Below are 57,671 nucleotides of genomic sequence, written 5' to 3' on the forward strand. Positions count from 1 at the left end.
GCCCCCACCGGCCCGCACGGAACCACGCCCCCTCCAGAGGCGCGGGAACCGCGCGAACCAGCCCCCACCCACCCCCCTCAGCACCTCACCAGCACCTCACCGCAACAACACCCCCGCCCCCTCCCGCCCCACCGCGTCCGATGCCACCGCCACCAACCCCGGTTCCGCCGGTGATGCCAGGAGGCGGTGTGCCGGGAGGACCCGGACCGTGTAGCCGAAGGGTCCCGTCCGGTCCAGGGACAGCGGGCCCTCGTACAGCCACCGCCCATACGTGTCCGGCCCGGACACCGGCTTCAGCGGGACGCTCACCGCGTCGGTGATCCGGTCCTCCGAGTCCACCCGTCCGGAGACCGCCTGCACCTCCACGTCCTCGGCCCGCAGATCACCCAGCGCGACCCGCACGCGGAGCGAGACCGCCGTGCCGAGTTCGACCGTCGCCGTCGCCGCCGAGGTCTCCACATGGTCGACGCCGACCGACGGCCAGGCGGACCGGACCCGTGTCTTCCAGGCGGCGAGTTCCCCGGCCTGTTCCGCGCCCAGTGCCCGATGGGCGCGGGCCGCGGGCGCGTAGAGCCGCTCGACATACTCGCGGACCATCCGCCCCGCCAGCACCTTCGGCCCGAGCTGTGTCAGCGTACGGCGGACCATCTCGATCCAGCGGTCCGGCAGCCCGGCCCCGCCGCGCTCGTAGAAGCGGGGGGTGATCCGCTGCTCCAGGAGGTCGTAGAGGGCCGACGCCTCGATGTCGTCACGGCGGTCCGTGTCCATCGCGGCGCCGTCCGCCGTGGGGATCGCCCAGCCGAAGTCGGGCTCGAACCACTCGTCCCACCAGCCGTCCAGCACCGAGAGGTTGAGGCAGCCGTTGAGGGCCGCCTTCATTCCGGAGGTGCCGCACGCCTCCAGCGGGCGCAGCGGGTTGTTCAGCCAGATGTCGCAGCCCGGGTAGAGGTTCTGGGCCATGGCCATGCCGTAGTCGGGGAGGAACACGATCCGGTGGCGGACCTTCGCGTCGTCCGCGAACCGCACCAGCTCCTGGATCAGCCGCTTGCCGCCGTCGTCCGCCGGATGCGCCTTCCCGGCGACCACGATCTGCACCGGCCGCTCCGGGTGGAGGAGCAGTTCGGTGAGGCGGTCCTTGTCGCGCAGCATCAGGGTCAGGCGCTTGTACGAGGGGACGCGGCGGGCGAAACCGATGGTGAGGACGTCCGGGTCGAGGACGCCGTCGATCCAGCCCAGTTCCGCCGAGCCCGCGCCGCGCTGGCGCCAGGAGGCCCGCAGCCGGTCCCGTACCTCGTCCACGAGCCGCTCGCGCAGGGTGCGGCGCAGGGCCCAGAGGTCGGGGTCGGGCAGCGCGGCGGCGCCGTCCCAGCGCTCGTCGCCGTCCTCGGCGGACGTGCCGCCGAGCCGCAACACCTCCGGCGCCACCCAGGTCGGCGCGTGCACCCCGTTCGTCACGGACGTGATCGGCACCTCCTCGGCGTCGAATCCCGGCCACAGCCCGGCGAACATCTCCCGGCTCACCTGGCCGTGCAGCAGCGACACCCCGTTGGCGCGCTGGGCGAGGCGCAGGCCCATCGCCGCCATGTTGAAGAGATGGGCCTCGCCGCCCGGGTAGCTCTCCGCGCCGAGCCGGAGGATCCGGTCGACCTCGATCCGGGGCAGCTCGGCGGCCGGGCCGAAGTGGCGGGCCACCAGGTCGCGGTCGAAGCGGTCGATCCCGGCGGGGACGGGGGTGTGGGTGGTGAACACCGTCCCGCCGCGCACGGCCTCCAGCGCCGCGTCGAACCCGAGGCCGTCGTCGCCCTCGCACAGTTCGTTGATCCGCTCCAGGCCCAGGAACCCGGCGTGGCCCTCATTGGTGTGGAACACCTCGGGCTCCGGATGCCCCGTCAGCCGGCAGTACGTGCGGACCGCCCGGACACCTCCTATGCCGAGCAGCATCTCCTGGAGGAGCCGGTGCTCGCTGCCGCCGCCGTACAGCCGGTCGGTCACCCCGCGTTCGCCGAGGTCGTTCTCCTCGACGTCGGAGTCCAGGAGCAGCAGGGGGATCCGGCCCACCTGGGCGAGCCAGATGCGGGCCCGCAGGAACCGGCCGCCGGGCAGCGCCAGCATCACCTGCGCCGGGGTGTCGTCGGCCTCCCTGAGCTGGATCAGGGGCAGCTCGTGCGGGTCGAGCACCGGGTAGTGCTCCTGCTGCCAGCCGTCGCCGGAGAGCGACTGGCGGAAGTAGCCGTGCCGGTAGAGCAGCCCGACCCCGATCAGCGGGACGCCGAGATCGCTGGCCGCCTTGAGATGGTCCCCGGCGAGGATGCCGAGCCCGCCGGAGTACTGGGGCAGCGCGGCGGTGATGCCGAACTCGGGCGAGAAGTAGGCGACGGCGGCCGGCAGATCCGCCGACCGGGACTGCTGCTGGTACCAGCGGTCGCCGTCCACATAGGCGCGCAGTTCGTCGGAGACGGCGGTGAGACGGGCCAGGAAGTCCCCGTCCCCCGCCAGTTCCGCGAGCCGCGCGCGCGGCACACTGCCGAGCAGCCTTATCGGATCGCCGTCCGAGGCGGCCCAGCGCCCCGGATCGACGGACTGGAACAGTTCACGGGTCTCGGGGTGCCAGGACCAGCGCAGATTTCGCGCCAGGTCGCTCAGCGGCTGGAGGGGTTCGGGGAGAACGGGTCGGACGGTGAATCGACGGATCGCCTTCACATTCCACCTCGGCGCTTCGCTGGATGACCGGTCATTGACGTCGACGTCGGTTGAAAAGGTACTGGCGTGATCGTGCCGTTGCCGGGGGCTACGCCCCCAAACCCGCGTTTTCAGCCTGAACGGCCGTCCTTGATGCCCGGACGGACGGCCTTGCTGTCCGGAGGGACTGGCTTGCTGTCCGGACGGACGGCCACACTGCCGCTGCCCGGACGGACGGCCACGCTCTCGCTGCCGGGACGGACGCCCACGCTCTCGACGCCCGGACGGACGCCCGCACTGCCGATGCCCGGACGAACGGCCCGGCGACCGATGTCCGGACGGACGTCCACACTCTCGCTGCCTGGACGAACGGCCACACTGCCGCTCTCCGGACGGACGCCCTCACTGCCGATGCCCGGACGAACGGCCCGGCGACCGATGCCCGGACAGACGCCCACACTCTCACCACCCGCACGGACCTCCTCGGCACTGCCCGCACCAGCCGCGTCCCACACTGCCCGCACGGGCACACCCTCGCTGCCCCTCCGGGCCGTATCCGCGCTGCCCGCACGGGCACTTCCCCGGCGCCCCAACGGGCACCCATTCGATGATCGACCAGGCCAGGATGGGCCACCTGCCCCGCCCCTCTCCAGCCGGTATGGCCGATTCCGGGTCCCCGGGCCACCTTGTGGCCATTCGGCACGCACGAGAGGCTGCCCACGGAGCGGAGGGAGAGAACGTATGGATGGGCATACGCGTGAGTAGTTAACACGGGGCCGGATTGCCGCCCCGACCCGAGTGGGAAGGTTTCTGCGGTACGCCCCGCAGACACCTCCCGCCGAACCGTCCTCCCTACAGCCCTCGCCCCACCCTCGTTGACGCGGACAGGAGCGGTGATGCCCCGCACGCACGACTCGTCGGCACCCCCGACCACCACCGACACCCCTCCCTTCTCACCCCCTCCCCCGGCTCCCACCAGCGTCGGGCGCATTCCCGTGCTCGATGTCCGCCCCTGTGTCCGGCAGGGGCTGCGGCCCGCGAAGGCGGTGACCGGCGAGGCGTTCGAGGTCTCGGCGACCGTCTTCCGCGAGGGCCATGACGCGGTCGCCGCGAATGTCGTCCTGGTCGATCCCGAGGGCCGCCCCGGCCCCTGGACGCCGATGCGCGAACTCGCCCCCGGCACCGACCGCTGGGGCGCCCGGGTCACCCCGGACGCCGAGGGCCGCTGGACCTATGCCGTCGAGGCGTGGAGCGACCCCATCGCCACCTGGCGCCACCACGCCGGTATCAAGATCCCGGCGGGCATGGACACCGCGCTGGTGCTGGAGGAGGGCGCCCGGCTCCATGAGCGGGCCGCCGAGGGCGTACCGGAGGGCGCGGCGCGGACCGCCGTCCGGGAGGCGGTGGCGGCGCTGCGGGACGAGTCGCGGCCCGCGTCGGCCCGGCTGGCGGGGGCGCTGACCCCGGAGGCGGAGCGGGCGCTCGCCCGCCATCCGCTGCGGGAACTGGTCACCTCGTCCCCACCGCTGCCGCTGCTGGTGGAGCGCGAGCGGGCGCTGTTCGGGTCCTGGTACGAGTTCTTCCCCCGCTCGGAGGGGACGGCGGACGAGCCGCACGGGACCTTCGAGACCGCCGCCCGCAGGCTCCCCGCCATCGCCGCGATGGGCTTCGACGTCGTCTACCTCCCGCCGATCCACCCCATCGGCACCACCCACCGCAAAGGCCCCAACAACACCCTCTCCGCCGGACCCGAGGACGTCGGGGTGCCCTGGGCGATCGGCTCACCCGAGGGCGGCCACGACGCCGTCCACCCCAAGCTCGGCACCCTGGAGGACTTCACCCGGTTCGTGGACACCGCCCGCGAACTCGGCATGGAAGTGGCACTGGACTTCGCGCTCCAGTGCTCGCCCGACCATCCCTGGGTGGAGAAGCACCCCGAGTGGTTCCACCACCGGCCCGACGGCACCATCGCGTACGCCGAGAACCCGCCCAAGAAGTACCAGGACATCTACCCCGTCGCCTTCGACACCGACCTCGACGGACTCGTCACCGAGACCGTCCGCGTCCTGCGCCACTGGATGAACACCGGCGTACGGATCTTCCGCGTCGACAACCCCCACACCAAACCGGTGGTGTTCTGGGAACGGGTCATCGGGGAGATCAACGCCACCGACCCCGACGTCCTCTTCCTCGCCGAGGCGTTCACCCGCCCCGCGATGATGCACACCCTCGGCCAGATCGGCTTCCAGCAGTCCTACACCTACTTCACCTGGCGCACCGGCAAACAGGAACTCACCGAGTACCTGACCGAACTGTCCGGGGACGCCGCCGCCTATATGCGGCCCAACTTCTTCGCCAACACCCCCGACATCCTCCACGCCTACCTCCAGCACGGCCACCGCCCCGCCTTCGAGACCCGCGCCGTCCTCGCCGCCACCCTCTCCCCCACCTGGGGCATCTACTCCGGCTACGAACTCTGCGAGAACACCCCCGTACGCGACGGCAGCGAGGAATACCTCGACTCGGAGAAATACCAGCTCCGGCCCCGCGACTGGGCCGCCGCCGAACGCGAGGGCCGCACCATCGCCCCCCTCATCAGCCGGCTGAACACCGTCCGGCGCACCAACCCGGCGCTGCGCCAGCTACGGGATCTGCACTTCCACCACGCCGATCAGGAGGCGGTGATCGCGTACTCCAAGCGCTCCGGCGCCAACACGGTACTGGTGGTCGCCAACCTCGACCCCCACCACACCCAGGAAGCCACGGTCTCGTTGGACATGCCGCAACTCGGCCTGGACTGGCACGAGACCGTGCCGGTGCGCGATCTGCTCACCGGCGAGACCTATCACTGGGGCAGGGCCAACTATGTGCGGCTGGAGCCGGGCGTCCGGCCCGCGCACATCCTGACCGTCCTGCGACCGTCCACCCCGCAGATCGGAGGGTCTCCCACCATATGATCGTCAATGAGCCCGTCCCGGACACCTTCGAGGACACCCCCGCGCAGGACCGGGACCCGGAGTGGTTCAAACGCGCGGTCTTCTACGAGGTTCTCGTCCGTTCCTTCCAGGACAGCAACGGCGACGGCGTCGGCGACCTCAAGGGCCTCACCGCCAAACTCGACTATCTGCAATGGCTCGGCGTCGACTGCCTCTGGCTGCCCCCCTTCTTCAAATCCCCGCTCCGCGACGGCGGTTACGACGTCTCGGACTACACCGCCGTTCTCCCGGAATTCGGTGACCTCGCCGACTTCGTGGAATTCGTCGACGCCGCCCATCAGCGCGGGATGCGCGTCATCATCGACTTCGTCATGAACCACACCAGTGATCAGCACCCGTGGTTCCAGGAGTCCCGCAAGGACCCGGACGGTCCGTACGGCGACTATTACATGTGGGCCGACGACGACAAGCAGTACGCGGACGCCCGGATCATCTTCGTCGACACCGAGGTCTCCAACTGGACCTTCGATCCGGTCCGCAAGCAGTACTTCTTCCACCGTTTCTTCTCGCACCAGCCCGACCTGAACTACGAGAACCCGGCCGTGGTGGAGGAGATCCTCTCGGCGCTCAAGTTCTGGCTCGACCTGGGCATCGACGGCTTCCGGCTGGACGCGGTGCCGTATCTCTTCGCCCGGGAGGGCACCAACTGCGAGAACCTCCCCGCCACCCATGAGCTGCTGAAACGAGTCCGCAAGGAGATCGACGCGCACTATCCGGACACGGTGCTGCTGGCCGAGGCCAATCAGTGGCCGGAGGACGTGGTCGACTACTTCGGCGACTACAGCGCGGGCGGCGACGAATGCCATATGGCGTTCCACTTCCCCGTCATGCCCCGCATCTTCATGGCCGTCCGCCGTGAATCCCGCTACCCGGTGTCGGAAGTCCTCGCCAAGACCCCGGCGATCCCCTCGAACTGCCAGTGGGGCATCTTCCTGCGCAACCATGACGAGCTGACCCTCGAAATGGTCACCGACGAGGAACGCGACTACATGTACGCCGAATACGCGAAGGACCCGCGTATGCGCGCGAACATCGGCATCCGCCGCCGACTCGCCCCCCTCCTCGACAACGACCGCAATCAGATCGAACTCTTCACCGCCCTCCTCCTCTCCCTCCCCGGCTCCCCGATCCTCTACTACGGCGACGAGATCGGCATGGGCGACAACATCTGGCTCGGCGACCGCGACGCCGTCCGCACCCCCATGCAGTGGACCCCCGACCGCAACGCCGGATTCTCCTCCTCCGACCCGGGGCGGCTCTTCCTCCCCACGATCATGGACCCGGTCTACGGCTACCAGGTCACCAACGTCGAGGCGTCCATGTCGTCGCCCTCCTCGCTGCTGCACTGGACCCGCCGGATGATCGAGATCCGCAAACAGAACCCCGCCTTCGGCCTCGGCACCTACACCGAACTACCGTCCTCCAACCCCGCCGTGCTGGCCTTCGCCCGGCAGTACGAGGACGATCTCGTGGTCTGTGTGCACAACTTCTCCCGGTTCGCCCAGCCCACCGAGCTGGAGCTGCGGGAGTTCGAGGGATGTCACCCGGTCGAGCTGATCGGCGGGGTGCGTTTCCCGGCGATCGGCGAGCTGCCGTATCTGCTGACCCTCGGCGGGCACGGCTTCTACTGGTTCCGGCTCCGCAAGGACGCCGCCTAGGACCCCGGGTGGGGCGGTGGTTTTCCCCGCCCCACCCCGGGCACGCGCATACGCAGCACCCCTCCCCGGGGAAAGGACGCACGCCATGTCGGAAGCCGTCACCCGTGCCGCCACGATCAGCACCGGCCTTCTCGCGTCCCTGGACCCCCTGCTGCGACCATGGCTGCCACGGCAGCGCTGGTTCGCCGGGAAGGGGCGTCCCGTCAGCGGCTTCTCCCTGGTGGCGGCCACCGAACTGCTCCCCTCCGGCGGCCGGATCGGCCTCCACCACCTCCTCGTACGCGCCCACCAGCCCCCGCGCGGCGACTGCTACCAGCTCCTCATAGGCACGCGCGAGGCGCTGCCGCCCCGGCTGGCGCCCGCGCTGATCGGCCATGTCACCGAGGGCCCGCTCACCGGCCTCACGGTGTACGACGCCCTGCACGACCCCCGCGCCGCCGATGTGCTCCTGGAGGCCCTGCGCTCCCGGGCCCGCATCGGCGGGCTGCGGTTCGAACGCGACCCGGAGCAGGAGATCGGCCCCGGACTGGCCCCCCGGCTGAGCACCGCCGAGCAGTCCAACTCCTCGATCGTGTACGGGGACGCCTATGTCCTCAAGCTCTTCCGCCGCATCTCGCCCGGCGTCAACCCCGATCTGGAACTGCCGCTCGCCCTGGCCCGCGAGGGCTGTGCCCGGGTGCCCGCGCCCACCGCGTGGATCCGCGCCGAGGAGCTGGGCGGCGAACCGTTTTTCCTCGGTGTCCTCCAGCCGTTTCTACGAGGGGTGACCGACGGCTGGGAGCTGGCCCTGCGCGAGCAGGCCGGGCCCGGGGACTTCGCCGCCGAGGCCCGTGAACTGGGCCGGGCCACCGCCGATGTCCACACCGCCCTCGCCCGCGCCCTGCCGACCGTCACCCTGGGCCCGGCCCAGCTGGAGACCCTGGTCGCGGGGATGCGGGGCCGACTGGAGTCGGCGGTCCGGGCGGTACCGGCGCTGCGGCCCCACGAACCCGGGCTGCGGGCGGCGTTCGACGCGGTGACCGGGATCGCGCCGGGCACCCGGACGGCCCAGCGCATCCACGGCGACCTCCATCTCGGGCAGTGCCTGCGGGATCCGTCGGGCACCTGGTCCCTGATCGACTTCGAGGGCGAACCGGCCCGCCCGCTCGCCGAACGCCGGATGCCGCAGCCGGTGCTCCGGGACATCGCGGGCATGCTGCGGTCCTTCGACTACGCGGCCCACTCCGCCCGGCCGCCGCTACCGGAAGCGACGGCGGCGGCCTGGGCGGGCGCCTGCCGGGACGCCTACTGCGCGGGCTACGCCGAGGTCACGGGCACCGACCCACGCGCCGACGCCGTACTCCTGCGCGCCTTCGAGACGGACAAGGCGGTGTACGAGGTCGTCTACGAGGCACGGCACCGGCCGGAGTGGCTCGCGGTACCGCTGTCGGCGATCGACCGTCTGACCTCTCCGTCCTGAACCACCCCACCCGGCCGCCCAGGAGGCTCCGTCCGTGACCGCACGTCCCCCGTCCAACACCCCGAACCCGAACGACCCGGAGAAGCCCCCGGCCAACCCGGCCAAGAAGACTGCTGCCGCCGCCAAGAAGACCGCCACCGCAGCCAAGAAGCCCGCTGCCGCCGCCAAGAAACCCGCTGCCGCCAAGAAGGCCACCACCACGGCGAAGGCCCCCGCCAAGAAGGCTCCCGCCCAGAAAGCCACCACCAAGAAAGCCCCCGCCAAGAAGGCCACGGCCAAGACAGCCACACCCAGGAAGGCCACCGCCAAGGCCCCCGCCACCAAGACAGCCGTAGCTAAGACAGCCGCACCCAAGACAACCACGGCCAAGACAACCACCGCCAAGACAGCGACCCCCAAGAAGGCCACCGCCAAGAAGACCACCGCCAGGACAACCACCGCCACGAAGGCCCCCGCCAAAAAGGCCACTGCCAAAAAGGCCCCCGCCAAGAAAGCCACTGCCAAGAAAGCCACCGTCCCGAACCCTCCCCTCTCCCTCCCCCTCCCCCCCAGCGCCCCGCTCCCCGCACCCGACCGCGACCGGCTCCTCTCCGGTACCCATCACGCCCCGCACTCCGTCCTGGGCGCCCACCCCGCCCCCGGCGGAGTCGCCTTCCGTGCCCTGCGCCCCCACGCCCGTTCCGTCACCGTCCTCGCCGGTGATGACCTGCGCGCCGAACTGCACCCCGACGGCGACGGCCTCTTCTCGGCCCTGCTGCCCCTGCCGGACATCCCCGCGTACCGCCTCCAGGTGACCTACGAGGAAACCGAACTGGAGACCGAGGACCCCTACCGCTTCCTCCCCTCCCTCGGCGAGTTCGATCTGCATCTGATCGGCGAGGGCCGCCATGAGCAGCTGTGGAAGGCGCTCGGCGCCGAACCGATGACCCACCAGGGCGTCACCGGCACCCGCTTCACCGTCTGGGCGCCCAACGCGCGAGGCGTCCGCGTGGCCGGCACCTTCAACCACTGGGACGGCACCGGCCACCCCCTCCGCTCCCTCGGCGGCACCGGGGTCTGGGAGCTGTTCGTGCCGGGCGTCGGCGTGGACGAGCTGTACAAGTTCGAGCTGACCCGCCCGGACGGCTCGAAGACCCTGCGCGCCGACCCGATGGCCCGCCGCACCCAGACCCCGCCGGAGACGGCGTCGGTGGTGACGAGATCGTCGTACGAGTGGAGCGACGCGGAGTGGATGGCGCACCGGGGTGACACCCCCGTCCACGAGGCGCCCTTCTCGGTCTACGAACTGCATCTGGCGTCCTGGCGCCCGGGACTGACCTACCGCGACCTGGCCGAGCAACTCCCCGCCTATGTGAAGGACCTGGGCTTCACGCATGTCGAGCTGATGCCGGTCGCCGAGCATCCCTTCGGCGGCTCCTGGGGCTACCAGGTCACCGGCTTCTACGCCCCGACGGCCCGCCTCGGCACCCCGGACGACTTCCGGCACCTGGTGGACGCCCTGCACCGGGCGGGCATCGGCGTCATCATGGACTGGGTCCCGGCGCACTTCCCGCGCGACGAATGGGCGCTGGCGGAGTTCGACGGGCGCCCGCTGTACGAGCACGCGGACCCGCTGCGGGCGGCGCATCCGGACTGGGGGACGCTGGAGTTCGACTACGGCCGCCGCGAGGTGCGCAACTTCCTGGTGGCCAACGCCGTCTACTGGTGCGAGGAGTTCCATGTCGACGGGCTGCGGGTGGACGCCGTCGCCTCGATGCTCTACCTGGACTATTCGCGCGAGCCGGGGCAGTGGACGCCGAACGAGCGCGGCGGCCGGGAGAACCTGGACGCGGTGGCGTTCCTCCAGGAGATGAACGCGACGGTGTACCGGCGGGCGCCGGGCGCGGTGACCATCGCGGAGGAGTCGACGGCCTGGGACGGCGTCACCCGGGCCACCCATCACCAGGGCCCGAGCGGTTTCGGCGGCCTGGGCTTCGGCCTGAAGTGGAACATGGGCTGGATGCACGACTCGCTGGCGTACCTCGCCCACGACCCCGTCCACCGCAGGCACCACCACCAGGACATCACCTTCTCGATGGTGTACGCGTACAGCGAGAACTACGTCCTGCCGATCTCGCACGACGAGGTGGTGCACGGCAAGCGGTCTTTGGTGTCGAAGATGCCGGGCGACTGGTGGCAGCAGCGCGCCGACCTCCGGGCGTACCTGGCCTTCATGTGGGCCCACCCGGGCAAGCAACTCCTCTTCATGGGGCAGGAGTTCGCCCAGGGCGCCGAGTGGTCGGAGGCGCACGGCCCGGACTGGTGGCTCCTGGACCCGGCGTACGGCGCGGAGGCGGACCACCGGGGCGTACGGGACCTGGTCCGGGACCTCAACGGGGTCTATCTCCGCACTCCGGCACTGTGGCAGCGGGACACCGACCCGGCGGGCTTCGAGTGGATCGCCGGGGACGCGGCGGACGACAATGTCCTCGCCTTTCTGCGCCGGGCGGCCGACGGCACCCCGCTGCTCGCCGTCAGCAACTTCTCCCCGGTGGTCCGCCCGGACTACCGGCTCGGCGTCCCGGCCGACATCCCCGCCTGGCAGGAGTCCCTCAACACGGACGCGCTCCACTACGGCGGCGGCGGGGTCACCCGCCCGGACCCGGCGAAACCGGAACCGGTGGGCTGGCACGGCCGCCCGGCGAGCATCACGGTGACGCTGCCGCCCCTGTCGACGGTGTGGCTACGCCCGGCGTGAGCGGGCGGGGGGGGGAGGGGTCAGGGGTCGGGGGTCAGGGGTCGGGGGTCAGGGGTCGGGGGTCGGGGGTCGGGGGTCGGGGGTCGGGCAAACGGTCTGACAGGGGGGTCTCAGCCGGGGCGGCCCGGTACCCACCGGTACACCAGCTCCGGCCGCCCCACCTGCCCGTACTGCGGGCTGCGGCCCGCGCACCCCGCGTCGACCAGGTGCTCCAGATAGCGCCGGGCGGTGATACGGGAGATCCCGACCGCCTCGGCGACCCCGGCCGCGGTGAGGCCCTCCTCGCAGGTGCGCAGCGCGCCGGTGACGCGCTCCAGGGTCGGGCCGCTCAGGCCCTTCGGGAGCGCGGCCGGGCCGGGTGCCCGCAGGGTGGCGAGGGCGCGGTCCACCTCGTCCTGGCCGCTGGCCTCACCCGCCGAAGCGCGGAATTCCGCGTACCGGACGAGCCGGTCGCGCAGGGTGGCGAAGGTGAAGGGCTTGAGGACGTACTGCACGACCCCGAGCGAGACGCCTTCGCGGACGACGGTCAGATCCCGCGCGGACGTCACCGCTATCACATCGGCGTGATATCCGGCGGCGCGCAGGGAGCGGGCGAGCTGGAGGCCGTGCACATCGGGGAGGTGGAGGTCGAGGAGGAGCAGATCGACCGGCCCGCGTTCCAGCGCGCGCCGCGCCTCCGCGCCGGTGTGCGCCTTGCCGACGGCGATGAAGCCGGGCACCCGGCCGACGTACATGACATGGGCGTCGGCGGCGACCGGGTCGTCCTCCACCACCAGCACACGGATCGGCCGCTCCCCGCCTCTGTCCGCGCCGGTCATGCCCGTCCCTCCTGTCCCTGTGCTGCCGCTGCCACCGTGTCCCGTACCGCCGTCGGCCGCAGCGGCAGCCGTACCTCGAACAGCGCGCCGCCGTCCGGTGCCTGGGTCACGGTCAGCGTCCCCTCGTGCCGGTGCACCGCCTGGCGGACCAGGGCGAGACCCAGGCCCCGCCCACCGGGACCGGCGGGCTTGGTGGAGTAGCCGCGCTGGAACACCAGATCGGTGTGGGCGGGATCGACGCCCTCACCGGTGTCGGACACCTTGAGCACCAGCTCGGCCCCGTTCCCGGTCTCGCCCCTGGCCCCGGGACCGCTCCCGGCGCCGCCACCGGCGCCGCTGTCCGCACCCGCCCCCTCACACGCCCCGTTCCCGGCACCGCTGTCCGGGACGCCGCCCGCGCCCGCCCCGTCACCCGCCCCCTCACCGGCACCGCTGTCCACCCCGTCACCCGACTCGGCGTACACCGCCACCGTCACCCGGGCGCCGACGCTGCCCTGTGCCGCGTCCACCCCGTTGTCGATCAGATTGCCCAGGATGGTCACCAGATCGCGTGCGGGCAAGGCCCGCGGCAGGAGTCCGTCGTCCAGGCCGCCGCTCTCCCGGGACACCTCCAGCTCCACACCCCGCTCATTGGCCTGCGCGGTCTTGCCCAGCAGCAGGGCGGCGAGGACGGGTTCGCTGACGGCGGCGACCACCTGGTCGGTGAGGGCCTGGGCGAGTTCCAGTTCGGCGGTGGCGAAGGCGATGGCCTCGTCGGCGCGGCCCAGTTCGATCAGGGAGACGACGGTGTGCAGCCGGTTGGCGGCCTCGTGCGCCTGGGAGCGCAGGGCCTGGGTGAAGCCGCGCTCCGAGTCCAGCTCACCCATCAGGGACTGGAGCTCGGTGACGTCCCGCAGGGTGACCACCGAGCCCCGGCGCTCACCGCCGGAGACCGGGGAGGTGTTGATGACGAGGACCCGGTCGGCGGTGAGATGGACCTCGTCGACCCGGGGTTCGGAGGAGAGCAGTGCCCCGGTCAGCGGGGCGGGCAGCCCGAGATCGGCGACGGAGCGGCCGACGACCTCGCCGCTGACGCCGAGCAGCTCGCGCCCGCCGTCGTTGATCAGCGCCACCCGGTACTGCCCGTCCAGCATCAGCAGCCCTTCGCGCACCGCGTGCAGCGCGGCCTGGTGGTAGTCGTGCATATGGCTCAGCTCGGCCGCGTTCATCCCATGGGTGTGGCGGCGCAGCCGGGCGTTGACCACATAGGTGCCGATGGCGCCCAGTGTGAGCGCGCCCGAGGCGACGCCGATCAGCGCGGTGACCTGGTCCTGCACCCGCGCGCTGATGGCCTCGACCCGTATCCCGGCGCTGACCAGGCCGATCACCTCTCCACCGGGGGTGGTGATCGGGGTGACCGCGCGGACGGAGGGGCCGAGGGTGCCGGTGTAGGTCTCGGTGAAGGACTCGCCCTGGAGGGCGGCGTCGATATGGCCGAGGAACGGCTTGCCGATCTGGCTCTGGTCGGGGTGCGTCCAGCGGATGCCCTGCGGGTTCATGATCGTGATGAAGTCGATCCCGGCGTCCTTGGTGACCCGCAGGGCGTACGGCTGGAGCTCGGCGGTGGGGTCGGCGGTGTCGATGGCGGAGGCCACCGAGGGGGCGTCGGCGACGGCGCGGGCCACGGCCATCGCCTGGCGCCCGGCCGCGTCCTCGGCCTGGCTGCGGTCGCTGACGTAGGTGAACAGCGCATATCCGGCGACGAGCACGGCGATCAGCACCGCCTGCATGGCGAAGAGCTGACCGGCCAGACTCCGGGGCCGAGGGAAGCGAATGCGCATGACGACAGTGTGCCTCTGCGGTTAAGCGTGAACTAAATGAACGCAAGGGTGACCGGCCTCACACCCCAGGAGATAGTCACGTCAATCCTCAAAACGCCCGGTCGTGAGCCGCACGCGGGTGATGCCGACGACGACGTCAAGGAGGGGCAGCCGTGAGCAGCCGCACACCTGAAACGGCACCTGCCGCACCCCCCGCGCCCGCCGCCAAGCGGGACCGCACCCACTATCTCTACATCGCGGTGATCATCGCCGTCGCACTCGGCATCGCCGTGGGCCTGGCCGCACCCGACTTCGCCATCGGTCTGAAGCCGATCGGAACCGGCTTCGTCAACCTCATCAAGATGATGATCTCGCCGATCATCTTCTGCACGATCGTGCTGGGCATCGGTTCGGTCCGCAAGGCCGCCAAGGTCGGCGCGGTCGGCGGAATCGCCCTGGTCTACTTCGTGATCATGTCGCTGGTGGCGCTGGCCATCGGCCTGGTCGTCGGCAACATCCTGGAGCCGGGCACCGGCCTCGCGGTCACCGACGCGATCCGGGAGACCGGTCAGGCGCAGGTCGACTCGGAGGCGAAGGACACCACCGAGTTCCTGCTCGGGATCATCCCGACCACCATCGTGTCGGCGTTCACCTCGGGCGAGGTCCTCCAGACGCTGCTGATCGCGCTGCTCGCCGGGTTCGCGCTCCAGGCGATGGGCGACGCCGGACAGCCGATCCTGCGGGGCATCGAGCACATCCAGCGCCTGGTCTTCCGGGTCCTGGCCATGATCATGTGGGCCGCCCCGATCGGCGCGTTCGGCGCGATCGCCGCGGTCACCGGCTCGGCGGGCGTGGACGCGCTGAAGAGCCTGGCCGTCCTGATGCTCGGCTTCTACGTGACCTGCTTCCTCTTCGTCTTCCTGGTGCTGGGCGCGCTGCTGAAGTTCATCTCCGGCCTGAACATCTTCTCCCTCTTCAAGTACCTGGGCCGGGAGTTCCTCCTCATCCTGTCCACCTCGTCCTCCGAGTCGGCGCTGCCGCGCCTCATCGCGAAGATGGAGCACCTGGGTGTCAGCAAGCCGGTGGTCGGCATCACGGTCCCGACCGGCTACTCCTTCAACCTCGACGGCACCATGATCTACATGACCATGGCGTCCCTGTTCATCGCGGACGCCCTGGGTACGCCGATGGGGATGGGCGAGCAGATCTCGCTGCTGCTGTTCCTGCTGGTCGCCTCGAAGGGCGCGGCCGGTGTCACGGGCGCCGGTCTGGCGACGCTGGCCGGTGGCCTCCAGTCGCACAAGCCGGCCCTGGTGGACGGCGTCGGTCTGATCGTCGGTATCGACCGCTTCATGAGCGAGGCCCGCGCCCTGACCAACTTCGCGGGCAACGCGGTCGCCACGGTGCTGATCGGCACCTGGACCAAGGAGATCGACCGCGAGCGGGTGGACCAGGTGCTCGCCGGTCAGTTCCCCTTCGACGAGAAGACCCTGCTGGACGACGGCCACGGCGGCTCCGCCGCGGCGGCGGACGACACGGCGGCGGTGCCGGAGCAGCCGCAGCCGGAGCCGCAGAGCGACACCAAGCACCTGACCAAGGCATGATCACGCTGATGCCGATGTTGGTGCCGATGTTGGTGCCGATGTTGGTGCCGATGTTGATGACGATCCCTCCGAGGATCTGACCCACAGGACAGGGAAGCGGGCTCGTGGCCCGACCCGCTTCCCCCAGGGTGTCCGTCCCCGCCTGAACCGGGACCGGACACCCACCGCAAGGACCCCGGCCGGCTGAGCTCTCCCCCCGTCACTCAGCCGGCCCGGGGTCCTTTCGCATGCCCGGCGCCCCCGCCGCTTCCCTTGACCCCGACGTCAACCCGTACGTTCGTAGGCATGCGCATCGGCGAGCTGGCGGAGCGGGCCGGGACCACCACCCGGACGCTCCGGTACTACGAGTCCCGGGGGCTGCTGCCCGCCCGGCGGAACGCCCACGGGCACCGCACCTACGACGAGGGCGATCTGCGGCTGCTGCGGCAGATCCGCACCCTCCAGGACTTCGGCTTCGGCCTGGAGGAGACCCGCCCGTTCGTGGAGTGCCTGCGCGCCGGGCACCCCGAGGGCGACCTGTGCCCGGCGTCCCTCCTGGTCTACCGCCGCAAACTGGCGGAACTCGACACCCTGATCGGCGAGCTGACCACCGTACGGAAGCAGGTCGGGGCGCAGCTCGCGCGGGCGGAGCGGGAGCGGGCGGCGCTGGCGGCCGAGGCGGCGGTTCCGGGAGGTCCGGAACCGGGATGCGAACTGGGAGGACGGCCATGAGCAGAGCGGCGGGGGTACCCGAGGTGACGGACGCGGACTTCGCGGACGAGGTGATCGGGGCGGAATTGCCGGTGCTGGTGGAATTCACCGCGGACTGGTGCCCGCCGTGCAAGCAGATGGCACCGGTGCTGAGCGCGCTGGCGGCGGAGGAGGGTGAGCGGCTGAAGGTCGTCCAGCTGGATGTGGACCACAACCCGGCCACCACGAACCGGTACGGGGTGCTGTCGATGCCGACGTTCATCGTGTTCCGCGACGGGGAGCCGGTGAAGGCGATGGTGGGCGCGCGACCGAAGCGGCGGTTGCGGGAGGAGGTGGCGGATGCGCTGGTGACTCCGTCGGTGTGACCGACCGCGTCAGCCTCTCCCTGCGTCATCCTCGGCCGTCCGCCGCAGGCCATCCGCCGACCATTCGCCAGCCATCCGCAGGCCGTCCGTCGGCCAGCCGCCGGAACGACCGGCGGAACGACCGAAAAAATCCCCCGAGCAATTGCGCTCGGGGGATTTCTTTGCATATATTCAAGAGTTCGCGACTTCACATCTGAACATGAAGTCGCGAGGATAGAAACAAGAAAGCAAGAAAGTCAATAGCCGAAGTATATCCGGGCGGGAGCTGAATTGTCAAACATCGCATCTCCAGACGAGCCGGACGTCGAAATGCGCCGCGAGCAGGAATTCATCGACGGGCTGTACGCCCGGGTGGATGTCCTGCGCGGCGACACCGAGGCGTCGGTCGACGAGGCACTCGCCCAGGGCGACAAACCGATGCAGGCCCGGCTGGAGCGGGACATCGCGGTCGCCGAGCGCTCGGGCCTGCTCGCCGCGCTCAACGCGGTGGACGGCTCCCTGTGCTTCGGCCGGATCGACCTCACCGGCGGCGCCACCCACCACATCGGCAGGATCGGCCTGCGCGCCGACGACCCCGATCACACGCCGATCCTGATCGACTGGCGGGCCGACGTGGCCCGCCCCTTCTACCTGGCCACCGGCCACACCCCGATGGGCCTGCGCCGCCGACGCCACCTCTCCACCGACGGCCGCCGGGTCACGGCGCTGCACGACGAGATCCTCGACCTGGCCGACCACGAGCGCACCGGCCACGAGAACCCGACCGGCGACGCGGTCCTGCTGGCCGCCCTGAACTCGGCGCGCACGGGCCGGATGGCGGACATCGTCCAGACCATCCAGGCGGAGCAGGACGAGATCATCCGCGCCCCGCACCGCGGGGTCCTGGTGGTGGAGGGAGGACCCGGCACCGGAAAGACAGCGGTGGCCCTGCACCGAGCCGCCTACCTCCTCTACGAACACCGGGACCTCCTCGCCAAACGGGCGGTCCTGATCGTCGGCCCGAACCCGGCGTTCCTCGGCTACATCGGCGAGGTCCTGCCGTCGCTGGGCGAGACGGGCGTACTGCTGGCGACGATCGGCGAACTCTTCCCCGGTGTGAAAGCGACGGCGACCGACTCCCCCGAGGCCGCGGCGGTCAAGGGCAGGGAATCGATGGCGGAGATCCTGGCCACGTTCGTGAACGACCAGCAGACACTCCCCGATCCGGTGATCACGATCGAGCACGACCGGGAGATCCTGATGCTGGACGACGGCCTGGTGAAGGTGGCCCGCGAGCGCACGCGCTCCGCCCGGCTCCCCCACAACGCGGCCCGCGAACACTTCGAGGGCCACATCCTCAACACCCTGACCGAGCTGTACGCCGAGCGCATCGGCACCGACCCGTACGACGGCTCCAGCATGCTGGACGCGGCCGATCTGACCCAGATCCGGGACGACCTCGCCGAGAACGAGGAGGTCTGGTCGGCCATGGACACTCTCTGGCCCCGCCTGACCGCCCGCCGCGTGGTAGCCGACTTCCTGGCGGCGCCGGAGGGGCACGTCTCCGACTCCGACGCCGTGGCGATCCGCCGCCCGGTGACCCGCGCGTGGACGACGGCGGACGTCCCGCTGCTGGACGAGGCGGCGGAACTCCTCGGCGAGGACGACCGCGTCGTCCGGGAACGGGCCGAACGCGAACGCGAAACCCAGATCGCGTACGCGCAGGGCGTCCTGGATGTCTCCTTCGCCTCCCGCACATACGAGTTCGAGGACAAGGAGGACGACGACCCGGAGTCCTCCGAGGTCCTCTCCGCCCACGACATCATCGACGCGGAACGCTTCGCGGAACGCCATGAGGAGGCGGACCACCGCAGCGCCGCGGAGCGCGCGGCGGCGGACCGGACCTGGGCGTTCGGCCACATCATCGTGGACGAGGCGCAGGAGTTGTCCCCGATGGCATGGCGCCTGCTGATGCGGCGCAGCCCGACGCGCTCGATGACGCTGGTAGGGGACCCGGCCCAGACCTCCTCCCCCGGCGGCGTCGGCTCCTGGTCGGACATCCTCTCCCCCTACGTCGAGGACCGCTGGACCCACACCCGCCTGGGCGTCAACTACCGCACCCCCGCGGAGATCATGGACATGGCGGCAGCGGTCGTCCGCGCGGACCGCCCGGACTTCGAACCACCGAGCTCCGTACGGTCGACGGGGGTACGGCCGTGGGTACGTACGGTGGACGACATCCCGTCCGCGATCGGCGACGCGGTGAAGGAACTGACCCCGGAGGAGGGCCGCTTGGCGATCATCGCCCCCCGCGGCCTGCATCGGCGCCTGGCGGCGCGGCTCCCGGGAGTAACGGCGGGCACAGAGCCCGACCTGACCCGCCGGGTGGTCCTCCTGGACCCACGCGAGGCGAAGGGCTTGGAGTTCGACTCGGTGCTGGTGGTGGAGCCGGGGGTGTATGGGGTGAGCGACTTGTATGTAGCGCTGACGCGGGCTACGCAGCGGGTTGGGGTGCTTTGTTCGGGGGTGGTGGGGGTGCCGGTGGGGGTGGGGTGAGGGGGGAGAGGGGGAAGGGGGAGGGGGGCTGAGGTGGGGTGAGGTGAGGGGGTGAGGAGGAGGAGGAGGGGGGTGAGGTGGGGTGAGGGGGAGGTGGGGGTGGGGGGAGTGGGGTGGGACGAGGGTGAGTGGGGTGAGGGTGAGGGTGAGTGGGTGTGGACAGGGCGGGGTGGGGTTGAACATGCCTCCGCGTGGCACGGGTGGGGGTGGGTCTGTGGGGAGTTACAGGAGTCCGGGGACTCCGGGCCTCTTCGGGGGGGCGGCTGCGCGGTTGGGTTTCGGCTTGCCGCAGGGGGGCGTGGCGCGAGGAGGATACGCCGTTTGGCTGGAGGGTTGGCGGCTCGATGGGCGCTTGCTTGGTGGGGTGGGTGGGTGGGGGTAGGGCGGCGTTTGTGGTGCGGTGAGGCGTTACGTTGCCGGGTCCGGGAGATGCGGTGGCGGATTCCGGATACGGGGGGCTGCGGTTCGGGGGGCGCGTGGGCAGCGCCGGGAAGATCGCCGCGGTTGCCTCCGGCTCAGGGGCCTTCTCCGACCACGCGAGCGGTTCCGTGCGGCTCGGTAGGGTGCTTGGGGTATCGGAGATGACGGCGGCGAACGGGGGCCTCGGGTGCTTGTGGTTTCGTGGCATTCGCTGAGGGGTGTTGATCAGGGGTGGGGCCGATCCGACTGAATGAAAACGGGGAAGTTTGCGGATAGAGGGCCAGGTCAGGAAGGGTCGGCCCCGCGCGTGCGGGGGTGTTCCTCCGTCGGCTCAGGGTCGTGGTACGGGAGGTCAGTCGGCCCCGCGCGTGCGGGGGTGTTCCGCGCCTGGATATCGGTCTGGGTGGGGGTGGCCTGGTCGGCCCCGCGCGTGCGGGGGTGTTCCCCACGACCTCGACGTCCGCGGCCGACTGCTGTAGTCGGCCCCGCGCATGCGGGGGTATTCCGGATCGACGACGCCAAGTTGTCGGCCCTGCGCATGCAGGGGTCTTCCCAAGCTGCGCCCCGGAGACCTGATCCTCTTCGAGTCGCCCCCGCCCATGCGGGGATGTTCCCAAGCCCGCAACAACGCAAGGATCCAGCAGGGACCCCACCCCACCCCCAGACCACCTACCCCCTCACCCCACGGACGATCAGTGTGCCGATGTGTCCCTGGATCGGGGCCTCCCACACCCGCGCCTCGGTCTCACTGAAACCGGCCTTGGTCAGGAGGCTCACCCATCTGCGGGGTGTGTAGCTGTACCGGTACGCATACATGGCCTTGGCCGCGAAACCGCCCTTGTACATTCCCTGCGGCCCATACGCCCCGGGGATGGCCGGCGGGTGGGAGAAGGCCAGTACTCCGCCCGGGTTCAAGCGGGACGCGATCAACGGCAGCAGCTTTGCCGGGTCGGTGAACCATACCGCCCCGAAGATCGAGTAGATCGCGTCGTAGGAATCCTCACTGGCCTTCAGATGATCCAGCACTTCGGCGCAGATGAACTGCGCTCCAAGCGGACCCCAGCGCTGCGTGGTGTTTTCAGTCATGACCGGGGATAGGTCCAATCCCCGCGTTGCTACGCCCAGTTGTGCGAGATAGGCCAGTGCCCGCCCCGTACCGCACCCGATTTCCAGTACGGTTTTCGGCTCGCCCAGTAGTTCCGGGCCGGGACCGTGTCCGGCGTACTGCGTCCAGCAGAACAAGGGGTCGGATTCGAAAACCTTGTGCTTCGTGCTCTCCGCGAAGGTGTCCCAGAGTTCGCGTTCACTGTCGATGTCGTGTCGTGCGGGCAATGGAGCGTCCTTCTGGTGGGTGAGGGTGAGGTGCGGCAGCGCTGCGCCCCCGTCCCCGAATACACCGGGAGAGGACGAGGGCTGGGAATGCGGGGCCGCTTCAGTGGCTGTCGGGGACCTTGTCGTTGCACGGTGAGCAGTCGGAGGCGTCCGTCATCCATAGTTCGTCGTCCACGGCGAAACCGTTCGCGCGCATCAGCTGGGCCGTACGCGTCACGACCCCGTCTCGACGCCGCTCGATCAACGGCGCGTGGTGCTTGTACCGGCCGTTGTTGTGGGCGTCGCACAGGGCGAAGTAGAGGGGGGTGTCGAGGATGAGCTGGTGGACGCCGATGTCCACGGTGTACCCGACACCCATGTCCGTGCCGGGGTTCTCCATGGCCGTGACAACGTAGGCGATGCCCTGCCCCAGGATGCGTTCCGCCAGGCTGCGAACGGCCACGCTGTCCCGGAGGAGCAGACGCACCTCCCGTTCCCACAGGTCGGCCACGCCGACGTCGGTCACGAGGTGCGGAACGCGCTCTTCCAGCGCGTTCAGAATCGTACGCGGGTCACGGGTCCGCGTCTGGACTGCTGTGTTCATCCTGCGCATCCTCCTGCTGGTGGTGGAGTGGTGCATTGTGGCTCGTCGTGCACCAGCACCATCCTCCATTCAGGGTGGAACTCCTTCTAGTTTCTTTCCTGTTGCCGAAAGAATCCGTCCCGGATGTGCTCCACCAGGGTTCTCATCTCGTCCCCGTAAACGGCGACCGCGGCGAATCTGTCGAAGGTGTCGGCGTACAGTTGCACATCTCTCGGATCACGAGTGGTGACCTCCGAGTGGAATGTCTCCACGATCACGAGGCGATCGTCATGGAGACTGAAGCACGTCATCGGGAAATCCGGCTTCCTGCCTGTCTGCGGCACGATGCCGAGATGGATTCCGGTCAGCCAGGACAGCGACAAGAGGCGATCGAGTTGCAGTGCCATGACCACCGGCTCGCCGATCTGCCAGCGCAGTACGTGTTCACAGATCAGGAAGTGAAAGGTCCGCCCAGGGGTGTGCAGTACGGCTTGGCGCTCCAACCGGGCGGCGACTGTCTTCGTGTGCGTCTCCTCCGGCAGCGCTGGAGGCAGGTTGAAGACCGCCGAGGCGTACTCCGGGGTCTGGAGCAGCCCAGGAATGAGCTGTCCCTGAAACAGCCTGAGTTTCTGTGTGCCGGCCTCAATGGCTCGGATGGTCCTCTGATGCTTCCACGGGCCCATCCGTCGCAGGACACGCCATGCGGTCTCTTCCGTGGCCGCCGCCCGAGCAGCGGTGAGGAGTTGTTCCTTCGCCTCATCGGAGACGCCCAGGGCCGTCAGGATCAGGTCGACATCCTGGACCGTCGGCCGGACCTTGCCGTTCTCGATCTTCGAGAGCTTGCCCGCCGACATGGAAGCCCTACGGGCCACCACGTCCCCCGTCCGTCCGGACGCGTTACGCAGTGCCCGCAAGGCCATGCCGATTGAGTCCGTCAGCGGTGACGCTCCCAGTACGCAGCGAAGGGCTCGGCGGTGGACAGGGCCCGGTCTCGGTACCCGCGGTACTCCGTGAGCCTGTCCGGCGACAGCAGCTCACCGCCCACGAACGCGCCGACGTCCGTGTAGTGCATCCGGTACACGTCCCGGTCGTCGAAGAGCCAGAAGTCGTGGTCGGCGAGGTCGGTGACCGCCTGCTCGGTCAGGTCGATGATGCCGATGTCCTCCCCGGCCCTGATGTTGCCGGGGTACGCGGACAGTTCGTACCGGAGGTAGTCCGTGAGCGGCGATCTGAGGACATGGACTCGCGAGACCTGCTTGCCCTTGTCCGTCATCGACCGCACCCAAGGATTGTCCGCCCACTCCGGGCCCATGTCCTCACCGGCCAGGAAGCGCGCGATCTCCTCGCGCTCCTCCTCGACGTCGTACACGTCGAGCGTCTCCAGCCGGAACGCGGTCCGTTCGAAGGTCTCGAAAAGACGGCCGAACTCCTCACCCACGAGCACGGAAGTACTCCTCCAGCACTGCGGCGGGGACGATCACCGCGGCTTCGCCGTCGGGCAGATCCAACTGCGCCAGCCGTCCGGGATCCGTCTCGATGTACCCCTGGACCACATAGTTCTCCCGATCCTCAGTGCCCCATAGGGTCGGGCACGTGCCGTTCTTGCAGTCCGGGTCACCGGAGAGCTTCCGTAACGCTCCGTCCATGGCATCCCCTCGGTCGTCGGTCACTCCTTGTGCCGATGCTGGCGGCCTCTCAGGATCACGGTCAAGATCCTGCGCTTTCCAGAACGGGAAAGCGGCCCAGATACCCCGGAGCGGAGGAAACCCTGCTGGGGGCTGTGCCCGCTCGATCCATCATGTGGATGACCAGAGAGGTGACCATGGCACGAACCGAGTACTACGACGACCCAACCGCACCGGAGCCGAACACTCTGGTGGTCGCCGCGTCCGCCGTGGTCACCGACGACGAAGGACGCCTGCTCCTTCAGCGCCGCCGGGACAATGATCTCTGGGCGCTGCCCGGTGGCGGCATGGAGATGACCGACTCCCTCCCCGGGACAGCCGTCCGGGAGGTGAAGGAGGAAACGGGGCTGGACGTCGAGGTCACCGGGCTCGTGGGTACGTACACCGATCCACGGCACGTCATCGCCTACTCGGACGGCGAGGTGCGCAGACAGTTCAACGTCTGCTTCACCGCCCGCGTGACCGGCGGTCGGCTGGCGATCTCGGACGAGTCCACCGAGCTGCGGTTCGTCCAGCCGGACGAGATCGGCCAATTGCCGATGCACCATACGCAGCGACTCCGGATCCGGCATTTCCTGGAGCGGCGTGAGCGGCCCTATCTCGGCTGACGCCGGAGCCCCGCCCGGCCTTGCGCGACCGAACGGGGCTCGGGAAGACGGACGGGTTCAGCCGACATCGGCGTTGCGGGCCAACGCCACCAGACCGGCGAACGCCCCGCAGGAGAGCATCAGGACGGGGCCGTCAGCGCGCTTGCTGTCCCGGACGGGGACTACGCCGGACGGGGCGAACCCGGGGGCCCACTCGACGCACTGACCACCGTTGTTGCTGTAGGAAGACTTGATCCAGTTGCGGGGTTCGGTCGTGCTCGTCACAGCATGTCCTTTCCTGCCTCACTGACCATGGCCAGAGATCCCACCTCCGGAAGCGCGTGCTTCCGCAACTGATGGTAGGCCGTCACCTTGGGCACCACAGATTCCCTGACACTCCGAGCGCCAGACAACTGGGCTTTTCCAGAACGGATGGTCGGGCCGACACCCCGGACACCGGAACGACGCCCGACGCTAGAGCATCGGACGGGTTTTCAGGAGCGGTGACCTACTCAGCCGACATCGGCGTTGCGCGCAAGGTCCACCAATCCGGCGAACGCTCCAAGGGAGAGCATCAGGACAGGGCCGTCAGCGCGCTTGCTGTCCCGGACGGGGATGACGCCGGACGGGGCGAACCCGGGGGCCCACTCGACGCACTGACCCCCGTCGCTCCCGCTGTAGCTGGACTTGATCCAACCGGTCAGGTTGCTCATTGGCGTACTCCTCGGCGAGTTCCTGAAGGAAGGTAAGCGATCTTGCGGGTGACATCGCGTCGGCCCTCAGACGATCGTACTTGCGGCTCGCTGCCGTCACCGTCTCGCCGTCGTCGTACGGTCGCCCGCCCTGAGGTGACTCGGTGTGCAGCAGCGTCGGACTGCCGTTGAACGCCAAGAGAGTGAAGGGCAGATGGTGCGCGGACAATCCTTCGTGAAAGGGAAGGATCTGGATGGTCACATGTGGCAGCGCTCCCTGCTCGGAGAGGTAGTTGAGCTGTTGCTCCATGACAGCGGGGCCACCCACCACGGTCCTGACACAGGACTCATGGAGTACGAGCCACAGGGACGGCGCCGGGTCCCCGTCCAGAACCCTACGGCGTGCCACTCGTGCCGCGACCTTGCTCTCGATCTCTAAGTCTCCCTCGCGGGGAATGCCCTCCCTGAACACCGCCCGCGCATACTCCGCTGTCTGGAGCATCCCCATGATGAGCATGGTCGAGAAATCGAGGATGTGCGCAGCCTCCCGTTCGAGTTCCAGGTACGGCAGGAACCAACTCGGGTAGTCCCCCTCCACCGCTCGGGCCAGTTGGCGGGCGAACAGGTCGCCGGTACCGAACGCCCGGTCGCAGCCGAGCGCGAACTTCATGGTGGGAGTCACCTTGCCCGCCTCGACCTTGGACACATGGCCCTCCGAGTATCCCGTCGCCAGGCCGAGACCCTTCTGAGTCATCTTTCTGGCAAGCCGCACTTGCCTTACGTCCAAACCGAATGACGCATACGGATGCAAGATCCCCGAGGGCACTTCGTTGGTCATGTACTTGACCTCGTCATTTTGGCTCTCCGACTGAATCAGAGGCGGGCGGATCCTTGCAAGATGGACTGCAAGTCTCCTGAGACTACCGCAAGTTGTGCTCATCTATTCACGCACCGCAACCGGGGGGATGCGTGACCAAGTAGCCAGCACTGAGCGAGAGTCGGTGACGAAATGAACCGCATGCGTCTGGTCTTCAGTTGGCTGTCACGGCTGTTAACCCCACCCCTCCCAGAGCCGAACACCACCCCAACCCCACCGCCCCGGCCCCACCTCCCCACCCCCCGAACCCCCCAGGACCGGGACCGGGACCGGCAACGCATCCAGCGCTGGCAAGACCAAGAGCGGCAGCGCCTCCGCAAGCAGGCCCTCACCCCGACGCCCCAACCGTCGGCGACCCCCAGCCCGGTCGCCCGCCCCCGCATCTGCGGCGCCACCGCACTCGTGCCCTTCGAGCTGATCGCCGTCATGTTCGCCACGATCCAAGACTCCAGCGCCCCGCAGAACGTACAGCCCACCCTGCGCTGCCTCCTCCAGGAGCACCCCACCGGACCTCACCACGACCTCGTCTGGGAGTTGGACGATCCCCACGACGGCGAGGTATGGGCCCAGTGGACGGACGGCCACCGCCCCGACACCTTCCGGATCGCCCCCGACTGCAACGCCATGTCCGGCCCGACCCCCCAGGACGAGGCCTGCACCCTCTACGCCGGACACCCGGGCTGCCACACCTGGCACTACACCGACCAAGGCCAAGGCCAGGACCACGCCCTGGACATCCACCCCACCCCCACACCCGAAACCCTCACCCCATGAACGCCGGCACCCCACCCGCCCCCGGCACCTCCCGCATGACCATCGAGATCTACCGCGTCGGCCCCGACGGACAACGACTCACCCCCATCCGCCGCCGCACCTACCGCTCCGGCCCCGGGCCCCTCACCCTCCTCGACTCCCACCGCTGGCCCCCCTGCCTCTGCCCCCGCTGCCGCACCGGCGACAGCGACGGCGAACCACCCGGCGCCCCATAGGCCCCCACCCCCGGGGGTATCCATCAGTCGACGCACACTCATTGACCGGACCGGACCACCCCTCTTACGTTCACCGGACAGCCGCCCCCCGGCCACACCCCCACCTCACCCCACTCCCCCACCTCAGCCCCCTCTCTCCCCCCCCCACCGCCCCTCCCCCGCTGGAGGTCATTCCGTGCGCCCCACCGCCGTCCTGTTCACCGCCGCCCTCACCCTCACCGCCGCCACCTCCCTCACCGCCTGCGGAGGCGGGTCGGAGAGCGACCCCGACACCCTGAAGGTGTCTTTCAAACAATCCACGGACAACTCCATCAAAGTGATGGACACCTACCTCGCCGACATCAAGCAGCAGTTCGAGAAGAAGTACCCTGGAAAGCGCGTCGAGTTCGTGCCGATCAAAGCCGCCGACTCCGATTACTACACCAAGCTCCAGCAAATGCTCCGCTCCCCCAAGACCGCTCCCGATCTCGTCTACGAGGACACCTTCCTCATCAATTCCGACATCACCAGCGGCTACCTCACCCCCCTCGACCCCTACTTGGCGAAATGGGCCGACTGGGACCAGTTCATCAACTCGGCGAAGGCCGCGGCCCGCGGCGAGGACGGAAAGACGTACGGCGTCCCGGACGGGACCGACACCCGAGGGCTCTGGTACGACAAGGCGATCTTCGCGAAGGCCGGGCTGCCCACCGACTGGCAGCCGAAGACCTGGGACGACGTACTCTCCGCCGCCCGCACCATCAAGGAGAACGTCCCCGACGTCACCCCCCTCAACGTCTACACCGGCAAACCCATGGGCGAAGCCGCCACCATGCAGGGCTTCGAGATGCTGCTCTACGGCACCGACCAAAGCACCAGCCAAGGCACCGACCAAGGCACCGCCTCCGGCCCCACCGACCCCCTCTACGACAGCACCCGCAAGAAATGGATCACCGGCAGCCAAGCCTTCAAGGACGCCCTCACCTTCGTCGAAACCGTCTACCAGGAGGCCCTCGGCCCCGACGTCTCCGACGCCCTCGACCCCAACTTCGGTACCCGCGTCCGCGGCGAACTGCTCCCCGAAGGCAGGCTCGGGATCAACCTCGACGGCTCCTGGCTCCCGCAGGACTGGCTGCCCGGCAGCGGTCATGAGTGGCCCGAGTGGTCCGACAAGCTGGGGCTCGCCGCCATGCCGACCCAGAACGGACAGGCCCCCGGCAAGGTCAGCATGTCCGGCGGCTGGACCTGGTCCATCCCGAACAAGGCGGCCAACAAGGACCTCGCCTTCGACTTCATCACCACCATGCAGACCAAGGCCAACGCCCAGAAGTGGTACATCGCCAACTCCGGCATCGCCGTCCGCGAGGACGTCGCCGCCGACCCCGCGTACATCGCCGCCCAGCCCGGTATCGAGTTCTTCACCGACCTCGTCCCCACCACCCACTACCGGCCCGCCTACCCGGCCTACCCGAAGGTGTCCGTGGCCATCCAGGAGGCGATGGAAGGGGTGACCACCGGGGATCTGTCCGTGGACGAGGCCGCCGACGGGTACGACGACACACTCCGGGACGTCACCGACAACCAAGTCACCGAGAACTAGCGGCGACGGCATGACGAGCACCCCAACGAGCGGAACCCCGACCTCCGAGAACGGCGACCCGTCGCTCAACAACCCGCCCCACCAGCCGAAGCCAGCCCAGAAGACAGACCAGAAGACGCCCCAGCACCCACCCCGCCCCCCTCACCCCCACCCCGCAACCCGCCTCCTCCCCCTCTCCCCCGCCCTCCTCCTCCTGGTCCTCTTCCTCGCCGCCCCCATCGCCTACTGCGCCTACATCGCCTTCACCGATCTCCAGCTCACCGGGCAGGCCGAGTCCTCCTTCATCGGGTTCGAGAACTTCCGTACGGCGTTCACCGACCCGGCGTTCCTGAACGCCGTCTGGCTGACCCTCGTCTTCACCGTGCTGTCCTCGCTGATCGGGCAGAACACCCTGGGGCTGGCGCTCGCCGCGCTGATGCGGCGGGCCTCGAAGCCGGTTCGTACGCTCACCGGCGGCATCGTTGTCACGGCGTGGGTCGTGCCGGAGGTCGTCGCCGGGTTTCTGCTCTACGCGTTCTTCCGGCGGGAGGGGACGCTGAACGCCATCCTCGACTTCCTCCATCTGCCCGCGCAGAACTGGCTGTTCACGCTGCCGATCCTGGCCGTGTCGTTCGCCAATGTCTGGCGGGGGACGGCGTTCTCGATGCTGGTGTACTCCGCCGCGCTCGCCGAGATCCCCCAGGAGATCGACGAGGCGGCCAAGGTCGACGGTGCCGGAGGCTGGCGGCGGATGTGGCACATCACGCTGCCGATGATCCGCCGCTCGATCGGCACCAATCTCATGCTCAACACCCTCCAGACACTGTCCGTGTTCGGGCTGATCTGGGTGATGACCCGGGGCGGGCCCGGCGACAAGAGCCAGACCCTCCCGCTCTTCATGTACGAACAGGCGTTCCAGAACAGCATGATCGGGTACGGGACGGCGGTCGCGCTGCTGCTGCTGGTGGTCGGGTCGCTGTTCTCCGTGGTGTACATGCGGCTGCTGCGGACGGAGGTGTGAAGGGCGTGGTACGCACACGAGTTTCCCGGCGGCTCGCCGCCGACGCCGGGTTGCTGGCCGTCGCGGCGGCGTTCGTGCTGCCGCTGGCCTGGGTGCTGCTGTCGGCGGTGGATCCAGGGGCTGACCTGCGGGTGAAGATCCCGGACGGGGTCACTCTCGGCCATTTCGACGCCGTACTCACCGAGGACGTGACCTTTCGGCCGCTGCTGAACAGTCTGCTGCTGTGCGGGGGCGCGACCCTGCTGACGGTCGTCTGCGCGGCACTCGCCGCCTATCCGCTGTCCCGGTTCCGGTCCCGGCTCAACCGGCCGTTCCTGCTGACCATCCTCTTCGCGACCAGTCTGCCCATCACGGCGATCATGGTGCCGGTCTACGCGCTGTTCGTGCAGGTCGATCTGATCGACACCATGCGGGGGACGATCTTCTTCTTCGCCGCGTCCCAACTGCCGTTCGCGATCTGGCTGATGAAGAATTTCATGGACGGGGTGCCGAAGGAGCTGGAGGAGGCCGCCTGGACGGACGGGGCGTCCTCGCTCCAGTCGCTGGTGCGGATCGTGCTGCCGCTGATGGGGCCGGGGGTGGCGGTGGTGACCGTGTTCGCCTTCGTGATGATGTGGGGGAACTTCTTCGTCCCCTTCATGCTGCTGCTCACCCCGGACCAGATGCCGGCCGCCGTCAGCATCAACGAGTTCTTCGGCAACCGCGGCATGGTGGCGTACGGGCAGCTCGCCGCGTTCTCGATCATCTACTCGACGCCGGTCATCCTGCTGTATGTGCTGGTGGCACGGCGATTGGGGGGTGGGTTCGCGCTGGGCGGCGCGGTGAAAGGGTGACCGCGCCGGACAACGGGAGCTAGAAGACCGACTCCGCCTCGTCCATCCGGTCCTTGGGCACCCGCTTCAGCTCGGTGACCGCCTCCGCCAGCGGGACCATCACGATGTCCGTGCCGCGCAGGGCGGTCATCCGGCCGAACTCGCCCCGGTGCGCGGCCTCCACCGCGTGCCAGCCGAAGCGGGTGGCGAGGACCCTGTCGTACGCGGTGGGCGTGCCGCCGCGCTGGACATGGCCGAGGATGACCGGCTTGGCCTCCTTGCCGAGGCGGCGCTCCAGTTCGAAGGCGAGGGCGGTGCCGATGCCCTGGAAGCGCTCATGGCCGAACTGGTCGATCGCGCCCTTGCCGTAGTCCATGGTGCCCTCGGCGGGGTGGGCGCCCTCGGCGACACAGATGACCGCGAACTTCTTGCCCCGGGCGAACCGCTCCTCGACCATCGCGATCAGGTCGGCGGGGTGGAAGGGCCGCTCGGGCAGACAGATGCCGTGGACACCGGCGGCCATGCCGGACTCCAGGGCGATCCAGCCGGCGTGCCGCCCCATGACCTCCACCACCATCACCCGCTGATGGGACTCGGCGGTGGTCTTGAGGCGGTCCATGGCCTCCGTGGCGACCCCGACGGCGGTGTCGAAGCCGAAGGTGCGGTCGGTGGAGGAGATGTCGTTGTCGATGGTCTTGGGGACGCCGACGACCGGCAGGCCCGCGTCCGACAGCATCCGGGCCGCGGTGAGCGTGCCCTCGCCGCCGATGGGGATCAGCGCGTCGATCCCGAAGTCGCGGATCATGTCGGAGGCGTTCTCGCACGCCTCGCGGAGCCGGTCGCGCTCCAGTCGGGAGGAGCCGAGGATGGTGCCGCCACGGGCGAGGATGCCGCTGACCGCGTTGAGGTCCAGGGCACGGTACCGGCCGTCCAGCAGCCCGGCGTACCCGTCCTCGAAGCCGATCACCTCGTCGCCGTACTGGGCGACGGCCCGGTGGACGACCGACCGGATCACTGCGTTCAGTCCGGGGCAGTCGCCACCTGCGGTGAGAACTCCGATACGCATCGTGCTGTGTCTCCTGCTCGGTGTGGATGCTGGATGCCGGTGAGTGCGCGTGTGGGGCCGGTGAACCGTCTTCGATTGTTCCACGTCCCCGGGCCCGCCGGTGAACAGTGCCGCAAGCGGGCGCTTTATCCATCTGCGACGATATTGTCAAGAGTGTTCGCTTCACTCGGATGAGCGATTTCCGCCCCCGGCCGGTGACAGGATGCCCACTCCGGCCGCCCACCCCGGCCACCACCCCGGCCGCCCGACGAGGCCACCCGACAAGGCCACCCGACAAGGCCCACCGGCGAGGCCCACCCACCAGGCCACCCGCCCAGGCCACCCGACGAAAGGAACAGCGCACGTGACGCGCAGCGTGTACGTGACCGGAATCGACCGCGGCGACGGCCGCCAGGTCGTCGAGCTGGGGGTCATGGAGCTGCTGACCCGGCAGGTCGACCGGGTGGGGGTGTTCCGCCCGCTGGTGCACGACGGCCCCGACCGGCTCTTCGAGCTGCTGCGCGCCCGCTACCGGCTGGCGCAGGACCCGGCCACGGTCTACGGCCTCGACTACCACGAGGCGTCCGCCCTCCAGGCCGAGCGCGGCACCGACGAACTGGTCTCGGTCCTGGTCGACCGCTTCCATCTGGTCGCCCGGGACTACGACGTCGTCCTCGTCCTCGGCTCCGACTACGCGGCCACCCAGCTCCCCGACGAACTGGCCCTCAACGCCCGCCTCGCCAATGAGTTCGGCGCGTCGGTGGTCCCGGTGGTGGGCGGGCGCCGCCAGAGCGCCGAGTCGGTGCTCGCCGAGACCCGCAACGCCTACCGCGCCTACGACGGCCTGGGCTGCGATGTGCTCGCCATGGTCACCAACCGGGTGGCCCGCGAGGACCGCGACGAGATCGCCGAGCGGCTGCTCGGACGGCTCCCGGTGCCCTGCTGGGTGCTGCCCGACGACCCCGCGCTCGCCGCGCCCACCGTCGCCCAGATCGCCCACGCCCTGGACGCCCGGGTGCTGCTCGGCGATCACTCGGGGCTGGCCCGGGACGCCCTGAACTTCGTCTTCGGCGGAGCCATGCTGCCGAACTTCCTGGCCGCGCTGACCCCGGGCTCGCTGGTCGTCACCCCCGGCGACCGGGCCGACCTGGTGATCGGCGCGCTGGCCGCGCACAGCGCCGGTACCCCGCCGATAGCGGGCGTCCTGCTCACCCTGGACGAGGTGCCCCGGGAGGAGATCCTCACCCTGGCCGCCCGGCTGGCCCCCGGCACCCCGGTGCTGTCGGTGTCCGGCACCAGCTTCCCCACCGCCGAGCACCTCTTCGCCCTGGAGGGCAAGCTGAACGCGGCGACCCCGCGCAAGGCGGAGACCGCGCTCGGTCTGTTCGAACGGTATGTCGACACCGCCGAGCTGCTCGGCCGGGTCAGCGCCCCCAGCAGCGACCGGGTCACGCCGATGATGTTCGAGCACCAGCTGCTGGAGCAGGCCCGCTCCGACCGGCGCCGGGTGGTGCTGCCCGAGGGCACCGAACCCCGGGTGCTGCACGCGGCGGAGGTGCTGCTGCGCCGGGGGGTGTGCGATCTGACGCTGCTCGGCCCGGTCGACCAGATCCGCAAGCGCGCCGCCGACCTCGGTATCGACCTCGGCGAGGCCCGGCTGATCGACCCCGCCACCAGCGAACTGCGCGACGCCTTCGCCGAGCGCTACGCGGGCCTGCGGGCGCACCGGGGCGTGACCGTGGAGCTGGCCTACGACGTGGTCTCCGACGTCAACTACTTCGGCACCCTGATGGTCGAGGAGGGCCTCGCCGACGGGATGGTGTCGGGCTCGGTGCACTCCACGGCGGCCACCATCCGCCCCGCCTTCGAGATCATCAAGACCCGGCCGGGCTCGTCCATCGTCTCGTCCGTCTTCTTCATGTGCCTGGCGGACAAGGTGCTGGTCTACGGCGACTGCGCGGTCAACCCGGACCCGGACGCCGAGCAGCTCGCCGACATCGCCATCCAGTCGGCGGCGACGGCGGAGCAGTTCGGGGTGGCGCCGCGGATCGCGATGCTGTCGTACTCGACGGGGACATCCGGGTCGGGCGCCGATGTGGACAAGGTGCGCGCGGCGACCGCGCTGGTGCGCGAGCGGCGGCCGGATCTGAGCGTGGAGGGGCCGATCCAGTACGACGCGGCCGTGGAACCGACGGTCGCCGCGACCAAGCTGCCCGATTCGGAGGTGGCCGGGCAGGCGAGCGTGCTGATCTTCCCCGACCTCAACACCGGCAACAACACCTACAAGGCCGTGCAGCGCTCGGCCGGCGCGATCGCCGTCGGCCCGGTCCTCCAGGGACTGCGCAAGCCGGTCAACGACCTGTCCCGGGGCGCGCTGGTCTCGGACATCGTCAACACCGTCGCCATCACGGCGATCCAGTCCCAGTCGTCGGAGAAGCAGTCCCCCGCCCCGGCTGCGTCCCCGTCCCCGTCCCTCGATCAGAAGGCCGTCCGCCCGTGACCGCGACCCGTGTCCTCGTCCTCAACTCCGGTTCGTCGTCGCTGAAGTACCAGCTCCTGGACATGCGGGCCGGTGCCCGGCTCGCGCAGGGCCTGGTGGAGCGGATCGGTGAGCGGACCTCCCGGCTGAAGCACACCCCCCGGGGCGGGGAGAGCCGGGAGCACTCCGGCCCGATCGCCGACCACGACGCCGCGCTGAAGGCCGTCGCCGCGGAGCTGGACCGGGACGGCCTCGGCCTGGACTCCCCCGAGCTGGCCGCCATCGGGCACCGGGTGGTGCACGGCGGGCTGACCTTCACCGAGCCGACGGTGATCGACGACACCGTGCTCGCCGAGATCGAGCGGCTGATCCCGGTGGCCCCGCTGCACAACCCGGCCAACCTCACCGGGATCCGTACGGCGATGGCGCTGCGCCCGGATCTGCCGCAGGTCGCGGTGTTCGACACGGCGTTCCACACCACCATGCCGGAGTCCGCCGCCCGCTACGCCCTCGACATCGAGACCGCCGACGCGCACCGCATCCGCCGCTACGGCTTCCACGGCACCTCGCACGCCTATGTCTCCCGGGCGACGGCCGCGCTGCTGGGCCGGGCGCCTCAGGAGGTGAACGTCATCGTGCTGCACCTGGGCAACGGGGCGTCGGCCTCGGCGGTGCGCGGCGGGCGGTGCGTGGACACCTCGATGGGGCTGACCCCCTTGGAGGGGCTGGTCATGGGGACGCGCTCGGGAGACCTGGACCCGGCCGTCATCTTCCATTTGATGCGTGTTGGCGGAATGTCCGCCGACGAGATCGACACTCTTCTCAACAAGAGGAGCGGACTGATCGGCTTGTGCGGGGACAACGACATGCGGGAGATCCGCCGCCGCGTCGACGAGGGCGACCCGGCGGCGAAGCTCGCCTTCGACATCTACATTCACCGATTGAAGAAGTACATCGGCGCCTATTACGCGGTGCTCGGCCGGGTGGACGCGATCGCGTTCACGGCCGGGGTCGGGGAGAACGCGGCCCCGGTGCGCGCGGCGGCCACGGCGGGCCTGGAAGGGCTGGGCATCGCGGTGGACGCCGGGCTGAACGCCGTACGGGCGGACGGGGCGCGGCTGATCTCGCCGGGGTCGGCGCGGGTGGCGGTGGCCGTGGTGCCGACCGATGAGGAACTGGAGATCGCGACACAGACCTACGCGCTGGTCGCGGAGCGCGATTCCGAAAAGAACTAACGAAATACTCGACTGAGCGCCGGACCGCCCATTTGCACTCCCGGGCCCTTCCGCTCCCCCTTCCGCTCCCTTCCATGCCCTTCCGTGCACTTCCACCAGCCGGAATATTCCGAGGCGAAACAAACCGATAGGATCGCGCTATGCGCCGTTCGAAAATCGTCTGTACTCTCGGCCCCGCGGTCGACTCCCATGAGCAACTGGTCGCGCTGATCGAGGCCGGGATGAATGTGGCCCGCTTCAACTTCAGCCACGGCACCCACGCCGAGCATCAGGGCCGCTACGACCGGGTCCGCGCCGCGGCCAAGGAGACCGGCCGCGCCATCGGCGTCCTCGCCGACCTCCAGGGCCCCAAGATCCGGCTGGAGACCTTCGCCGAGGGCCCGGTGGAGCTGGTGCGGGGCGATGAGTTCACCATCACCGCCGAGGACGTCCCCGGTGACAAGACGATCTGCGGCACCACGTACAAGGGCCTGCCCGGCGATGTCGGCCGCGGCGACCAGATCCTGATCAACGACGGCAATGTCGAGCTGAAGGTCCTGGACGTCGAGGGCCCCCGGGTCAGGTCGATCGTCATCGAGGGCGGCGTCGTCTCCGACCACAAGGGCATCAATCTGCCCGGCGCGGCGGTCAATGTCCCCGCGCTCAGCGAGAAGGACGTCGAGGATCTGCGGTTCGCGCTGCGGATGGGCTGCGACATGGTCGCGCTGTCCTTCGTCCGGGACGCCAAGGACGTGGCGGATGTGCACCGGGTGATGGACGAGGAGGGCCGGCGCGTCCCCGTCATCGCCAAGGTGGAGAAGCCGCAGGCGGTGGAGAACATGGAGGACGTCGTGATGGCGTTCGACGCCGTGATGGTCGCCCGTGGCGACCTCGCCGTCGAATACCCGCTCGAAAAGGTCCCCATGGTGCAGAAGCGCCTGATCGAGCTGTGCCGGCGCAACGCCAAGCCGGTGATCGTGGCGACCCAGATGATGGAGTCGATGATCACCAACTCCCGCCCGACCCGCGCCGAGGCGTCCGATGTCGCCAACGCCATCCTGGACGGCGCCGACGCGGTGATGCTGTCCGCGGAGTCGAGTGTGGGCGCGTATCCGATCGAGACGGTCAAGACGATGTCGAAGATCGTCCAGGCGGCCGAGGGCGAACTGCTCTCCAAGGGCCTCCAGCCGCTGGTGCCGGGCAAGAAGCCGCGCACCCAGGGCGGTTCGGTGGCCCGCGCCGCCTGTGAGATCGCCGACTTCCTCGGCGGCAAGGGCCTGGTGGCCTTCACCAAGTCCGGCGACACCGCCCGCCGGCTGTGCCGCTACCGCGCCGAGCCGCCGATCATCGCGTTCACCACGGACGAGTCGACCCGCAATCAGCTCACCCTGAGCTGGGGCGTGGAGCCGCATGTCGTCCCGTTCGTGAACAGCACCGACGAGATGGTCGACCTGGTCGACCAGGAGGTCGTCAAGCTGAACCGCTTCACCACCGGGGACATCCTGGTCATCACGGCCGGTTCGCCCCCCGGCGTCCCCGGCACCACTAACATGGTCCGGGTCCACCACCTGGGCGAGGGCGAGCGGAACTGACGCGGTCCGGTCCGGTACGGGTAGAGGTACGGCGCCGAGGGCGCCCCTGGGTCTCCGGGGGCGCCCTCGTCCGCGTCGGACCCAGCGACCGTACGGTGGTCAGGTGCCGGGCGTCGTGTAGACCTGCATGCCCGGGATGTGCAGGGTGCCGCCGAACTGCGCGGCCTGGACCACCTTGACATCGGTGAAGTAGATCAGCGGGATGTTCAGCGGGGGCGGGCTCTCCGGGCTGAACTCCACCGGGATCAGCCCCAGCAGCTTCCCGGAGATCTTCTCCGTGTACATCACGGTGTCGCCGTCGCGGATGGTGGAGGTCGAGCCCTTCGCCGCCTGGACGTGATAAGTGGCCTGGGCCAGCGGGTCCTTCACCGTCTGGTGGAGATCGCCGATGTCGGTGCCGCTGGAGATGACGTACTTGAGGACCTTCTTGCGGATCCCGCTCGCCGTCCTCACCTCCACGATGCCCTGGTAGTCGGCGCCCTTGAGCAGCAGCGAGCTGGCGTCCAGGTACCAGGGGTCGTCGGGGACCGGGACCGGGTTGTCGACCCCGCCCTCGTCGTCGGTGGCGACCGGGCAGTCGTCGAGATTCACGCCCTCGGAGGGGCTGGGGGTGGGGGTCGGAGTGGGGGTAGGGGTGGGGGTCGGCGAGGCGGTGGCCTCTTCGGAGGGCTCTTCGGTGGGCTCTTCGGTGGGGGCGGTCTCGCCGGGCTGCCCGGGGGCGTCGGGGCTGTCTGAGCCGCCGGACGGGGTCGGGGTGGGAGTGGGGGTGGGGGTCGGATTCGCGGTGTCGTCGTCCTCGTCGTCGTCCTCGTCCTCGCCGCCGCCCGTGAGGCCGTCGGTGAGGCCATCGGTGATGCCGTCGACCACGCCGTCCACGACACCCTCTACGGCGTCGCCCACGGTGTCCAGCAGTCCGCCGCCGCCCCGGCCCGCCGAGGGCGAGGGGGTCGGTTCCGCCGGGCCCGGGTCTTCGTCGCCGGAGGGGGTCGTGGACGGCGTGGGCCCGCCCTGGCCGTCGTCCTCGTCGTCGGAACCTGAATCCGGCGAAGAGGTGTCGGGCGTGGGGTCCCCGGCGCCGGACCGGGGGTCCGCGCTCCCGGTGGGCGTGGGATCGGGGGAAGCGGTCTCGGACGGGGAGGGCGAGGGGGTCGCGGTCGTCGTGGGGGTCGCGGAGGGGCTCGCCCCGTCGTCCTGCTCCGCCTCCTCCAGCGCGGTCAGACAGTCCTCGTACTCCTCGGCCGACAGTTCGTCAGCCGCCAGGCTCCGGGACACCGGCTGGTCCTCGGCGAGCGCGAGCCTCGGGGTGAATCCCATCCCCATCAGCACGGCGGTGGGCATCGCCGCGAGGGCTATCGCCTTGCCGGCCGGCATATGGATCCTGGTGAGGAGCGGCTTTCTGGGCGCCGCGTGGCGCGGCCCGGTTCGGGCCCGGGGGACCGGGGGAGTCACCTCCGCCTCGGTCCCGCCGGCCGTCTCGTCAGCCGGCACTGTGCCTCCCGTTCACCTCGTTGGCCGGGGTCGTTCCGGCCGGGGTCGCTCCCGACAGGCCGTCACGCTCCCCCGACTGGCCCGGGATGCCGTCGCCCTTGGTGCGGCCCTTGGTGTGGGAGGCCGCGCCCGCGGCTGCCGTGCCGGTGACAGCGGGTGCGGCCGGTTCGCCCTCGACCCAGGCGACGGCCATCGCGCCGCCGATCAGGGCGAACAGGAAACCGATCAGAAAGCCGCCGAGGTTGGACACCGGGATGGACACCAGGGCCAGCAGGATCGCCGCGATGCCCGCGAAGGTGCGGACATGCCGCTGGAACCAGAGGCTGAAGCCCAGCACGACCAGCAGCACACCGATGATCAGTGACCCGGCGCCCGCGGTGGTGGCCATCGCCAGCGTCAGATGGCCGATCTGGAGATTCGCGTACGGGAAGTAGGCGATGGGGAGTCCGCCGAGCATGACGAACAGCCCGGCCCAGAACGGCCGGGAGCCCCGCCAGGCACGGAACTGCCGCTTCCGGCGGGTGAACTGGCCGGCTACGACCGAGGTCTCGGCGCTCATGGAAAACGTCTCCCTGGAACGGCGTTGCGGTGGTGGAGAGTTGTGGGTACCGGGTGGGAACACAGACCGGTGGGCACGGGCGGCGCAAGGACGCGCATGAGCGGGCGGGGACGCCGGGGGGCACCCCCGCCCGTCAGCGAGTGCCTAGTAGCACTCCTTGACACCCGTCGACAGCGACATCTTCAGCCCGCTGAGCTTGAAGGTTCCGGCGGTGGTGGCCCACGCCGTCTGCTTCACGTCCTTCAGGGTGACCAGGTCCGCCTGCTGGGCGAACCCGAAGGGGTTGGACTGCTCGCCGCCGCCCTTCATCCCGGGACCCTTGGTGGCGTCCTTGGCGGCCACACCGATGTCGATATTGGTGAACTCGGCGTCGGCTTCGAGCTGGGCGATATCGATGTAGAGGTTGGTGGCCTCCACCGGCTCGTCGTCACCCGCGCGCAGGATCAGGCTGACGTTCCCGAGCACCGGAATGTTCGGGGTGACGACCGACTGGCACATGCTCTTGATGGTGGCCGACCGGAACGCCGAGACGGCGACCGGGTGGACGGTCTTCTCACCCCTCAGCGTGTAGCCCTCGTCGAGAGCGCCGTACTGGGAGAAGCCCGTGCCGTCGAGCTGCTTGGTCGTGACCTTGAACGACTGGCCGGACACACTGAACGACGCGGCGAGCGCACCCTGAGCGAGGGCCACACCTATCGCGGCCGTGGCCGCCACACTGGGCACCATCACCACGGCGAACCGCTTCCATCTCGTCCCACCACGCACCTGGGACTCCATATTTCCTCCTTCTCGGACGTACATCTCCTGACCCCGGCCCGCCTGGTGAGCGGCTCGGCCGCGGCAGGGATGGGAGAAGTGCTACGTCCTCGGGAAGGAGAGCGCCCGCGCCACCGGGCGCGAACCGCGCCCCGGTCACCGGCGATCACCCCCGAGCGACAACCACTGGTCGCGCCTGACACGCATCACGCACAACCTTGCCGGACAGGCTTCGCCGATGGGCGAAGACCCCCCTGTCCGAGGGCCGGCGGCGCTGCCGCCCGCCCTGCTCGGTGGGGACCCAGTGAGTCCCGCGCCCCGGCCGGGTGCCGGGATACGGAAAGGGACCGAGCGTCGCCGATCGTGGTGCATTCCGGCCGCCCGCACAAGGGGGTTCGTTACTGGCTAGTAACGGGCGGATGGCCGCGCCACGACACAGGGGCCCGGATCGGCGACGCTGGGTTGTACCCATGGGTAGAACAATCCGCTGAACGCCGGACACAATCCGACACAACGACGAGGGCAACTTACTTGCAGTAACAGCGGCCGTGATGGCCAAGTTTTGGCAAAGCACGGCCGCTTCGAGTCCCCCACGACACCCGGTTCCCCACCGGCATCACCCTTACGGGCGGCCGGGACCGGCCCGGGGACCGGCCCCGGGAACGGCTCAGAACAGGGCGCGCGCCAGCGCACGCCGGGCGGCGGCGACGCGCGGATCCTCGCCCCCGACCACCTCGAACAACTCCAGCAGCCGCAGCCGTACGGCGTCCCGGTCGTCGCCCGCCGTGCGCCGCACGGTGTCGATGAGCCGCCCGAAGGCGTCCTCGACATGCCCGCCGACCAGATCCAGGTCGGCGGCGGCGATCTGCGCCTGGACGTCGGCCGGCCTGTCGGCGGCGTCCTTGCGCACCCGCTGCGGGTCGAGCCCCTGCACCCGCTGGAGCAACTCGGCCTGGGAGAGCCCGAGTGTGGCCTCCGGGTGGGCCGGGTCGTCGGCGAGCACATCGCGGTACGCCTGGACGGCACCGGCGAGATCACCGGCGTCCAGCGCCTCGGCGGCGGCGTTGAGCAGGGCGTCGTGGGGGCCCACGGGCACCTCGGCGACGGCCTCGGGGGCACCGCCGGGCTGGGCGTCGGGGTCGACGGTGAGCCCGGTGAGCCCGAACCGCTGCTCGGCGACCTGCACCAACTGGTCGAGGGTTCCCCGGATCTGGTCCTCGGCGGCGGCTCCCTGGAAGAGCGGCAGCGCCTGGCCGGCGACCACCGCGAAGACGGCCGGGATCCCCTGGATCCCGAACTGCTGCATCAGCATCTGGTTGGCGTCGACATCGATCTTGGCGAGCAGGATCCGCCCGTCGTACTCGACGGCCAGCCGCTCCAGCACCGGGCTGAGCTGCTTGCAGGGCTGACACCACTCGGCCCAGAAGTCGAGGACGACGGGTACCTCGGCGGAGCGCTCGATGACATCGCGCTCGAAGCCGGCCTCGTCGACGTCGATGACGAGATCGGCCGGGGAGACGGCACCGCCGCCGCCGTGCCGGGCGGTTTCGGCGCGGGTCTGCTCGGCCTTCGCCTTGGCCTCCTGGGCCGCCTTCACCGCGGCGAGGTCGACGACGCCGCTCATGGACATGTTCCGTGGCTGCATGCGTCTATCCTCCCCCGTTCCCGCGCCTGTGCGAAAAACGCCGTGAAATCCCGCCCGGAGAGGGGGTGCTTGTCCCACCCGAACCGGGTATGCCCTCCGTGCCCCGCGGCACCGGGTCCCCACCCGTGCCGTGCGAGCGCCGCCCGCGTACGTCCGCTCGCGGGCGGGTGGCGTCGGCGGCCCGTCACCGCTTTCGCTACCAGCCGTAGCGTAATGGTTCCGCCCCCGGCAGCGGAACCGTCCCTCGGTGACCTCGCTCACGCCTCACGGCTCCCGCCGCCGGGCGACCCGGCGATTGCTGATCCGGCGATGGATAGGGTGCGGGGATGCAGAGCCGCCGCCGTCCTTCCGCCGCTGCCGCCGCCCGTGGCCGCCCCCGCAGCACGGCGGCGGACGCCGCGATCCTGAGCGCTACCAGGGCGGCGCTGGTGGATCAGGGCTGGTCGAAGCTGACGCTGTCGGATGTGGCGGCGCGCGCGGGGGTCGCCAAGACGACCCTGTACCGCCGCTGGTCGGGCAAGAACGAACTCGTGGTCGACGCGGTGGCGGAACTCTTCGACGAACTGCGCCTGCCGGACCGGGGCAGTCTGGCGGCCGACATCGAGGGCGTGGTGCTCCAGTTCGCGGCGATCCTGGCGCGTCCGGAGGCGAAGAGCGGGCTGATGGCGGTGGTGGCGGAGGCGACCCGGGACGAGGCCCTGCGGGAGCGCATCCGCGCGTCGATCGTGGACCGGCAGAAGCGCCTGGTCCTCCAGGGCCGGGCGCGGGCCCAGGAGCGCGGCGAACTCACCCCGGAGGAGGACCCGGAGGAGGCGGCCCGCACCGCCGACCTGATCTTCGACATGGTCGCCGGGGCGGTCGTCCACCGCTCCCTGGTCAGCGCGGAACCGGCGGACGAACGCTGGGTCCGCTCCCTGACCCGGGTCCTGCTGCTGGGACTGCCGGGGGCGGCGGGCGGGACGTTGGCGGCGGGCGGGGCCTAGAACCGGCGGGTGCGGGCGCGCTGGACCCGCCGGTACGGGCGCTCCCCCTCCCTCCCCCGCTACGGGCGCTGGCGCTGGCCCCCGCTACGGAAGAAAAGGGGCGCTAGAACCCCGCGGGCTCGACATAGATCCCCCACTCCTCCCGCAGCACCCCGCAGATCTCGCCCAGCGTGGCCTCCGCGCGGACCGCGTCGATCATCGGGGCGATCATGTTGGACCCGTCGCGGGCGGCGGCGAGCAAGGCGTCCAGCCCGGCCCGTACCGCCCTCTCGTCGCGCCGTCCCTTCCGCTCCCCCAGCTCCCGTACCTGTTCGCGCTCCACCTCATGGCTGACCCGGAGGATCTCCAGGTCGCCGGTGACGGAGCCGGTGTGGACATTGACGCCCACGACCCGCTTGTCGCCCTTCTCCAGGGCCCGCTGGTACTGGAAGGCGGACTCGGCGATCTCGCCGGTGAACCAGCCGTCCTCGATGCCGCGCAGGATGCCGGAGGTGATCGGGCCGATGGGGTGCCGTCCGTCCGGGTGGGCGCGCAGCCCCCGCTCCCTGATCTGCTCGAAGATCTGCTCGGCGTCGGCCTCGATGCGGTCGGTGAGCTGCTCGACGTACCAGGAACCGCCCAGCGGGTCGGCGACGTTGGCGACGCCGGTCTCCTCCATGAGCACCTGCTGGGTGCGCAGGGCGATCTCGGCGGCCTGCTCGCTGGGCAGGGCGAGGGTCTCGTCCAGGGCGTTGGTGTGCAGCGAGTTGGTCCCGCCGAGGACGGCGGCGAGGGCCTCGACGGCGGTGCGCACCACGTTGTTGTAGGGCTGCTGGGCGGTGAGGGAGACACCGGCGGTCTGGGTGTGGAAGCGCAGCCACTGCGCCTTGTCGGTCGTCGCCTTGTAGACCTCCCGCATCCAGCGCGCCCAGATGCGGCGGGCGGCACGGAACTTGGCGATCTCCTCGAAGAAGTCGACATGGGCGTCGAAGAAGAAGGACAGCCCGGGGGCGAACGCGTCCACGTCCAGGCCGCGGCTGAGCCCCAGCTCGACGTATCCGAAGCCGTCCGCGAGGGTGTACGCCAGCTCCTGGGCGGCCGTGGCCCCGGCCTCGCGGATGTGGTAGCCGGAGACGGAGAGCGGCTTGTAGGCGGGGATGCGCTCGGCGCAGTACTCCATGAGGTCGCCGATGAGACGGAGGTGCGGCTCGGGCGGGAAGAGCCACTCCTTCTGGGCGATGTACTCCTTGAAGATGTCGGTCTGGAGGGTGCCGTTGAGGACGCCGGGGTCGACGCCCTGCCGTTCGGCGGCGACGAGGTACATGCAGAAGACGGGGACGGCGGGCCCGCTGATCGTCATGGAGGTCGTGACCTCCCCGAGCGGGATGTCCCGGAACAGGACGTCCATGTCGGCGGCGGAGTCGGCGGCGACCCCGCAGTGCCCGACCTCGCCGAGCGAGCGGGGGTCGTCGGAGTCGCGGCCCATGAGCGTGGGCATGTCGAACGCGACCGAGAGCCCGCCGCCGCCCGCGGCGAGGATCATCTTGTACCGCTCGTTGGTCTGCCCGGCGTTCCCGAACCCGGCGAACTGCCGGATCGTCCAGGTCCGCCCCCGGTACCCGGTCGGATACAGCCCGCGGGTGAAGGGGTACTCCCCGGGCCACCCGATCCGCTCGAAGCCCGCGTACCGGTCCCCGGCCCTGGGCCCGTAGACCGGCTCCACGGCATCCCCGGAGAGCGTGGTGAAGTCCGCCTCCCGCTTCCGAGCGGCATCGAACCGGGCCTGCCAACGACGGCGACCCTCCTGGATGGCGTCAGCGTCCATACCGACAAATTTACTAGGACGTCCAAGTAAAGGACAGTGATGCAGGTCAGGAGCCATGCTCAAGGGCCCCGGGAGCACCGGCTACGCTCGTCGCCATGAAGAAGAGCGTCCTGACCCGCTACCGCGTGATGGCCTATGTCACGGCCGTCCTGCTGATCCTGCTGACGGTGGCCTTCATCGGAAACCGGCTGCTGAACATCGACGGCTTCGACAGCTTCAGCACGGTCGTCGGCATCGCGCACGGCTGGCTGTACATCCTGTACCTGCTCTTCGCCTTCGATCTCGGCAACAAGGCGAAGATGCCGGTCGCCCGGCTGCTGTGGGTGCTGCTCGCCGGGACGATCCCGACCGCCGCCTTCTTCGTCGAGCGCAGGGTGACCCGCGAGGTCCAGCCGCTGATCGAGGGCCAGGCCGCACCGCGACCCGCCGCGGTCTGAGCGGGCCCGCGCACCGGGCCCGAGAACCGGGTCCCGAGGCCCGAGGGCCCGCCGCACCGACCGCGGCCGGTCGGCCCATCACCCGGCGGGACGGCTGGTCACTTGGTGATGTAGTGGCACTGGGTCGCCCGCAGCTTGCCGTTCACGAAGAACTTCGCGCATGCCTTCCCGTACTTCGGCAGGGTCCGCTTCCCGGCCCGGCGCAGCGGATTGCCCTTGCACTCGGAGTGCGTGGCCCCACGCGCGGTCTTGTACGTCTTGTTGCTCGTGTCGGCGTAGGAGAAGTCGATCCTCCAGTTGCAGAACTGCGAGAAGGTCACGGCGAGCCCCGCGCAGTCGATACCGGCGAGCTGGCTGGTGATCTTCTTGCCGGACCCCTTGACGCTGTGAGTCAGGAAACAGCCGGTCGGAACCTTGACGCTCGCTCCGCGCACTTCGTAGCTGAAGGTCCCGACCGCCGTGGTGCCGGTGGCGCTCGCCTGCGCGCCACCCGCCGCACCGAGTGTCACGGTGACGGCCAGCGCCCCGGCGCTCATGGTGGTCAGGGCAACGCGCACGCACTTCTTCATCTTCAACACGTGTCTTCCTCAGCTCGGGCCGATCCGGACCCCGATCATCCGGATATCGGCCCACAGCCTGGCAGCGCACCGAGGCCCTGAAGCCGTCTACGCGCATCACCGACGGCAGGATCACCATCAAGTGGGAGCCGGTCGCGCCCCGTTGACCGGAGTCACCCCGAGCCCCCGCTCACTGCCCCCTTCTCGCTGCTCACCGCTCACTGCTCCTCGAAATCCTCCGCCGCCACCCTCAGTGGCCGCAGCATCGCGAAGATCTCCGTGCACTCCTCGGCGTCATAGACGCCCAGGCCGAAGTCCATGGACATCAGGTCGCGGGTGGCGGACTCCACCACCTCGCGGCCCTTGTCGGTGATCACGGCGAGGGTGCCCCGGCCGTCGTTGGGGTTGGGGCGCTTGGCGACCAGGCCGGACTTCATCAGACGGTCGACCGTGTTGGTGACGGACGTGGGGTGGACCATCAGGCGCTCGCCGATCTTCGACATCGGCAGTTCGCCCGCCTTGGAGAAGGTGAGCAGGACCAGGGCCTCATAGCGGGCGAAGGTCAGACCGTACGGTTTCACCACCGCGTCCACCTCGGCCAGCAGGATCTGCTGGGCCCGCATGATGGAGGTGATCGCGGCCATCGAGGGGACACTGCCCCAGCGCTGCTTCCAGAGTTCGTCGGCGCGCGCGATGGGGTCGAACGGGAGACTGAGCGGCTTCGGCACGGCATCAGACCCTACCCGTCGGTCATATCGTGGTCAGCCCTGTCTCGTCCTTCGGTCCCCGCCCCCGGCCGACGGCCCGGGTCCCGGTCCGGCTCACCTCCCACGCCAGCAGCGCGCAGCACACCGTCCCCACCACCGCCACCCCGGCGACCACCGTCCCCACCGGCCAGAACTCCGCCGCCGCGCCCGCCAGCGCCATCCCCACGCCCTGGATCGTCATCAGCCCGGCCGTCTGCACGGTCATCGCCCGGCCCCGCAGTTCCTCCGGCACCGCGTCCACGAACCAGCGGTCCGCGCCCAGCGTGTACGCGCCCGAGAGTCCGGTCACCACCAGGGCCAGCAGGATCCAGGGCAGGCCGGGGCTGAACGCGTAGGTGAGGAGGGGGAGCAGACCGAGGGAGAGGAGGGGGAGGACGATGCGGGAGCGGGTTCCGGGGGTGAGCGCCGAGCCCGCGTACAGCTCCCCCGCGATCGTCCCGACCGGCATCGCGCACATCAGCAGCCCCACCCCCGCCGTGCCCACCCCGATCTCGTCCGCGTACACCGCCGCCAGGGCCTCCGGCGCGACCACGAACATCGGGGGCAGCCAGAGAAGAAGCAGCAGGGCCCGGATCCTGCGGTCCGCCCAGACCTCCCGTACCCCGCTCAGGGAGTAGGAGAGGAGGCCGCCGGACGACCCGCCCCGCGCCGGGCGGCGGCGCGTGCCGAGGCGGAGCAGCACCGCCGAGAGGAGAAAGGTGCAGACCGTGATCGTCAGCGCCCCCCTCGGGGGTACGACGGTCAGCAGGAGGCCGCCCAGTCCGAAGCCCACCAGCACCGAACTCTGCGACACCATCCGCAGCAGCGACCGCCCCAGCACGAACAGGTCCCCGGTGCCCAGGATGTCCGCCAGCGTGGCCGTCCGCGTCCCGGTGAACACCGGCGCCACCGCCGCGATCACACACCGCAGCGCCAGCAGCGCCGCCACCGGGGTCGCCGGCAGCGACATCAGCAGCGCACACCCCGCGCACACCAGATCGCACACCACCAGCACCCGGCGCGCCGGGAAGCGGTCGGCCACCCCGGACAGCAGCGTGCCGCCGAGCAGATACGGCAGGAAGCCCAGCGCGAAGACCAGCGCGCTGAGGAGGGGCGAGCCGGTCAGGTCGTAGACGAGGACGGTCAGCGCGATCTCGCCGACCACCACACCCAGCAGGGACAGCGCGTGCGCGGCGAAGACGGAGCGGAATTCACGGATGGCGAAGACGGTGGTGTAGCCGGGCGCCGAGGAGGGGGCGGGGGGAGGGGTAGGGGCAGAGGGAGGGGGAGGGGGAGGGGGAAGGGCTTCGGTCATGGGGAGAGGGTGGGGAGTCGGGGGGCGGGGGCGTTAGAGTTTCGGCCACTGCCGAATGTTCGGGCCGCTGCTGGCTGTCCTGGCCACTGCTGAGTGTTCCGGGCGCCGTCTGGCGTTCCGGCCGCCGCTGCCCGCTCCGGCCGCCGCCGGGCGTCCGGCCGCCGTCGAATCGCTCGGACGAGGAGTAGGAGTAGGAGTACATGTCGCCGTGCCCTATCACCTGTGGCTCACCGACGAGGATCTGCTCCGCTGCCGGTTCGCCCTCTCGCCGCTCTGGGAGACCCAGGAGGCCGTGCGGACGCTGGGGCGGCCCGACCGGCACGGCTATCACGTGCCCTGGCTGCGCCGCGCCCGCCGGGCCGCCGAAGACCTGGACCTCGCCCCCTTCCGGCTGCTGATGCCCCGCCGCGGGCACAGCCCCGACTTTCTGGGCCCGCCCCCGATCGGGCCCGCGGCCACCTTCGACGAGGAGATCGCCAGGGTGCGCGGCGCCGACCCCGAAGCCGCCCGCGCCGATCTGGCCATGGCCCTCGCCGACACCCCGGGCGCCCTGCGCTCCCCACAGGGCCGGGCGCTGCTGGCCGATCCCGCCCGGACGATCCAGCACCTCGCTGATCTGCTGGAAGCCGCCTGGCAGGTGCTGATCGCCCCCGACTGGCCCCGGCTGCGCGCCCTGCTGGAGGCGGACGTGGCGTTCCACTCCCGTCGGCTCGCCTCGGTCGGCCTGGGCGCCCTGCTGCCGGAACTGGACCGCCGTATCTCCCTCTCCGGGCGGCTGCTGACCGTTGCGGGCAAGCCCGATCACGGGCGGGATCTGGACGGCGGCGGGCTGGTGCTGATGCCGAGCGTGTTCTCCTGGCCGGATGTGGTGAGCGGTTTCGAGCCACCGTGGCAGCCGACCCTCGTCTATCCGGCTCGGGGGCTCGCCGGGCTGTGGGCCGTGCCGGGCGACCGCACCCCGGACTCCCTCGCCGCCCTCGGGCGGCTGCTGGGGCGGGGCCGCGCCGCCGTGCTCGCCGCGCTGGACGAACCGGCCACCACCAGCGCGCTGGCCCACCGCCTCGGGCTCGCCCCGTCCTCCGTCTCGGCCCATCTCACCACCCTGCGCGCCTCCGGGCTGCTCCTCTCCCGCCGGTACGGGCACCAGGTGCACTACGAGCGGACCCCGCTGGGCAGCGCGCTGCTCGCCGAGAGCGGGGCCGCGGCCGGCGCCGAGGACGGCTGACCCGTTCGGAGTGACTCTCGGTGCGGGGCTCCATGTCATACCGGTCATATTTGATCCGTTATGTAAGTGTTGTTGACGTTTCGTCATTTCTCGCTTCAGGGAGCCGTATGTCCCGGCCGATCCAGCCCCTCGTGGCGTTCGCGTCGCTCGCGGTGTCCGGGCTAGTCGCGGTGTCCGGGCTCGTCGCGGGGTGCGGAGCCGCGCCCGAGGCCGGTGAGGCGTCCGTCGCCGGGCCCGCCTCACGGCCGGCGCGGGCCGCAGCCTCCCCGTTCTGGGTCGACCCGGACAGCCCGGCCGCGCGGCAGATCCGGACCTGGCGGCAGCAGGGCCGGGACGCCGACGCCGAGGCGCTGCGGCGGATCGCCGAGCAGCCCGCCGCGCTCTGGCCGGCCGGTGAGACCGACCCGGGCCCGCAGATCGCCGCCGCGGCCGACGCCGCCCGCCGGGCGGACCGCACCCTGCTGCTGGCGGCGTACAACATCCCGCACCGCGACTGCGGTCAGCACTCCGCGGGCGGCGCCACCGACGCGGACGCCTACCGGGACTGGATCGAGCGGTTCGCCGCGGCGATCGGGGACACCAAGGCGCTGGTCGTGCTGGAGCCGGACGCCATCGCGCATGTCATCTCGGGCTGCACCCCCGTCGAGCTGGAACCGGAGCGGGAGCTGCTGCTGCGCGAGGCCGTCACCCGGCTGAAGCGGCAGCCGCACACCCGGGTGTACCTCGACGCGGGCAACCCGGCCTGGATCAAGGAGCCCTGGAAGCTGGTGGAGCCGCTGAAGCGGGCCGGGGTGGCGGACGCGGACGGGTTCGCGCTCAATGTCGCCAACTTCCAGACGGACGCGGTGGCGACCGCCTACGGCCAGGAGCTGTCGAAGGCGCTGGGCGGGCGGCACTTCGTCATCGACACCAGCCGCAACGGCACGGGGCCGCTCGACGGGGCCTGGTGCAATCCGCCGGGCCGGTCGCTGGGCACCCGGCCCACGGACGGCACCGGGGTGCGCGGTCTCGACGCCTATCTGTGGATCAAGCGGCCCGGCGAGTCGGACGGCTCCTGCGAGGGCGGTCCGCAGGCCGGGCGCTGGTGGCCGGAGTACGCCCTGGAGCTGGCGCGGGGCGCGGGCTCCAGGACGTAGGCCGCATCCAGCCGGCGGACAGCTGGCGCTCTCCTTCCCCACGCGGGCTCCAGGACATGAGCCACATCCGGCCGGGCGGACGAGACGGGTGGCCGGGCCGTCTACTTCCCCACCTGGATCCACTTCGCCTCCGACGGGGTGCCGTCGGCGTCGGTGACGAAGAGCATGTACCAGCCGGGCGGGACGAGGGCCCGGTCGTCGGGGACGGTGACCGTCACCCGGTCGCCCTTCTTGGTGACCTCGACATCGATCGAGCGCTGCTCGACATCGGTGGAGTGGGTGACGGCGCTGGGGCGCATCAGCCGGGCCCGCGCGATCCGGTCGGGGTGGCCGGTCCGGTAGGTGACCGTGCCGTCGGCGGCGGGCCGGGACGGGCCGTCCGCCAGGACCGGGCGGGCGGCGCCGTTGCGGTGCAGGGCGGGCGGGGTGAAGACCTCCATCCGCTGCTCGAAGTGACCGAGCTTGGTGTTCTGCTGGTCGTCGAAGAGGGGATCGGAGCCGAAGGTGGCGACCCGGCCGTCGGGCAGCAGCAGCCCCTCGGAGTGGTAGTTGCGGCCGACCTCGGGCGCGGCGGCCTCCCGGAAGGTGTTGGCCTTCGGATCGTAGAACTGGGCCTTCAGGATGTTGCTGGCGCTGCGGCCCCGGTAGTCGGAGGAGCCGTTGGAGGTGAAGACGGTGTCGTCCGGCATGATCACGCTGTTCAGATAGCGCGTCCCCTGCGGGAGTTCCGGGCCGTTCTCGAAGACCGGGTTGTCGGCCTTGAGGTCGATGACGGCGGTGCGCCCGGTGGCCCTGGAGGACTCGCCGACGCCTCCGCCGCCCAGGATCATCACCTTCTGGTCCTGCGCGGGCGGCAGCAGCAGGGAGGCGGCCGTCTCGGTCTGGTCGGCGTCCTTCAGTCCGGGCACCGGGGTGAAGGTGTTCTTCTCCAGGTCCCAGATGCCGGGCTCGCGCCCCTGGTCGGCGGGCCCGTACCCGGCGTTGGCCGCCGAGTAGAAGAGCTTGCCGCCCCGGGTGAGGAAGAGCGCGGGGTAGGTCGGGAAGTACTGCTGGGGACCCGGCGTCCACTTCTTCGTCGCCGGATCGTAGATCTCGTTGTCCCCGGGGTCGATCATGCCGACGTCGTCCAGCCCGGAGACCGCGAGGATCCGCCCGTCGTCCAGGCCGACCAGGGTCGGGTACCAGCGGGCCTTGTCCATCGGGTCGACCGGGACGTACTTCTCGGCGACCGGGTCGAACTCATAGGCCGCGCGGATGCCCTGGAAGTCCTGTTTGTCGAGGCTGATCCGCTCGCTGAGGCCATAGGTGTTGGCGGCGTCCTCGCCCTTCAGGCCGACGACCTCGTACTGCGTCTGCTTCTCGGTGATGGAGAGCGGGCCGGACTCGACGGCCTCCACGAAGACCCGGGCCTCGCTGGCGGTGACGGTCACCCCGCGCTCGCCGCCGGTGGTCTTCTTCGCGCGGGGCACGGTGACGTCGAAGCGGGTGGTGTACTCGACCCCGGCCGGTGAGCGGAACCGGGTGCCCTTGCGGAGGAAGACGGCCTTGTCCGGGTTCTCGTTCTTGACCCGCATACCGCCGCCGGCCCGTTCGACCTCGCCGTCGAGGAGTTCGTAGCGGGCGGTGCCCCCGGCCACCAGGAGCCGTCCGTCGGGGAGCTGGGCGTGGCCCGCGCAGAAGAAGTCCTCGGGGGTCGACACCTTCCGGAAGACATTGGTCCTCGGGTCCCACAGCACGGTGTCGAAGGACCCCTGGTCGAATTTGCGCTGCTCATTGCCCGACCCGGCCACGATCAGCACCTTGCCGGTGTGCAGCAGGGCGGCGTGGATGGCGTTGGTGCGGAACTCCTCCGGGATGGATATCTGGTCCCAGGATCCGTATCTGGCCAGATACTCCGGCCGGGAGATCTTGTAGTCGTGGTACTTCTCACCGGCGAAGTCGAGGGCGGCGGGGGCGTTCAGACCGAGCAGCAGGGCGACCCCGCCGATGCCGAGCACGGTCTTCTTCGTCCTGGGCGAGGGCTGGTAGGCGGGCATGGCCTAGTCACCTCCGGTCGTGGTGGTGCGGACGGCGGCGAGGGCGGGTTCGCAGGGCTCGGGGACATGGTCCAGCAGGGCCGCCGACTGGCGTTCACGGCGCTCGCCCAGCAGTCCGGCGGCCCAGACGGCGACCGGGGCCAGCGAGATGAGCAGGGCGAGGACCGTCCAGGTGCGCATGGCGGCATGGGTGTGGCCGAGAACCACCGACGCGGCCAGGGAGGTGGCGAGCAGCAGCGCCCAGCCGAGGTGGATCCGGAAGGTGGCCGGTCGGTCGGGGCTGGCACCGGCGCCCTTGGGGGTGACCACGAACCGGCTCGGGCGCCGGGTCAGCGCCTCGCCGAACGACTTCAGATAGATGGGCGCGGACAGCGCCGACATCGCCATCCCGGCCAGCCCGCCGGAGCCGCGCGGCTCGTGCGGGGAGACATTGTGGCGCCGGTTCCACAGATACAGGCCGATCTGGAGGGCGGCGGCATCGCTGTAGAGCATCAGCCAGACCGAGGCGGTGACCTGGGTGCCGGACGCCCCGAACCACAGGAACAGCACACAGCTCAGAATCCCCAGCAGCCAGTTCACGGCCGTCATCGGGTAGTAGACGAGCATCAGCGAGTACGAGAACAGCCGCCCGGGGGGCATGCTGAACGGGGCCCTCCAGTACTGGGTGAACAGCGTCTCGTACGTCCCGCGCGACCAGCGCAGCTGCTGGGTGAAGAAGTCGGTCCAGGACGCCGGTCCCTCCCCCACGGCCAGCACGTCCGGGGTGTAGACCGACCGCCAGTGGTGCCCGGTACGGGGATTGCGCCGCCGGTGCAGCTCGAACCCGGTGGCCATGTCCTCGGTGATGGAGTCGTACAGCCCGCCGATCTGGCGGACGGCGGCGATCCGGACGACGTTGTTGGTGCCGACGAACATGGGGGCCCGGTAGCGGTTTCCGGCCCGCTGGATCAGCGCGTGGAAGAGGAACTGCTGCGACTCGGCGGCCTTGGTGACGGGGTGGTGGTAATTCCCGTAGACCTGCGGTCCGACGACGAAGGCGATGTCCGGGTCCCGGAAGTAGCCCATCATCCGCTCCAGGAAGTTCGGGAGCGGGACATGGTCGGTGTCGACGGAGGCGAAGAAGTCGTAAGCGTCGCCGTGCCGGGCGATCCAGGCGTTGTAGTTGCCGTGTTTGGTGCGGGCCTTGTGGACGCCGGAGGCGCGGTTCCACTCGGGGACGCCGTGCCGGGTGAAGTGGTGGACGCCGAGTTCCGCGCAGAGGGCCCTGGCCTGCGGGTCGTCGCCCTCGTCGAGGAGCCAGAGGTCGAGCGGGCCGGGGTGGGTGATCCGGGTGGCGCCTTCGAGGGTGGCGCGGACCATGGCGAGGGGCTCTTTGCCGGGGACGTACGTCGTCAGGAAGGCGACGCGGGTGCCGGGCTCGGGGCGGACCGGCAGGGGATCGCGGGCGACCATGGTGGCGTGGGCCACGGAGGCCACGTTGACGACCATGAACAGCCCGATCAGGCCGATGGATATGAGCATGGTGGCATCGAGCCAGACCAGCCACCGCTCACCGCCCTCGCGCTCCACCCAGTGACTGGGCCAGACGAGGTAGACCAGCAGAACGCCGGTGAGGATCGGCGCGAGGGCCATCAGCAGGACCGCGCGTATTCGGTGCGGCTCACGCGCGAGCAGCGAGGTGTATTCCACCTGATACGCGTGGCCGGACGGCTCGGTGAGCGGCCCGGCGAGTCGGCTGTGGGTGTCGTAGTCGTAGCCCTCGGGCCGCACAGCGCCCTCCCTGAAGTGAAGATCGAACGAGTCGATATCCACACAGAAGTGCACGGAGGGGGGCATGTCGAACGGAGTGCGTCCAGGTGGGGGACCCTTTCAAGCGACGCCGACCGGCACGCCCCCAAGGGGCGCTGGGGGTGCCCCCTCCGGGGGAGGAACTGCGCGACCAGCCCACCACGCACCCGCACCCGCACCCACACCCGCCCACCACTCACCCGCACCCGCACCCCAACCGCACCACCCCCTCCCCCCCGTCGCGCCCCCCGTCACCGTCCGGAGGACCGCCGCAACCGATGCCGCACAGCCCGCTGCGCCACCGGCCCCAGATCCTCCAACGCGCCCACCAGCAACCCCAGTTGCTCCAGCGCGGCCATCGCCGCGCCCGCCCCCTCCCCGTCGACCCCCTCGTACAGCTCGATCCCGACGAAGGACGCCGCCACCGCCCGCGCCAGCCCCGCCGGATCCACGAACTCCCCGAACGGCGTAGCCCCGAGCACCCGTGCGAGGACCGCCTCGATCTCCACGATCCACAGCTCCAGCCCGGCCGCGGTGGCGGGGCCGAGCATCGCGTGGGTCTGGGCCCCGGCGAGCAGCTGCCCGAGCCGGGTCACATGCCCGGCGGCCCGTTCGTGCTCATGGATCTCCCGGCCGAGCGCGAGCAGCTCGCTCAGCGAGCCGACCGCGGCGAACCGCTCCCGGTACCGGGCGACCGAGCCCTCCGCCCCGTACCGGCAGGCCGCCGCGAGCAGTTCGTCCACCGACCCGAAGTGGTAGAAGACCAGCGCCTGATTGACCCCGGCCGCCGCGGCGATGCTGCGGGCCGAGGTCTTGGCGATGCCCTGCTCGGTGAGGGTGCGCAGGGCACCCTCCAGCAGCTTGGTCTTGGTCTCCAGTGACTTCCGGGTCTCCGCGGATGCGGGTTTCGCGGATGCGGGTTTCGCGGTCTCGGGACTCACGCGCGGGCCTCCTCGCGCACCGGCCGCAGCCCGGGACGGACACCATGGCGGCGGACGTCGGTGTAGGCGGCGGTGAAGCTGCCCTCGTAGCCGAAGACCGGTCCGAAACGCCGGTTGACCACCCGCACCCGGATCCGGAACCGCCCGGTGCGATCGTCGAACGACTCCCGCACCTCGGCGTCGGCGCCGATCAGCGCGGGCACCCGGACATCCACCGGGCCCTCCCGGAAGCGGTGGACGCCGGACCGGATCAGCAGCGAGCCATCGGGTTCGGCGTGCAGGCGCAGGTCGGTGGCGAGGTGCTGATGGGTGCCGAGATAGTCGAGGACGCGGTCGCCGCGCGGATCCAGCACCATCTGGGCGTCGAAGCGGCGGGGGCGGCCGGGCAGGTCGAAAGTGCGCACGAAGGTCACCGTCTCACGGCCGTGGGAGTCGGTGTAGGGCACGTTCTCGATGGTGAAGGGGATCTGGCGGCCCTCGCGCGGGACCAGGATGTTGCGGGTGGCGCCGAGCGCGAGGAACGGCAGGACGACGGCCCCGCCGTGCCAGATCCGGTCCATGACCCCGCGCCCGGTACAGGCTTCGCCGCTGTCCAGCCCGACCGAGAAGCGGCGCCGCAGCTCCGGATGGAGACGGTCGAACCCGGCGCCCATGGCGGTACGGAAGATCGAGGCGGGGCCGGTGGCCGGGGTGCCCGGGGCGGTCATGGGGTCTCCAGCGTGCGCAGCAGCCGGGGCGCGCGCACCTGGGTCGGCGGGACGCGCAGACAGCGCCGGGCGGCGGGGGTGCCGGCCCGGGGCGGCAGGAACAGCGCCAGGCATACGGCGGTCAGCAGCAGCACCGGCAGCAGATACGCCAGCGGCGCGGCGAACGGCCCGAACAGCCGCAGCAACGGCTCCAGCCCCAGCCCGGTCACCGCGCACGCGACGACCACGACCCGTACGGCGATCTCCGCGAGCCAGTTCAGCAGCGCCCGCTCGGGGGTGATCCCGCGCTCCAGCCAGAGCCGCAGCCGGTCGAAGGACCAGGCCGTGGCCCAGCCCATCAGCGGCCGGAACACACACCGGTCGGCGAGCGCGCCGGGGCGGCCCCAGCGGGGGCGGTAGTCGTAGCCGGTGAGGAAGCGCACACCGTCGCCGTCTGGCACGTAACGCCAGTAACCGCTGCCCTCGGCGAGCAGGGAGAGGGGGTGCGGGGAGGAGAAGCGCAGGGCGGAGGTGCGGGTGCCGTCGGGGCGCTGCTTCTCCCCGGCCGAGACCCCGGTCCCCGCGACGGTGAGGAAGGGCAGGAGGCGGGTGGCGTACCGGAAGCGCTGTGGTTCGCCGTCGGCGCGCGGGAGGTACTCGATCTCCGTGAAGCGCAGGTCCCAGCGCTGATGCCGGGCGGGTTCCTGGGTGGCCGACCAGAGGGTGTCGAGGTCGGCTCGGACGCGGGTCTCTATGTAGAGCGTGGTGGGCTTCATGGCCCGTCCCCCCACTTCTGCGATTTGAGCGAGTGCTCAAAGCCTGTGGTGGCGACGGTAGCGGAGTTTGAGCGAATGCTCAATCAGCAGATACGAGAAAACCCCGGCCCTGGGGGCCGGGGTTTCTGGATTTCGGGCGGGTCAGTGCTCCTGGGCAGGCCAGTCGGAGCGGGGCGGGTCAGTCGGTGCCGGACAGATGCCGCTCCACCGTCTCCACCTTCGAGGTCAGCCCATCGGTCACGCCGGGCCGGATGTCCGCCTTGAGGACCAGGGAGACACGGGGCGCGCGCTCCTCGACGACGGCAACGGCCCGCTTGACGACGTCCATGACCTCGTCCCACTCCCCCTCGATCGACGTGAACATGGCGTCGGTACGGTTCGGCAGCCCCGACTCGCGCACCACGCGGACGGCGTCGGCGACGTACTCCCCCACGTCCTCGCCGACCCCCAGGGGCGTCACGGAGAAGGCGACGATCACGCGCTCACGACCCCTTCCTTACGGGCGCGCGAGGCGATCACCGCGTCCTCGGCCTCCCGCTTCAGCATCCGCTCGGCGAAGAAGCCGCCGACGGGGAGGATGGAGAGGACGAAATAGAGGGCGGCCCGGCCGATCGGCCACTTGGTCCGGTTCCAGGCGTCGGCCCAGAAGATCACGTACAGGATGAACAGGACGCCGTGGACAGGACCCATCACGGGCACGGCGTCGAAGTCGGTCGTCCGCCGCAGCACCGAGCAGAGCAGCAGCACGAGGAACGAGATGGCCTCGGGGGCCGAGACCAGGCGGAGGCGGCGCAGCGCGCCGGCGGTCTTGATGTCCACGGGTCACCTTCGTCATGTCGGGGTATCCGGCGGCGGCCCCCTACGGACCGACGCCTTTGTGAACGGAAGCACAAACGTTCACCATTGTGGCAGGCGAGCGGGGGCGGGTTGGACGGGGGTGGGGTTCCGCTGGGGAGGGGGGTGGGATCTCTCGGTGTTGGGGCCGGGGTTCCGCTCGGCGGCGGAGGTCACGGGGGGGCACGTCGGCGGCAAAGGCCGCGGCGGTACGTCGGCGCCGGAAGCCACGGAGGCACGTCGGCGCCGGAGGCACGGCGACACGGAGGCCACGACGGCCACGACGGCCACGACGGCCACGACGGCCACGACGGTACGTCAGCACGTCCGGCGTTCATGGCCGGAGGCCCCCGCCGGGGTCACGTCCACGTCCCGGAAGACCACCGAGAGCCGGTCGCCCCAGTCGCGGCAGGCGGTGGCGAGGCCGGCCGGCTCGTACTCGATGTCGAAGACCCGGTCGTCGTAGGCGCTCGCGTAGGAGCCGCACTCGTCGTACTGGCCGCACTCCTCGGCCACCGCGAAGTCGAAGCCGAGGGCGCGGCCCCGGGGCGCCAGTTCGGCCGCGTTCTTCTGGCCGATGGCGAGCCCGGCGGCATGGGCGCGCTCGACCAGCAGTTCGGCGAAGGCGAGATCGTCGGCGGCGGTGAGCAGCCCCTCGGAGCGGAGGTGGGAGTCGAGGTTGTCGGCCTCCACGGCCTGGAAACCGGCGGTGGCGCAGCCGTCGATCCACTCCCCCACGATCTCGGCGAGGCGTTCGCGCTTGGCGGCGGTGGAGAGGTCGAGGAGGGCCTCGTCCCAGTCCTGGTCGATGACGAGTTCGCCCTCGCCGCCCGGGGCCGGGGTGCGCAGCAGGAGGTCGGGGTGGTGCTCCTGCCACCAGCCGGTGGCGTCGGGCTGGGCCTGGAAGGCGTTGACGTAGCAGAGGTTGTAGAGGCCGGGGGCGGGCTTCGCGGACCGGTCGCGGGAGACCGAGCGGACGCCCTCGGGGGGCGGGTAGGCGCCGCCGATCTGGTAGTCGAAGGGCATCCCGGGGGTGGGGAGCGCGATCTCACCGGAGGGGGAGGGGGAGGAAGCGGAGCCGGAGGGCGGGGAGTCGCCGTCTGTCGGGTCGGGGCCGTCGCCGCCGGAGCCGGAGCAGCCGCTCAGGGCGAGTGCCCCGCACAGTGCCAGCATCGTCAGCGCGCGGGGGAGGCCAGGACGGGGACGGTGCGGCATCGGGCGGGGCTCCTGTCGGGGCGGGGGTCACAGGACCGAACGGCACCGCTCATGATGCCGGGGGCCGCAACCGCCGTGCCGCGCGGGTGGGCACAGCACCGGTACCGCACATCCCGCCCCGCGCGCGGGTACCCCACCCCTGCCGAACCCGTCGCCGAGCCCGTCACTCGGTCCATCGCCGAGCCCATCCCTCGGTCCCCCGCCGAGCCCGTCGCTCAGTCCGTCCCGAGCGCCGCCCGCAGCACCCCCACCGCCTGGCTGATCGCCGCCTGCGCGGCATGGGTCTCCCGCAGGGCGTTCAGCATCACGAAGTCATGGATGATCCCCTGGTAGCGCACCGCCGTCACCGGCACCCCGGCCTCCCGGAGCCGGGCCGCGTACGCCTCCCCCTCGTCCCGCAGGACATCCGCCTCACCGGTGACGACCAGGGCCGGGGGCAGCCCGGCGAGTTGGTCGAGGGTGGCGCGGAGCGGCGACGCCGTGATCTCGGCGCGCTGCTTCTCGTCGGTCGTGTACTGGTCCCAGAACCACCGCATGCC

General features: G+C 70.5%; 48 protein-coding genes and 2 pseudogenes (1 of these 50 running past the window's edge). 21 read left to right on the top strand and 29 right to left on the bottom strand.

Annotated features, from left to right (window positions below):
• Window positions 1–96 precede the first annotated feature (96 nt).
• Window positions 97–2,700: an alpha-glucan family phosphorylase gene (gene glgP / locus ABZX40_RS36770; RefSeq protein WP_356009198.1), complete on the bottom strand. Its 2,604-nt coding sequence runs from the start codon at window positions 2,698–2,700 to the stop codon at window positions 97–99.
• Window positions 2,701–3,575: 875 nt separating this feature from the next.
• On the opposite strand from glgP, the gene ABZX40_RS36775 reads away from it, so the two are divergent.
• The 4 genes from ABZX40_RS36775 to glgB all read left to right on the top strand — a co-directional run bounded on the left by ABZX40_RS36775 (window position 3,576) and on the right by glgB (window position 11,529).
• Window positions 3,576–5,636, top strand: a complete 2,061-nt coding sequence (locus ABZX40_RS36775; RefSeq protein WP_355748875.1) for an alpha-1,4-glucan--maltose-1-phosphate maltosyltransferase — start codon at window positions 3,576–3,578, stop codon at window positions 5,634–5,636.
• Complete coding sequence (treS, locus tag ABZX40_RS36780) at window positions 5,633–7,333, top strand: maltose alpha-D-glucosyltransferase (protein ID WP_355748878.1); 1,701 nt, start codon at window positions 5,633–5,635, stop codon at window positions 7,331–7,333. Before ABZX40_RS36775 ends, treS begins: the two co-directional genes overlap by 4 nt.
• 85 nt (window positions 7,334–7,418) lie before the next feature.
• Entirely contained in the window at window positions 7,419–8,792 is a 1,374-nt protein-coding gene (locus ABZX40_RS36785; RefSeq protein WP_355748881.1) for a maltokinase, read from the top strand.
• A 34-nt stretch (window positions 8,793–8,826) separates the two neighbouring features.
• Window positions 8,827–11,529 carry a 1,4-alpha-glucan branching enzyme gene (gene glgB, locus ABZX40_RS36790; RefSeq protein WP_355748884.1) on the top strand — a complete coding sequence of 901 codons (2,703 nt, stop codon included), beginning with the start codon at window positions 8,827–8,829 and terminating at the stop codon, window positions 11,527–11,529.
• 110 nt (window positions 11,530–11,639) lie between these two features.
• Here the strand turns inward: glgB and ABZX40_RS36795 are convergent, their stop codons facing one another.
• Window positions 11,640–12,347 carry a response regulator gene (locus ABZX40_RS36795; RefSeq protein WP_355748887.1) on the bottom strand — a complete coding sequence of 236 codons (708 nt, stop codon included), beginning with the start codon at window positions 12,345–12,347 and terminating at the stop codon, window positions 11,640–11,642.
• Window positions 12,344–14,167, bottom strand: a complete 1,824-nt coding sequence (locus tag ABZX40_RS36800; protein ID WP_355748889.1) for a sensor histidine kinase — start codon at window positions 14,165–14,167, stop codon at window positions 12,344–12,346. The genes ABZX40_RS36795 and ABZX40_RS36800 overlap by 4 nt, the downstream gene beginning before the upstream one ends.
• Window positions 14,168–14,319: 152 nt before the next feature.
• On the opposite strand from ABZX40_RS36800, the gene ABZX40_RS36805 reads away from it, so the two are divergent.
• The 4 genes from ABZX40_RS36805 (at window position 14,320) to ABZX40_RS36820 (ending at window position 19,340) form a co-directional block, all read left to right on the top strand.
• The gene (locus ABZX40_RS36805) at window positions 14,320–15,750 is read left to right on the top strand and encodes a cation:dicarboxylase symporter family transporter (RefSeq protein ID WP_355748892.1); all 1,431 of its coding nucleotides are present in this window, start codon (window positions 14,320–14,322) and stop codon (window positions 15,748–15,750) included.
• Between the two features lie 285 nt (window positions 15,751–16,035).
• The gene (locus ABZX40_RS36810) at window positions 16,036–16,461 is read left to right on the top strand and encodes a MerR family transcriptional regulator (protein ID WP_355748895.1); all 426 of its coding nucleotides are present in this window, start codon (window positions 16,036–16,038) and stop codon (window positions 16,459–16,461) included.
• The gene (gene trxA / locus ABZX40_RS36815) at window positions 16,458–16,805 is read left to right on the top strand and encodes a thioredoxin (RefSeq protein ID WP_355748898.1); all 348 of its coding nucleotides are present in this window, start codon (window positions 16,458–16,460) and stop codon (window positions 16,803–16,805) included. The genes ABZX40_RS36810 and trxA overlap by 4 nt, the downstream gene beginning before the upstream one ends.
• 309 nt (window positions 16,806–17,114) lie before the next feature.
• A complete protein-coding gene (locus ABZX40_RS36820) occupies window positions 17,115–19,340 on the top strand; it encodes a UvrD-helicase domain-containing protein (RefSeq protein ID WP_355748900.1) in 2,226 nt (741 codons plus the stop codon).
• Window positions 19,341–20,429: 1,089 nt separating this feature from the next.
• Here ABZX40_RS36820 and ABZX40_RS36825 read toward each other — a convergent pair.
• The 5 genes from ABZX40_RS36825 to ABZX40_RS36845 form a co-directional block, all read right to left on the bottom strand.
• Window positions 20,430–21,092, bottom strand: coding sequence for a class I SAM-dependent methyltransferase (locus ABZX40_RS36825; RefSeq protein ID WP_355748903.1), 663 nt, complete (start codon window positions 21,090–21,092; stop codon window positions 20,430–20,432).
• 100 nt (window positions 21,093–21,192) lie between these two features.
• Window positions 21,193–21,675 (bottom strand): hypothetical protein, encoded by a 483-nt coding sequence (locus ABZX40_RS36830; RefSeq protein WP_355748906.1) that lies wholly within the window; start codon window positions 21,673–21,675, stop codon window positions 21,193–21,195.
• A gap of 86 nt (window positions 21,676–21,761) precedes the next feature.
• The gene (locus ABZX40_RS36835; RefSeq protein ID WP_355748909.1) at window positions 21,762–22,574 is read right to left on the bottom strand and encodes a helix-turn-helix transcriptional regulator; all 813 of its coding nucleotides are present in this window, start codon (window positions 22,572–22,574) and stop codon (window positions 21,762–21,764) included.
• A gap of 14 nt (window positions 22,575–22,588) precedes the next feature.
• Window positions 22,589–23,098: a DUF6879 family protein gene (locus ABZX40_RS36840; RefSeq protein WP_355748912.1), complete on the bottom strand. Its 510-nt coding sequence runs from the start codon at window positions 23,096–23,098 to the stop codon at window positions 22,589–22,591.
• Complete coding sequence (locus ABZX40_RS36845; RefSeq protein ID WP_355748915.1) at window positions 23,085–23,300, bottom strand: hypothetical protein; 216 nt, start codon at window positions 23,298–23,300, stop codon at window positions 23,085–23,087. Before ABZX40_RS36845 ends, ABZX40_RS36840 begins: the two co-directional genes overlap by 14 nt.
• A gap of 176 nt (window positions 23,301–23,476) precedes the next feature.
• On the opposite strand from ABZX40_RS36845, the gene ABZX40_RS36850 reads away from it, so the two are divergent.
• Entirely contained in the window at window positions 23,477–23,947 is a 471-nt protein-coding gene (locus ABZX40_RS36850) for an NUDIX domain-containing protein (RefSeq protein ID WP_355748918.1), read from the top strand.
• A gap of 57 nt (window positions 23,948–24,004) precedes the next feature.
• On the opposite strand, the gene ABZX40_RS36855 is transcribed toward ABZX40_RS36850, so the two are convergent.
• The 3 genes and pseudogenes from ABZX40_RS36855 to ABZX40_RS36865 form a co-directional block, all read right to left on the bottom strand.
• Window positions 24,005–24,211: a DUF397 domain-containing protein gene (locus ABZX40_RS36855; RefSeq protein WP_355748921.1), complete on the bottom strand. Its 207-nt coding sequence runs from the start codon at window positions 24,209–24,211 to the stop codon at window positions 24,005–24,007.
• Window positions 24,212–24,438: 227 nt separating this feature from the next.
• Window positions 24,439–24,639 carry a DUF397 domain-containing protein gene (locus ABZX40_RS36860; RefSeq protein WP_355748924.1) on the bottom strand — a complete coding sequence of 67 codons (201 nt, stop codon included), beginning with the start codon at window positions 24,637–24,639 and terminating at the stop codon, window positions 24,439–24,441.
• A 31-nt stretch (window positions 24,640–24,670) separates the two neighbouring features.
• Window positions 24,671–25,558: pseudogene (locus tag ABZX40_RS36865) on the bottom strand (helix-turn-helix transcriptional regulator); the annotation flags it as partial.
• Between the two features lie 339 nt (window positions 25,559–25,897).
• Here ABZX40_RS36865 and ABZX40_RS36870 point away from each other — a divergent pair.
• From ABZX40_RS36870 to ABZX40_RS36890, 5 genes are all read left to right on the top strand, one after another.
• Entirely contained in the window at window positions 25,898–26,269 is a 372-nt protein-coding gene (locus ABZX40_RS36870; RefSeq protein ID WP_355748927.1) for a hypothetical protein, read from the top strand.
• A complete protein-coding gene (locus tag ABZX40_RS36875) occupies window positions 26,266–26,484 on the top strand; it encodes a hypothetical protein (RefSeq protein WP_355748929.1) in 219 nt (72 codons plus the stop codon). Before ABZX40_RS36870 ends, ABZX40_RS36875 begins: the two co-directional genes overlap by 4 nt.
• A 175-nt stretch (window positions 26,485–26,659) precedes the next feature.
• A complete protein-coding gene (locus ABZX40_RS36880; protein ID WP_355748932.1) occupies window positions 26,660–28,063 on the top strand; it encodes an extracellular solute-binding protein in 1,404 nt (467 codons plus the stop codon).
• A gap of 10 nt (window positions 28,064–28,073) precedes the next feature.
• Entirely contained in the window at window positions 28,074–29,063 is a 990-nt protein-coding gene (locus ABZX40_RS36885) for a sugar ABC transporter permease (protein WP_355748935.1), read from the top strand.
• Window positions 29,064–29,068: 5 nt separating this feature from the next.
• Window positions 29,069–29,896, top strand: coding sequence for a carbohydrate ABC transporter permease (locus ABZX40_RS36890; RefSeq protein WP_355748938.1), 828 nt, complete (start codon window positions 29,069–29,071; stop codon window positions 29,894–29,896).
• A 19-nt stretch (window positions 29,897–29,915) separates the two neighbouring features.
• On the opposite strand, the gene ABZX40_RS36895 is transcribed toward ABZX40_RS36890, so the two are convergent.
• Window positions 29,916–30,941 (bottom strand): ATP-dependent 6-phosphofructokinase, encoded by a 1,026-nt coding sequence (locus ABZX40_RS36895; RefSeq protein ID WP_355748940.1) that lies wholly within the window; start codon window positions 30,939–30,941, stop codon window positions 29,916–29,918.
• Between the two features lie 343 nt (window positions 30,942–31,284).
• Between ABZX40_RS36895 and pta the strand changes: the two genes are divergently transcribed.
• From pta to pyk, 3 genes are all read left to right on the top strand, one after another.
• Window positions 31,285–33,420, top strand: a complete 2,136-nt coding sequence (gene pta / locus ABZX40_RS36900; protein WP_355748942.1) for a phosphate acetyltransferase — start codon at window positions 31,285–31,287, stop codon at window positions 33,418–33,420.
• Entirely contained in the window at window positions 33,417–34,634 is a 1,218-nt protein-coding gene (locus ABZX40_RS36905) for an acetate kinase (RefSeq protein WP_355748945.1), read from the top strand. Before pta ends, ABZX40_RS36905 begins: the two co-directional genes overlap by 4 nt.
• A 140-nt stretch (window positions 34,635–34,774) precedes the next feature.
• Window positions 34,775–36,205, top strand: a complete 1,431-nt coding sequence (pyk, locus tag ABZX40_RS36910) for a pyruvate kinase (protein ID WP_355748948.1) — start codon at window positions 34,775–34,777, stop codon at window positions 36,203–36,205.
• Window positions 36,206–36,304: 99 nt separating this feature from the next.
• On the opposite strand, the gene ABZX40_RS36915 is transcribed toward pyk, so the two are convergent.
• The 4 genes from ABZX40_RS36915 to ABZX40_RS36930 form a co-directional block, all read right to left on the bottom strand.
• Window positions 36,305–37,576: a hypothetical protein gene (locus tag ABZX40_RS36915; protein ID WP_355748951.1), complete on the bottom strand. Its 1,272-nt coding sequence runs from the start codon at window positions 37,574–37,576 to the stop codon at window positions 36,305–36,307.
• A gap of 106 nt (window positions 37,577–37,682) precedes the next feature.
• On the bottom strand, window positions 37,683–38,252 hold the full coding sequence (locus tag ABZX40_RS36920; RefSeq protein WP_355748954.1) for a DUF6114 domain-containing protein: 570 nt from the start codon (window positions 38,250–38,252) through the stop codon (window positions 37,683–37,685).
• 144 nt (window positions 38,253–38,396) lie between these two features.
• On the bottom strand, window positions 38,397–39,029 hold the full coding sequence (locus ABZX40_RS36925; protein ID WP_355748957.1) for a DUF6230 family protein: 633 nt from the start codon (window positions 39,027–39,029) through the stop codon (window positions 38,397–38,399).
• Between the two features lie 646 nt (window positions 39,030–39,675).
• Window positions 39,676–40,653, bottom strand: coding sequence for a tetratricopeptide repeat protein (locus ABZX40_RS36930; protein WP_355748960.1), 978 nt, complete (start codon window positions 40,651–40,653; stop codon window positions 39,676–39,678).
• Between the two features lie 326 nt (window positions 40,654–40,979).
• On the opposite strand from ABZX40_RS36930, the gene ABZX40_RS36935 reads away from it, so the two are divergent.
• Complete coding sequence (locus ABZX40_RS36935; protein ID WP_355748963.1) at window positions 40,980–41,636, top strand: TetR/AcrR family transcriptional regulator; 657 nt, start codon at window positions 40,980–40,982, stop codon at window positions 41,634–41,636.
• Window positions 41,637–41,739: 103 nt separating this feature from the next.
• Here the strand turns inward: ABZX40_RS36935 and ABZX40_RS36940 are convergent, their stop codons facing one another.
• Window positions 41,740–43,440 (bottom strand): methylmalonyl-CoA mutase family protein, encoded by a 1,701-nt coding sequence (locus tag ABZX40_RS36940; RefSeq protein WP_355748966.1) that lies wholly within the window; start codon window positions 43,438–43,440, stop codon window positions 41,740–41,742.
• 95 nt (window positions 43,441–43,535) lie between these two features.
• Between ABZX40_RS36940 and ABZX40_RS36945 the strand changes: the two genes are divergently transcribed.
• Window positions 43,536–43,877 (top strand): DUF3817 domain-containing protein, encoded by a 342-nt coding sequence (locus ABZX40_RS36945; RefSeq protein WP_355748969.1) that lies wholly within the window; start codon window positions 43,536–43,538, stop codon window positions 43,875–43,877.
• 98 nt (window positions 43,878–43,975) lie between these two features.
• Here ABZX40_RS36945 and ABZX40_RS36950 read toward each other — a convergent pair whose 3' ends face one another.
• The 3 genes from ABZX40_RS36950 to ABZX40_RS36960 all read right to left on the bottom strand — a co-directional run bounded on the left by ABZX40_RS36950 (window position 43,976) and on the right by ABZX40_RS36960 (window position 46,495).
• Window positions 43,976–44,434: a hypothetical protein gene (locus ABZX40_RS36950; protein ID WP_356162816.1), complete on the bottom strand. Its 459-nt coding sequence runs from the start codon at window positions 44,432–44,434 to the stop codon at window positions 43,976–43,978.
• Window positions 44,435–44,652: 218 nt separating this feature from the next.
• On the bottom strand, window positions 44,653–45,162 hold the full coding sequence (locus tag ABZX40_RS36955) for a MarR family transcriptional regulator (RefSeq protein ID WP_355748972.1): 510 nt from the start codon (window positions 45,160–45,162) through the stop codon (window positions 44,653–44,655).
• Window positions 45,163–45,184: 22 nt separating this feature from the next.
• The gene (locus tag ABZX40_RS36960; RefSeq protein ID WP_355748975.1) at window positions 45,185–46,495 is read right to left on the bottom strand and encodes an MFS transporter; all 1,311 of its coding nucleotides are present in this window, start codon (window positions 46,493–46,495) and stop codon (window positions 45,185–45,187) included.
• A gap of 208 nt (window positions 46,496–46,703) precedes the next feature.
• On the opposite strand from ABZX40_RS36960, the gene ABZX40_RS36965 reads away from it, so the two are divergent.
• Window positions 46,704–47,720: a DUF5937 family protein gene (locus ABZX40_RS36965; protein ID WP_355748977.1), complete on the top strand. Its 1,017-nt coding sequence runs from the start codon at window positions 46,704–46,706 to the stop codon at window positions 47,718–47,720.
• A 107-nt stretch (window positions 47,721–47,827) separates the two neighbouring features.
• On the top strand, window positions 47,828–48,856 hold the full coding sequence (locus ABZX40_RS36970; RefSeq protein WP_355748980.1) for a glycoside hydrolase family 6 protein: 1,029 nt from the start codon (window positions 47,828–47,830) through the stop codon (window positions 48,854–48,856).
• A gap of 101 nt (window positions 48,857–48,957) precedes the next feature.
• Here ABZX40_RS36970 and ABZX40_RS36975 read toward each other — a convergent pair whose 3' ends face one another.
• From ABZX40_RS36975 to ABZX40_RS37015, 9 genes and pseudogenes are all read right to left on the bottom strand, one after another.
• Window positions 48,958–50,892: a kelch motif-containing protein gene (locus tag ABZX40_RS36975; RefSeq protein ID WP_355748983.1), complete on the bottom strand. Its 1,935-nt coding sequence runs from the start codon at window positions 50,890–50,892 to the stop codon at window positions 48,958–48,960.
• Window positions 50,893–50,895: 3 nt separating this feature from the next.
• On the bottom strand, window positions 50,896–52,662 hold the full coding sequence (locus ABZX40_RS36980) for a cellulose synthase catalytic subunit (protein WP_355749022.1): 1,767 nt from the start codon (window positions 52,660–52,662) through the stop codon (window positions 50,896–50,898).
• 269 nt (window positions 52,663–52,931) lie between these two features.
• Window positions 52,932–53,558, bottom strand: coding sequence for a TetR/AcrR family transcriptional regulator (locus tag ABZX40_RS36985; RefSeq protein WP_355749025.1), 627 nt, complete (start codon window positions 53,556–53,558; stop codon window positions 52,932–52,934).
• A gap of 59 nt (window positions 53,559–53,617) precedes the next feature.
• Window positions 53,618–54,328, bottom strand: coding sequence for a DUF4166 domain-containing protein (locus ABZX40_RS36990; RefSeq protein WP_355748986.1), 711 nt, complete (start codon window positions 54,326–54,328; stop codon window positions 53,618–53,620).
• On the bottom strand, window positions 54,325–55,083 hold the full coding sequence (locus tag ABZX40_RS36995; protein ID WP_355748989.1) for a hypothetical protein: 759 nt from the start codon (window positions 55,081–55,083) through the stop codon (window positions 54,325–54,327). The genes ABZX40_RS36990 and ABZX40_RS36995 overlap by 4 nt, the downstream gene beginning before the upstream one ends.
• A 178-nt stretch (window positions 55,084–55,261) precedes the next feature.
• A complete protein-coding gene (locus ABZX40_RS37000; RefSeq protein ID WP_355748992.1) occupies window positions 55,262–55,561 on the bottom strand; it encodes an MTH1187 family thiamine-binding protein in 300 nt (99 codons plus the stop codon).
• Complete coding sequence (locus ABZX40_RS37005) at window positions 55,558–55,902, bottom strand: DUF3817 domain-containing protein (RefSeq protein WP_355748995.1); 345 nt, start codon at window positions 55,900–55,902, stop codon at window positions 55,558–55,560. Before ABZX40_RS37005 ends, ABZX40_RS37000 begins: the two co-directional genes overlap by 4 nt.
• A 333-nt stretch (window positions 55,903–56,235) precedes the next feature.
• Window positions 56,236–57,132 carry an endo alpha-1,4 polygalactosaminidase gene (locus ABZX40_RS37010; RefSeq protein ID WP_355748998.1) on the bottom strand — a complete coding sequence of 299 codons (897 nt, stop codon included), beginning with the start codon at window positions 57,130–57,132 and terminating at the stop codon, window positions 56,236–56,238.
• A gap of 215 nt (window positions 57,133–57,347) precedes the next feature.
• Window positions 57,348–57,671: pseudogene (locus ABZX40_RS37015) on the bottom strand (alpha/beta hydrolase) (it continues 648 nt past the right edge of the window).

It is taken from the genome of Streptomyces sp. NPDC004610 (assembly GCF_040609715.1).
Taxonomy (GTDB): domain Bacteria; phylum Actinomycetota; class Actinomycetes; order Streptomycetales; family Streptomycetaceae; genus Streptomyces.

What these genes read in the sequence shown, in the direction of transcription:
- ABZX40_RS36925 (WP_355748957.1), bottom strand. Translation starts at nt 39,029, where the DNA reads ATGGAGTCCCAGGTGCGTGGTGGGACGAGATGGAAGCGGTTCGCCGTG.
- ABZX40_RS36850 (WP_355748918.1), top strand. Translation starts at nt 23,477, where the DNA reads ATGGCACGAACCGAGTACTACGACGACCCAACCGCACCGGAGCCGAAC.
- ABZX40_RS36895 (WP_355748940.1), bottom strand. Translation starts at nt 30,941, where the DNA reads ATGCGTATCGGAGTTCTCACCGCAGGTGGCGACTGCCCCGGACTGAAC.
- ABZX40_RS36960 (WP_355748975.1), bottom strand. Translation starts at nt 46,495, where the DNA reads ATGACCGAAGCCCTTCCCCCTCCCCCTCCCCCTCCCTCTGCCCCTACC.
- ABZX40_RS36995 (WP_355748989.1), bottom strand. Translation starts at nt 55,083, where the DNA reads ATGAAGCCCACCACGCTCTACATAGAGACCCGCGTCCGAGCCGACCTC.
- ABZX40_RS36775 (WP_355748875.1), top strand. Translation starts at nt 3,576, where the DNA reads ATGCCCCGCACGCACGACTCGTCGGCACCCCCGACCACCACCGACACC.
- ABZX40_RS36940 (WP_355748966.1), bottom strand. Translation starts at nt 43,440, where the DNA reads ATGGACGCTGACGCCATCCAGGAGGGTCGCCGTCGTTGGCAGGCCCGG.
- ABZX40_RS36885 (WP_355748935.1), top strand. Translation starts at nt 28,074, where the DNA reads ATGACGAGCACCCCAACGAGCGGAACCCCGACCTCCGAGAACGGCGAC.
- ABZX40_RS36975 (WP_355748983.1), bottom strand. Translation starts at nt 50,892, where the DNA reads ATGCCCGCCTACCAGCCCTCGCCCAGGACGAAGAAGACCGTGCTCGGC.
- pyk (WP_355748948.1), top strand. Translation starts at nt 34,775, where the DNA reads ATGCGCCGTTCGAAAATCGTCTGTACTCTCGGCCCCGCGGTCGACTCC.
- ABZX40_RS36860 (WP_355748924.1), bottom strand. Translation starts at nt 24,639, where the DNA reads ATGAGCAACCTGACCGGTTGGATCAAGTCCAGCTACAGCGGGAGCGAC.
- ABZX40_RS36810 (WP_355748895.1), top strand. Translation starts at nt 16,036, where the DNA reads ATGCGCATCGGCGAGCTGGCGGAGCGGGCCGGGACCACCACCCGGACG.
- ABZX40_RS36875 (WP_355748929.1), top strand. Translation starts at nt 26,266, where the DNA reads ATGAACGCCGGCACCCCACCCGCCCCCGGCACCTCCCGCATGACCATC.
- ABZX40_RS36990 (WP_355748986.1), bottom strand. Translation starts at nt 54,328, where the DNA reads ATGACCGCCCCGGGCACCCCGGCCACCGGCCCCGCCTCGATCTTCCGT.
- ABZX40_RS36795 (WP_355748887.1), bottom strand. Translation starts at nt 12,347, where the DNA reads ATGACCGGCGCGGACAGAGGCGGGGAGCGGCCGATCCGTGTGCTGGTG.
- ABZX40_RS36945 (WP_355748969.1), top strand. Translation starts at nt 43,536, where the DNA reads ATGAAGAAGAGCGTCCTGACCCGCTACCGCGTGATGGCCTATGTCACG.
- trxA (WP_355748898.1), top strand. Translation starts at nt 16,458, where the DNA reads ATGAGCAGAGCGGCGGGGGTACCCGAGGTGACGGACGCGGACTTCGCG.
- ABZX40_RS36835 (WP_355748909.1), bottom strand. Translation starts at nt 22,574, where the DNA reads ATGGCCTTGCGGGCACTGCGTAACGCGTCCGGACGGACGGGGGACGTG.
- ABZX40_RS36920 (WP_355748954.1), bottom strand. Translation starts at nt 38,252, where the DNA reads ATGAGCGCCGAGACCTCGGTCGTAGCCGGCCAGTTCACCCGCCGGAAG.
- treS (WP_355748878.1), top strand. Translation starts at nt 5,633, where the DNA reads ATGATCGTCAATGAGCCCGTCCCGGACACCTTCGAGGACACCCCCGCG.
- ABZX40_RS36970 (WP_355748980.1), top strand. Translation starts at nt 47,828, where the DNA reads ATGTCCCGGCCGATCCAGCCCCTCGTGGCGTTCGCGTCGCTCGCGGTG.
- ABZX40_RS36830 (WP_355748906.1), bottom strand. Translation starts at nt 21,675, where the DNA reads ATGAACACAGCAGTCCAGACGCGGACCCGTGACCCGCGTACGATTCTG.
- ABZX40_RS36930 (WP_355748960.1), bottom strand. Translation starts at nt 40,653, where the DNA reads ATGCAGCCACGGAACATGTCCATGAGCGGCGTCGTCGACCTCGCCGCG.
- ABZX40_RS36845 (WP_355748915.1), bottom strand. Translation starts at nt 23,300, where the DNA reads ATGGACGGAGCGTTACGGAAGCTCTCCGGTGACCCGGACTGCAAGAAC.
- ABZX40_RS36785 (WP_355748881.1), top strand. Translation starts at nt 7,419, where the DNA reads ATGTCGGAAGCCGTCACCCGTGCCGCCACGATCAGCACCGGCCTTCTC.
- ABZX40_RS36800 (WP_355748889.1), bottom strand. Translation starts at nt 14,167, where the DNA reads ATGCGCATTCGCTTCCCTCGGCCCCGGAGTCTGGCCGGTCAGCTCTTC.
- ABZX40_RS36915 (WP_355748951.1), bottom strand. Translation starts at nt 37,576, where the DNA reads ATGCCGGCCGGCAAGGCGATAGCCCTCGCGGCGATGCCCACCGCCGTG.
- ABZX40_RS36820 (WP_355748900.1), top strand. Translation starts at nt 17,115, where the DNA reads ATGCGCCGCGAGCAGGAATTCATCGACGGGCTGTACGCCCGGGTGGAT.
- ABZX40_RS37010 (WP_355748998.1), bottom strand. Translation starts at nt 57,132, where the DNA reads ATGCCGCACCGTCCCCGTCCTGGCCTCCCCCGCGCGCTGACGATGCTG.
- ABZX40_RS36935 (WP_355748963.1), top strand. Translation starts at nt 40,980, where the DNA reads ATGCAGAGCCGCCGCCGTCCTTCCGCCGCTGCCGCCGCCCGTGGCCGC.